At 62.6% G+C, this 57,671-nt stretch carries 44 protein-coding genes (2 of these 44 cut by a window edge); 19 read left to right on the top strand and 25 right to left on the bottom strand.

Annotation, left to right across the window (positions count from 1 at the left end; all coding sequences use genetic code 11):
- A protein-coding gene (locus C265_RS32355; protein WP_144062267.1) for a DUF2778 domain-containing protein crosses the window boundary here: on the bottom strand, positions 1 to 248 show its start. 361 nt of this gene lie to the left of the window's left edge; 248 of the gene's 609 nt are visible here — the first part of the coding sequence; it begins with the start codon at positions 246 to 248; its stop codon lies off the left edge, out of view.
- A gap of 590 nt (positions 249 to 838) precedes the next feature.
- Here C265_RS32355 and C265_RS24875 point away from each other — a divergent pair.
- Positions 839 to 1,627 carry a YdcF family protein gene (locus tag C265_RS24875; RefSeq protein WP_037025297.1) on the top strand — a complete coding sequence of 263 codons (789 nt, stop codon included), beginning with the start codon at positions 839 to 841 and terminating at the stop codon, positions 1,625 to 1,627.
- A gap of 134 nt (positions 1,628 to 1,761) precedes the next feature.
- Here C265_RS24875 and C265_RS24870 read toward each other — a convergent pair whose 3' ends face one another.
- The 3 genes from C265_RS24870 to C265_RS24865 all read right to left on the bottom strand — a co-directional run bounded on the left by C265_RS24870 (position 1,762) and on the right by C265_RS24865 (position 3,895).
- Entirely contained in the window at positions 1,762 to 2,094 is a 333-nt protein-coding gene (locus tag C265_RS24870; protein ID WP_010811393.1) for a hypothetical protein, read from the bottom strand.
- On the bottom strand, positions 2,066 to 2,392 hold the full coding sequence (locus C265_RS32350; RefSeq protein ID WP_144062266.1) for a hypothetical protein: 327 nt from the start codon (positions 2,390 to 2,392) through the stop codon (positions 2,066 to 2,068). The genes C265_RS24870 and C265_RS32350 overlap by 29 nt, the downstream gene beginning before the upstream one ends.
- Before the next feature lie 285 nt (positions 2,393 to 2,677).
- Positions 2,678 to 3,895 (bottom strand): RNA-guided endonuclease TnpB family protein, encoded by a 1,218-nt coding sequence (locus C265_RS24865; protein ID WP_037025296.1) that lies wholly within the window; start codon positions 3,893 to 3,895, stop codon positions 2,678 to 2,680.
- A gap of 348 nt (positions 3,896 to 4,243) precedes the next feature.
- On the opposite strand from C265_RS24865, the gene C265_RS24860 reads away from it, so the two are divergent.
- Complete coding sequence (locus C265_RS24860; RefSeq protein WP_010811391.1) at positions 4,244 to 4,993, top strand: carbon-nitrogen hydrolase family protein; 750 nt, start codon at positions 4,244 to 4,246, stop codon at positions 4,991 to 4,993.
- Positions 4,994 to 5,484: 491 nt separating this feature from the next.
- A complete protein-coding gene (locus tag C265_RS24855; protein WP_010811390.1) occupies positions 5,485 to 8,127 on the top strand; it encodes an EAL domain-containing protein in 2,643 nt (880 codons plus the stop codon).
- Positions 8,128 to 8,229: 102 nt separating this feature from the next.
- On the opposite strand, the gene C265_RS24850 is transcribed toward C265_RS24855, so the two are convergent.
- Positions 8,230 to 8,559 carry a DUF1484 family protein gene (locus C265_RS24850; protein WP_010811389.1) on the bottom strand — a complete coding sequence of 110 codons (330 nt, stop codon included), beginning with the start codon at positions 8,557 to 8,559 and terminating at the stop codon, positions 8,230 to 8,232.
- 720 nt (positions 8,560 to 9,279) lie between these two features.
- Between C265_RS24850 and C265_RS32690 the strand changes: the two genes are divergently transcribed.
- From C265_RS32690 to C265_RS24830, 4 genes are all read left to right on the top strand, one after another.
- A complete protein-coding gene (locus C265_RS32690) occupies positions 9,280 to 10,359 on the top strand; it encodes an HNH endonuclease signature motif containing protein (protein WP_246840250.1) in 1,080 nt (359 codons plus the stop codon).
- Between the two features lie 283 nt (positions 10,360 to 10,642).
- A complete protein-coding gene (locus C265_RS24840) occupies positions 10,643 to 10,936 on the top strand; it encodes a DUF4031 domain-containing protein (RefSeq protein ID WP_037025257.1) in 294 nt (97 codons plus the stop codon).
- Between the two features lie 64 nt (positions 10,937 to 11,000).
- Positions 11,001 to 12,113, top strand: a complete 1,113-nt coding sequence (locus tag C265_RS24835) for a thymidylate synthase (protein WP_081645158.1) — start codon at positions 11,001 to 11,003, stop codon at positions 12,111 to 12,113.
- On the top strand, positions 12,110 to 13,033 hold the full coding sequence (locus C265_RS24830) for a hypothetical protein (RefSeq protein ID WP_010811385.1): 924 nt from the start codon (positions 12,110 to 12,112) through the stop codon (positions 13,031 to 13,033). The genes C265_RS24835 and C265_RS24830 overlap by 4 nt, the downstream gene beginning before the upstream one ends.
- Before the next feature lie 6 nt (positions 13,034 to 13,039).
- Here C265_RS24830 and C265_RS24825 read toward each other — a convergent pair whose 3' ends face one another.
- The 10 genes from C265_RS24825 to dnaA all read right to left on the bottom strand — a co-directional run bounded on the left by C265_RS24825 (position 13,040) and on the right by dnaA (position 31,476).
- Positions 13,040 to 14,137: an ImmA/IrrE family metallo-endopeptidase gene (locus tag C265_RS24825; RefSeq protein WP_037025255.1), complete on the bottom strand. Its 1,098-nt coding sequence runs from the start codon at positions 14,135 to 14,137 to the stop codon at positions 13,040 to 13,042.
- Positions 14,138 to 14,827: 690 nt separating this feature from the next.
- Positions 14,828 to 15,856, bottom strand: coding sequence for a restriction endonuclease (locus C265_RS24820; RefSeq protein ID WP_010811383.1), 1,029 nt, complete (start codon positions 15,854 to 15,856; stop codon positions 14,828 to 14,830).
- A gap of 49 nt (positions 15,857 to 15,905) precedes the next feature.
- Entirely contained in the window at positions 15,906 to 19,052 is a 3,147-nt protein-coding gene (locus C265_RS24815; protein WP_010811382.1) for a type I restriction endonuclease subunit R, read from the bottom strand.
- 244 nt (positions 19,053 to 19,296) lie between these two features.
- Positions 19,297 to 20,604 carry an FRG domain-containing protein gene (locus tag C265_RS31840; RefSeq protein WP_081645157.1) on the bottom strand — a complete coding sequence of 436 codons (1,308 nt, stop codon included), beginning with the start codon at positions 20,602 to 20,604 and terminating at the stop codon, positions 19,297 to 19,299.
- Positions 20,601 to 21,980: a restriction endonuclease subunit S gene (locus C265_RS24800; protein ID WP_052181677.1), complete on the bottom strand. Its 1,380-nt coding sequence runs from the start codon at positions 21,978 to 21,980 to the stop codon at positions 20,601 to 20,603. The genes C265_RS31840 and C265_RS24800 overlap by 4 nt, the downstream gene beginning before the upstream one ends.
- Positions 21,964 to 23,700, bottom strand: a complete 1,737-nt coding sequence (locus tag C265_RS24795) for a class I SAM-dependent DNA methyltransferase (protein ID WP_010811378.1) — start codon at positions 23,698 to 23,700, stop codon at positions 21,964 to 21,966. Before C265_RS24795 ends, C265_RS24800 begins: the two co-directional genes overlap by 17 nt.
- 145 nt (positions 23,701 to 23,845) lie before the next feature.
- The gene (locus tag C265_RS31835) at positions 23,846 to 25,384 is read right to left on the bottom strand and encodes an endonuclease NucS domain-containing protein (RefSeq protein WP_010811377.1); all 1,539 of its coding nucleotides are present in this window, start codon (positions 25,382 to 25,384) and stop codon (positions 23,846 to 23,848) included.
- A gap of 87 nt (positions 25,385 to 25,471) precedes the next feature.
- Positions 25,472 to 27,997: a DNA topoisomerase (ATP-hydrolyzing) subunit B gene (gyrB, locus tag C265_RS24785; RefSeq protein WP_010811376.1), complete on the bottom strand. Its 2,526-nt coding sequence runs from the start codon at positions 27,995 to 27,997 to the stop codon at positions 25,472 to 25,474.
- A gap of 229 nt (positions 27,998 to 28,226) precedes the next feature.
- Complete coding sequence (gene dnaN, locus C265_RS24780; RefSeq protein ID WP_010811375.1) at positions 28,227 to 29,342, bottom strand: DNA polymerase III subunit beta; 1,116 nt, start codon at positions 29,340 to 29,342, stop codon at positions 28,227 to 28,229.
- Between the two features lie 367 nt (positions 29,343 to 29,709).
- Positions 29,710 to 31,476 (bottom strand): chromosomal replication initiator protein DnaA, encoded by a 1,767-nt coding sequence (gene dnaA, locus C265_RS24775; RefSeq protein WP_010811374.1) that lies wholly within the window; start codon positions 31,474 to 31,476, stop codon positions 29,710 to 29,712.
- Between the two features lie 816 nt (positions 31,477 to 32,292).
- Between dnaA and rpmH the strand changes: the two genes are divergently transcribed.
- The 4 genes from rpmH to yidC all read left to right on the top strand — a co-directional run bounded on the left by rpmH (position 32,293) and on the right by yidC (position 35,009).
- Entirely contained in the window at positions 32,293 to 32,427 is a 135-nt protein-coding gene (gene rpmH / locus C265_RS24770) for a 50S ribosomal protein L34 (protein ID WP_008650850.1), read from the top strand.
- Between the two features lie 133 nt (positions 32,428 to 32,560).
- Positions 32,561 to 32,998, top strand: coding sequence for a ribonuclease P protein component (rnpA, locus tag C265_RS24765; protein ID WP_099045625.1), 438 nt, complete (start codon positions 32,561 to 32,563; stop codon positions 32,996 to 32,998).
- 10 nt (positions 32,999 to 33,008) lie between these two features.
- Positions 33,009 to 33,320 carry a membrane protein insertion efficiency factor YidD gene (gene yidD / locus C265_RS24760; protein WP_010811372.1) on the top strand — a complete coding sequence of 104 codons (312 nt, stop codon included), beginning with the start codon at positions 33,009 to 33,011 and terminating at the stop codon, positions 33,318 to 33,320.
- Between the two features lie 21 nt (positions 33,321 to 33,341).
- Positions 33,342 to 35,009, top strand: a complete 1,668-nt coding sequence (gene yidC, locus C265_RS24755) for a membrane protein insertase YidC (protein WP_010811371.1) — start codon at positions 33,342 to 33,344, stop codon at positions 35,007 to 35,009.
- 107 nt (positions 35,010 to 35,116) lie between these two features.
- On the opposite strand, the gene C265_RS24750 is transcribed toward yidC, so the two are convergent.
- From C265_RS24750 to C265_RS24725, 6 genes are all read right to left on the bottom strand, one after another.
- Entirely contained in the window at positions 35,117 to 35,281 is a 165-nt protein-coding gene (locus C265_RS24750) for a rubredoxin (protein WP_035817912.1), read from the bottom strand.
- Positions 35,278 to 36,153 (bottom strand): metal-dependent hydrolase, encoded by an 876-nt coding sequence (locus tag C265_RS24745; RefSeq protein ID WP_010811369.1) that lies wholly within the window; start codon positions 36,151 to 36,153, stop codon positions 35,278 to 35,280. The genes C265_RS24750 and C265_RS24745 overlap by 4 nt, the downstream gene beginning before the upstream one ends.
- A gap of 47 nt (positions 36,154 to 36,200) precedes the next feature.
- Positions 36,201 to 37,163 (bottom strand): alpha/beta fold hydrolase, encoded by a 963-nt coding sequence (locus tag C265_RS24740; protein ID WP_010811368.1) that lies wholly within the window; start codon positions 37,161 to 37,163, stop codon positions 36,201 to 36,203.
- Complete coding sequence (locus tag C265_RS24735) at positions 37,160 to 38,050, bottom strand: SDR family oxidoreductase (RefSeq protein ID WP_010811367.1); 891 nt, start codon at positions 38,048 to 38,050, stop codon at positions 37,160 to 37,162. Before C265_RS24735 ends, C265_RS24740 begins: the two co-directional genes overlap by 4 nt.
- A gap of 61 nt (positions 38,051 to 38,111) precedes the next feature.
- The gene (locus C265_RS24730) at positions 38,112 to 39,686 is read right to left on the bottom strand and encodes an NAD(P)/FAD-dependent oxidoreductase (protein ID WP_010811366.1); all 1,575 of its coding nucleotides are present in this window, start codon (positions 39,684 to 39,686) and stop codon (positions 38,112 to 38,114) included.
- A gap of 256 nt (positions 39,687 to 39,942) precedes the next feature.
- A complete protein-coding gene (locus C265_RS24725; RefSeq protein ID WP_010811365.1) occupies positions 39,943 to 41,016 on the bottom strand; it encodes an AraC family transcriptional regulator in 1,074 nt (357 codons plus the stop codon).
- A gap of 114 nt (positions 41,017 to 41,130) precedes the next feature.
- On the opposite strand from C265_RS24725, the gene C265_RS24720 reads away from it, so the two are divergent.
- The 7 genes from C265_RS24720 to C265_RS24690 all read left to right on the top strand — a co-directional run bounded on the left by C265_RS24720 (position 41,131) and on the right by C265_RS24690 (position 49,534).
- Positions 41,131 to 41,736 carry a hypothetical protein gene (locus tag C265_RS24720; RefSeq protein ID WP_010811364.1) on the top strand — a complete coding sequence of 202 codons (606 nt, stop codon included), beginning with the start codon at positions 41,131 to 41,133 and terminating at the stop codon, positions 41,734 to 41,736.
- Positions 41,737 to 41,744: 8 nt separating this feature from the next.
- Entirely contained in the window at positions 41,745 to 43,340 is a 1,596-nt protein-coding gene (locus C265_RS24715) for a GMC family oxidoreductase (RefSeq protein ID WP_010811363.1), read from the top strand.
- A 268-nt stretch (positions 43,341 to 43,608) separates the two neighbouring features.
- The gene (locus C265_RS24710) at positions 43,609 to 44,583 is read left to right on the top strand and encodes a TetR/AcrR family transcriptional regulator (protein ID WP_010811362.1); all 975 of its coding nucleotides are present in this window, start codon (positions 43,609 to 43,611) and stop codon (positions 44,581 to 44,583) included.
- Between the two features lie 206 nt (positions 44,584 to 44,789).
- On the top strand, positions 44,790 to 45,686 hold the full coding sequence (locus tag C265_RS24705; RefSeq protein WP_010811361.1) for a DUF1571 domain-containing protein: 897 nt from the start codon (positions 44,790 to 44,792) through the stop codon (positions 45,684 to 45,686).
- Between the two features lie 251 nt (positions 45,687 to 45,937).
- Positions 45,938 to 47,290: a DUF2957 domain-containing protein gene (locus C265_RS24700; protein ID WP_010811360.1), complete on the top strand. Its 1,353-nt coding sequence runs from the start codon at positions 45,938 to 45,940 to the stop codon at positions 47,288 to 47,290.
- A 37-nt stretch (positions 47,291 to 47,327) separates the two neighbouring features.
- Entirely contained in the window at positions 47,328 to 48,608 is a 1,281-nt protein-coding gene (locus C265_RS24695; protein WP_010811359.1) for a DUF2957 domain-containing protein, read from the top strand.
- An 86-nt stretch (positions 48,609 to 48,694) separates the two neighbouring features.
- Complete coding sequence (locus C265_RS24690) at positions 48,695 to 49,534, top strand: OmpW family protein (RefSeq protein WP_010811358.1); 840 nt, start codon at positions 48,695 to 48,697, stop codon at positions 49,532 to 49,534.
- A 68-nt stretch (positions 49,535 to 49,602) separates the two neighbouring features.
- Here C265_RS24690 and C265_RS24685 read toward each other — a convergent pair whose 3' ends face one another.
- The 3 genes from C265_RS24685 to C265_RS24675 form a co-directional block, all read right to left on the bottom strand.
- Entirely contained in the window at positions 49,603 to 51,090 is a 1,488-nt protein-coding gene (locus tag C265_RS24685; protein WP_010811357.1) for an efflux transporter outer membrane subunit, read from the bottom strand.
- A gap of 2 nt (positions 51,091 to 51,092) precedes the next feature.
- Positions 51,093 to 54,245, bottom strand: coding sequence for an efflux RND transporter permease subunit (locus tag C265_RS24680; RefSeq protein ID WP_010811356.1), 3,153 nt, complete (start codon positions 54,243 to 54,245; stop codon positions 51,093 to 51,095).
- Between the two features lie 63 nt (positions 54,246 to 54,308).
- Positions 54,309 to 55,559 carry an efflux RND transporter periplasmic adaptor subunit gene (locus tag C265_RS24675; protein ID WP_011616281.1) on the bottom strand — a complete coding sequence of 417 codons (1,251 nt, stop codon included), beginning with the start codon at positions 55,557 to 55,559 and terminating at the stop codon, positions 54,309 to 54,311.
- Between the two features lie 617 nt (positions 55,560 to 56,176).
- Here C265_RS24675 and C265_RS24670 point away from each other — a divergent pair.
- Positions 56,177 to 56,920, top strand: coding sequence for a TetR family transcriptional regulator (locus C265_RS24670; RefSeq protein ID WP_010811354.1), 744 nt, complete (start codon positions 56,177 to 56,179; stop codon positions 56,918 to 56,920).
- A gap of 9 nt (positions 56,921 to 56,929) precedes the next feature.
- On the opposite strand, the gene C265_RS24665 is transcribed toward C265_RS24670, so the two are convergent.
- On the bottom strand, positions 56,930 to 57,671 hold the 3' portion of the coding sequence (locus tag C265_RS24665; protein ID WP_011616279.1) for an ABC transporter substrate-binding protein. 353 nt of this gene lie beyond the right edge of the window; the window shows 742 of its 1,095 coding nt (coding positions 354–1,095); its start codon lies off the right edge, out of view; the stop codon is at positions 56,930 to 56,932.

Here is a 57,671-nt window from a genome sequence, read left to right as displayed (position 1 = left end):
CCGGAAGTGGCTGGCCATTGTCGATAAGTTCTCCCGTTTTCCAACCATACCAGCGTTACCCCGTTGAAGAGCAGGGATGCCTGACGCATGTCAATACGGCGAGCCGTCTCTTCCAGGTTCAGCAGTCGGACCAGATTGTGGGTAGACAGTTCGTAAGTCCAGCCTCCTCGCCATTGCGCAACGGATCTTAGTTCCGATTTCAAGTCTGGATTGCGATCAATCACATTGCATATTTGCTCCGCACTCATTCGCACGTTTTCCTCTCCATCGTATGGGTTGAACCACTGATGCGCTCACTACGCACCTCCATTGGGGAGTAGGCCGCGTTGAGTGACAATAGGCCGATCCTGAATTTTGCTTGAAAGGATGTACATCGGAGAACACGACGGGCACGAATTGGCATCAGTGCCGGCAGGCGGGATGGCGAATCCCCTGTTTGGGGTTATCAAATGAGACGAACCTACACTGTCGCTGCATTCTGGCTAGCGGGGGCAGCGACTACTTGGGCCGCTTGCTGGATCGGAGATCGAATGAGCTTTCGACTCGGCCTCGGCTGGGATTTTCAAAACCTGGAGGGTTGCTGGAACGTGGGCGTTTGTACTGTGCCTGCCTGGTACACACTCTTGCTCTACCTCTACTTTCTGGGGCCATCGATTGTGTTCGCGGTGGTGGGCTGGAGGGCTTGCGAGGCTACGCCGAGGCGCCTCGTCCAACTGCTAGGCTTACTCGTTGTGGGCACGGCATCGCTTTACCTGGTGACATATGTGGTGAGGTAGTGTCCAATGCCGCTCGCTGTCGAACCTTTCTTACACTGAATCGAGCAACCGCAATGCAGGGAATGAAAACGAAGGCGTTCAGGCGCCGCATGGGCCTTGCGCTATGCGGCGCCGTGCTTCTCTCCGACGCCATCGCCTTGATGACCATGGGCCTGTTCAACTTCGGCATCGTCCTGCCAGGCTGCATCGGCGCGTCGTTCCTGCTCCTTGCATGGCAGTGGCCCCGCGTAGCCCACTGGCGAGCAGCCAGCCATAGGCGCCAGCAACTATGGCAAGCAGCATGGATCGCATTCGCACTATGGCTGGCGACAGTGGCCATCTTCTTCTACGACATCCACCGCGGCACCGAAGCCGCCATTCCGGGAAGCTCGCCCGTGAAGGCCATCGTCATCCTCGGCTCCGGCACGCCGAACTGCGTCGCTTCGCCAACGTTGGTTGCGCGGCTTGATCAGGGCTTGAAGCAGGCTCAGCTGTGGCCGCATGCGAAGGTCGCGGTCAGTGGCGGGCAGGATTTCGGGCTGCGCTGCCGAGAGGCGGACATCATGGCGGAGTATCTGATCGCCCGTGGAGTCGCAGCAGACAGGGTGGTCCGAGAAGGGCGTAGTACCAGCACGGAGGAGAACCTGGTGTTCAGCCGGCGGTTGCTTGAAGAGCAGGGCGTCGCCGCCACCGATCCCATTGTGGTGGTGACCAGCGATTTCCATGTACGGCGGGCGGTGCGGATTGCCCGGAAGGCAGGATTCGGGGAGGTCGCCGGAGTCGGGGCTGGAACGCCACTCTACCTTCGGTATAACGCCTGGCTCCGTGAGTACTTCGCAGCGATCAGTGGATGGGTGTTGAAGGAGTATTGAGCCCGAGCGTCGTCCGCAGACAGCCAGCCCGGCTCAATGCGCAATCAGGCTCGCAACGGCAAGTGTAAGGGTTTCAGCAAGCTTTGAAGATTCGGACATGGGAAGGAGCAATTTGGCGAAACTTCATTCTTCCGTCAGCGCGTAGTAATGGGCGGGTCGAACGAATGGCCTTCCGTCGTCCAGCCGATCAGATTGCCACACTTGACCCGGAAGTTCAGTATCGATTTCGCGCCGACCTGAAACAACCTGCATTCGGTGCCGGGCTCAGCATAGCCGACCACCTTCGCCGCAGGGTCTAGCATGCCTTCCAACTCCTGGTATAGCGCAACACGTTTCGCAACGACCCGGCCTTCGAAATCGAGGCGATAGCCGTTGACCAGGCCAAATAGGCCAACGGCAACCGCTGCGAGACCTAGCCATATAACATAGGACCTGCCCTTACCAGTTTCCCGACGCGCCACCTTCATAGCCCTTCTTGTAGTGTCGTTCCTCAACCAGCCGATTCGATCTTCTCAGCCCCATTAGCACGTCAGCCGGCGATACCAGATCGAAACCGCGTGGGTCGTGCGCAAGAATCCCCGCTAGTTCTAGTACATCAGCGACATTGGTGCTGAACGAATTGCCGAACAATCTGTACTTTGAGTTCTCTGCGACCCGCATTTCCAGTTCATCACGGATCAGCTTCTTTTCACGCTGTGACACCCATAGGTACATGCCGATGCCATCCCAATACATGCCGGAATGGTCTCCGGTTTCGTCCGACAAGGTTTGTGCCGTATTGCTGTATAGGATCCCTTGAAATAGATCGAAGGTGCGCGACTGTAAACGGTGCCATCGATCTCTATGGCCACGTGGCCGAACTGCGAACCACGACTAAGCAGACGGCCATCGAAGATCACGACCTCGATGAACTCTCGCTCGACTTGAATAGGCTTTGGTTCGTCCGCCGGCACGGGCGTGGTCGTCCGCGTTGCCATGCGATTGACATCCTCCCCTCCCTCGGCCTCCGACCGCCGCCTTATGGCGGAAAGGGCGGGGATTCCTTCGGCGCTACGCGATGAGCTGCGCAGTCGCTGCGGTGGGTTCCTGCTTCACCGAGCGGCCCGACTGCACCGACTCTCCACAGGCTGCAACGCGGTGTCCCCGCGCCAGAATGTTGATCGCTCCGACCACATCTGCGTTTTCCTCGAATCCGCACTCGACGCAGCGGAATCTTGCCTGCGTCGTACGGTTTTGCGCCGACACCTGACCGCAGCACGGACACGTCCGGCTCGTGTTCTGCGGTGGCACAGCGATAAGCCAGCCCCCGTTCCACGCCAGTTTATATTCCAACTGCCGGCGGAACTCGAACCAGCCCTGGTCGAGAATGGACTTGTTCAGGCCGGACTTAGCCCGAACATTCGCGCCTGGGCTTTTGCCTGTTCCCGCCGCCGACCTGGACATGTTCCGTACCTGCAAGTCCTCGATACAGACCATCGCGTGGTTTTTGCTGATCGTGGCCGTGGCCTTGTGCAGGTAGTCGCGGCGGGCGTTGCCGATGCGGGCGTGGATGCGCTGGACTCTGGCTTTCGCCTTCCTCCAGTTGGCGCTGAACTTCGTCTTGCGGCTCATCGCTCGCTGAGCGCGGCGCAGTCTGGCTTCGTGCCGTTTGAAACTGTGGAGCGGAGCGAGGAACGTACCATCGCTGAACGTAGCGAATCGGGTGATGCCAACATCGATGCCGACTGCGCTGGTTGCTTGCGGCACCGGCTTTTCCACCTCACGCGCGGTCTGGATCGAGACAAACCACTTGCCCGCATGCAGAGATACCGTGGCGTTGCGCACCTCGCCAGGCACATCCCGGCTGCTGCGGTAACGAATCCATCCGAGCTTGGGCAGGAAGATGCGACTGTTGGCCTGATCCAGCTTGATCTGCTTCCGGTCGGGGTAGCGAAAGCTGTCGCGCTGCCCCTTCTTCTTGAAGCGAGGATGTGCGGCCCGTCTAGCGAAAAAGTTCTTGTAGGCTCGCTCCAGATCCTTGAGCGCATGTTGCAGCGGGTGCACCGGGGAGTCCTTGAGCCAAGGTGTTCCAGGTCCATTGCGCCACTCGGTGAGACGCTTTGCCATCGCCACATAGTTGATGAACTTGCCGCCAGCCCTATAGTTTTCGATCTGTAGCGCCAGCGCCTTGTTGTAGACGGACCGGCACGATCCGGCGAATCGGCGCATGTCGCGCTGCTGCTCACCGCGCGGCATCAGTTCGAACTTGAAGGCCTGGAGTCGTTGCATCTGGCTAATGTACAGGTAGCCGAAGAGCCCAAACGTGAAACTCTGTAAGGTTGCCACTGTGTCTGTACTGACGCACGCTCTCGATGAGCGCTCCGACACAACTTCCGGCGAAGTGGGATGGCAACCATAGCGCACCACCGCACAGTTTCTGGCGGATATGCCATCGAGCAGAAGAGGATGCCACATTAGACGGTTACGGAGGCATTGAGCCGCCTCACCGTCGCGCTATCCTTCCCCGCCCTGAAGGGCGGAGAATGCCGCGCATCTCGATCAAATCGCCGTCGCGAAACCTCGGCAAAGCTAAACTCCTCTAGCGTTGCATCCAATACCATTTGCCGGAATCTCACAATGTCAGTGCCTTTCATCGTAGCAGCAGCCCAATCCGTATCCGTTGCCGGCGACGTGCAGGAGAACGTTGATCGGCATCTGGTGTTTCTGCGCGAAGCCGCCGTGAGAGGTTCACGCATGGTCGTCTTTCCAGAGCTTTCATTGACCGGGTACGAATGGACTGTCGCGAACGAATTGGCGTTCCGTGATGACGATGCGCGTCTGGCTCCGCTCAGGGACGAGTGCGTTCGACGAGGGGTGACCGCTGTCGTCGGCGCGCCGTTGCGGTTCAATGATGTCGTCCGGATCGGCGCCCTGGCATTGGGTCCGGACGGGACAGTTTCCTGTTATACGAAGCAATATTTGCATCCGGGAGAGGACTCAGTCTTCGTCCCGGGATCAGGAGGCAGGCCGATATCCGTCAACGGGACGACCGTCGCCCTGGCGATCTGCGCAGATACCGGGTATCCCGAGCATGCGGCGCACGCTGCTTCCACCGGCGCGAGCCTGTACGCCGCTGGCGTGCTGATCACCGCGAGCGGCTACGACGCGGATACAGCATTGCTTCAAGGATATGCGGCGCAGCACCGATTTGCCGTGCTGATGGCGAACCACGGCGGGGACACGGGCGGATGGTCACCGATCGGGAAAAGCGCGTTCTGGGACGAGGACGGGCGGTGTGTCGTCGCCGCGGAGGGCACGGGCGCGGCGTTGGTGATGGTGAGCCGGTTGGAAACTGGTTGGTGCGGTGAAGTCGTGACGTTGCGCTAGGCCAGAGGGATACGAAACTCGCTACCTTACTCAAAATCCCGGATAGCACTATAAGGGCTGAACTGTAGGTGGCTTGAGGTCCAGGTAGCAATGCTGCCGACAATCCATTGTGGTGGTAGCCAGCGATTTCCATGTACGACAGGCGGTGCGGATTGCCCGGAAGGCAGGATTCGGGGAGGTCGCCGGAGTCGGGGCTGGAACGCCGCTCTACCTTCGGTAATAACGCCTGGCTCCGAGAGCGGCGCCGAAATGTCCGTGGCGAAAATGCCTTAGCCCCCTTTTGGGGGACGTCAATCAGGCCGGAATGGCACATAGTAGCCAACGTACCCACGAGTCGAGCAGGGCATGATCACGACATGACGCTTTCGGCGCACGCCGGCCCGGCTCCGCGCGGTCAGCACGGGACTAGAGTGCGTGCAGCTTGTCTGGTTCGCTGACCTCGACTAGCCTGCTATCGATGTCGATTCTTCGCTGCGCTGCGATATTCATTGATGCCAGAACGCTCGACCACCCGATATGGCAAGGCGCTGCAGCGCCTGCACCAGGTCTTTTCCCCGTTGAACCTGGCGGCGGCGGCGTGGCTGATTGCAACATGGGCGTTCGCGGCGTTTCAGCTCGTGAGCGAGCGGGACCGCTTGCTGCACGACGCCGCGGAGCGTACCCAGGCGCAGGCCCAGGCGTTCGGCGCGTACTCGAAATCCAGCATCCTGCGGCTGTCTGAGTTCCTCCTTGATCTGCGGGCCAGTTGGCTGGTCGGCCAGCCGGGATTCATCGACATGGTGCGTGAGCGGGAAAACCTGGTGGTGGACCTGTCGTTCCAGGTGTCGGTGATCGACAAGCATGGCCTGCTCATCTACTCGTCCATCGCCCCGCCCGTGCCCGGCCAGAAGGTCGACCTGAGCGGGCGCGAGCATTTCCGGGTCCATCAGAACGCGGGCGGGCGCGACATGCTGTTCATCAGCGACCCGGTGAAGGGCAAGGTCTCGCGCAAATGGTCGATCCAGTTCACGCGCCCCATCCTGCGCGCGGGCAGCTTCGACGGGGTCATCGTGGTCTCGGTCAGTCCGGAGCAGTTCGCCAGCTTTGCGCAGTCGTTCACCAACCGCGATGGCGAAGTGGCGTCGGTCATCAAGACTTCCGGCCAGGTCATTGCGCGCGTGCCGGCCATGGAGGGCACGCTGGCCAGGGCGGTCAGCAACAGGCCGTACCTCGCCAGCGGGTCGCCCCAGTCTGGTAGTTATCGGGCGGTGTCGGGCTCCGAAGGCGTGGAGCGGGTCTTTGGCTATTACCGTGTGCCGGAGTTCGGGCTCAATTTCGTGGTGGGCGAGTCCGTCGGCCTGGTGCTGGCGCCCTACGAGGTCTATCGCCGCGTTGCCCTGGCCGGTGCCATTGCTTCCACGCTGCTGCTTGGCCTGCTGTACTACAGCCTGCGCCGCTCCATGGCGGAGCGACGGCGCCATATGGAAGAGATGCGGCTGGCTTCGCTGGTCTATTCATCCAGCAGCGAGGCCATGGTGGTCACGTCGCTCGATGGCACCATCATCGATGTGAATCCGGCCTTTGCCGCCGCCACCGGCTATACAACCAAGGAGGTCAAGGGCCGCCCGGGCTATATCGTCAGCGGGGCAGGCAATGCGGCAGGGCTGGTTGAGCGCCTGCGGGCCACCGTGGCAGCCAAGGGCAGATGGAGCGGCGAATTCTCGATTCGCCGCATGGACGGCAGCGAGTTTCCCGCCTACCTGACCGTAGATACCTACCTGGCCCACGCATATGGCGAGCGCCGCCGCGTTGCGCTGATCCATGACATGACCGAGAAGCGCCAGGCGGAGGAAGTCATCCGGCATCAGGCGAATTTTGATGCGCTCACGGATCTGCCCAACCGCCGCCTGTTCTTCGACCGGCTGAGGCAGGAGATCGAGCGTTCGCGCGGCACGCAGGATGTGCTGGCGCTGCTGTTCATCGACCTGGATCGCTTCAAGGAGGTGAACGATACCCTCGGCCACGACCAGGGCGACCTGTTGCTGCTGGAGGCGGCGCAGCGCATTGCGGCATCGGTGCGCGCGCGGGATACCGTGGCGCGGCTGGCCGGCGACGAGTTCACCGTGATCCTGCCCGCGGTGGGCGATGCCGGCGTTGCCGGGGGCATTGCCGAGGCCATCCTGGAGCGGATTGCCGCGCCTTACCGCCTGGCCGGCGAGCTGGTGGTGGTGTCGGCCAGCATCGGCGTGGCGACCTACCCCAAGGACGCCGACAACGCCGAGGCCCTGCTGGTGTGCGCCGACCAGGCGATGTTTGCCGCCAAGGAGGAGGGCCGCAATCGCTGGAAGGTCTTCACCCAGGCGCTGCTGCAGGCGGAGAGGGAGCGCCTGCGCATCACGCAGGACCTGCGCACGGCGCTGGCGTCCGGGCAGTTCGCGCTGCACTACCAGCCCATTGTCGATCTGCGCACGGGCAAGGTCTGCAAGGCCGAGGCCCTGATCCGCTGGGACCATCCGGTGCGCGGGCCGATCCACCCGGCCGATTTCATTGCCGTTGCGGAGGAATCCGGCCTCATCATCGACATCGGCCGCTGGGTGCTGACCGAAGCGCTGGACCAGCTTGCGCGCTGGCAGGTGCTGCTGGGCAAGGGCTTCCAGATCTCGGTCAACAAATCACCAGTGGAGTTCTGCGCGCCTGCGAGCGGGCCCGAGTCATGGTCCAGCATGATCGAGCGCAGGAACGTGCCGGTGGGCAGCCTCGTCATCGAGATCACCGAAGGCTCGCTGATGGAGCAGAACGCCGATGTCATGGACCAGCTCTCCCGCTTCCAGGCGGCCGGCATCGAGATCGCGCTCGACGACTTCGGCACCGGCTACTCGTCCTTGTCGTACTTGCGGCGCCTGGACATCGACTACATTAAGATCGACCAGTCCTTCATCCGCTCTCTGACGCGGGGCCCGGACGACGTGGCCTTGTGCCACGCCATCATCAGCATGGCGCATGCACTGCGCATCCGCGTGATTGCCGAGGGCATCGAGACCGAGTCGCAGCGCGACATCCTGCTGGCTGCCGGCTGCGACTACGGGCAAGGCCACTTCTTCTGTCCGCCGGTGGAGGCCAGCGCGTTCGAGGCGTTTGCGAGCGCTGTGACTTGAATGCCACCGCACCAGGATGCAAACGGCGCGAGACCAGTTGGCTCGCGCCGTTTGCTTTTCAGCGCTGCTCATCCGTTAGGCGGGTAAGCAGGCTCTCCCTCGTCAGACCAGTGCCTGCAGGCGGTCGGCGGTGCCGACCAGCTGTTGCTTGAGCGGCAAAAGCAGGGCGTGGAGGCCGATGCTTTGGGGGATGGTGTCGCTCTGCAGCTCCAGCAAGGTCAGGAAGGACTGAAGGCCGGCGCTGACGCGCAGGATGTCGTCAGTGGCTTCGAGGATGTGGTCCTCGAGGGTGACGGCTTTGCTGGGCGGGGGTGGGGCGGCTTTGGCCTGGCGGCGGGCCTGGGCGCGGTCGATTTTGGCCAGGTTTTCGGCTAGTTGGGCTTGTTTTTGGGCTAGGGTGGGCTCTTGGGGAGCTGGGGTGGTGGGTTGCATAACGAACCTCCTTGCATCGGTGATAGAGGCCCGCCGTCCGCTGTCAATCGGGTGGGCGAGCACGAAGCAGGGTTGACAGACCGGATGCAAGGGCCGGCGAGCCCGGAGGCTCCCCCGCCACTGCCCGCCCGTAAGGGTGTGCATAGGCGATAGACGAGAGGATACCGCCTCGTGGCTCGTCCGGCTTGCATGGATTCAGGCTGTCAAACCTGGTCGACCATTGTGTTGGTGACGCGACCAGTCTCCGCCGACAGAGGTTCCGGACCAATACGGCAATTCTCAAAGCTCCCTTCCGTCCGCAATTGGCAAAGCCCAAGTACGTGCCTGCACATGCTGTGCCAGAACGAACCCAACTGCCGGATTCCTTACGTGGAGAACGGGATAGGGCTGGATTTGATGTCACGACGCGCCGGCGTCTCCCGTACCGGGTAAGCGGAACGGTGTCCACACCAGCATTTTCCTAATCTGCGGCATAGAGATCGTCCATGAACTCCACTGCCAGGCAAGCACTGAAGAACCCCTGGTCCGTTCAGTCGCCCAGCAGACATGCCTCCGACTCCTCTAATTCGAGAACCCTCCAAGCCATTGCTTGCAGGCGTCGCGCGCTAGATAATGACCAAAAATATCAGAAATTTCTGATTGCAGTCATCGCTAGACATCGCAGTCGCGGGGGAAAAATTGCGCGTTCCACATGTCACGCAGGCGACCATCAGGTCGGCGTTGGACGAGTTCGATCGGGTGCTGCGTGGCACCCAGAAATGGGAAGATTGGGAAACCAAGAAGTCGCAGCTTTATGCGATCTCTAATCAAGGAATGCTGTATCCGCCTAAGCAAATTCTATCGATGGCGACAGGCGTGCCCGTTTCACGCTTTAGCGGCGGCGAGCAAACAAACGCTTACCTTCAAAATCTGGGCTTCAGCATTGTCCGGCTCCCAAACGGGAGCCCCCCGTTCGCGGGATTCGAACCTCCAAAGTTCGCACTAGGACGCGTCTACCATCGGCAAACGGAAATTCACGATCGTTTTGGCGGCAGCCGTCAAAGCGGCATAGCACCGTCCAGCAAAGTACCAGCCATCTTCATCTTCACCGGCGAAAGCGGCGAGCAATATGGGTACTTTGACGGCCGCGATGAGCTCGGCATGTTCTCGTACACAGGGGAAGGGCAAGTCGGCGATATGGAGTTCAAACGCGGCAACCTTGCCATCCGAGAGCACGCCGCCTACGGACAGGCGCTACACCTCTTCAAATCGCAGGGGAAGGGAAGGGGACAGGAATATCTAGGCGAGCATGCTTACGGCGGTCATACAATTCGCCGTGGCCCCGACAGGGAAGGGACCCAGAGAGACATTATCGTATTCCAGCTTGTTCCGATAGCGCTATTGGACGAGGAGAGTACTGCGCTGTCCGACGACGACGCGACGGATGATCCGGCGCCTACCAACTTAGAAGAGGCTCGCAAGCGCGCCATTGAGGCCATTTACGATTCTGGCAGCGACATGGGCAAGGGGGCACTACGAAAGCTCTATCGGCGCAGCAAGCGAGTAAAGGACTATGTACTACTGCGGGCTGAAGGCATTTGCGAGTCATGTCAGCAGCCTGCACCGTTCAAGCGGAAAGACGGCTCTGCTTATCTTGAACCACATCACACTACACGCGTGTCAGATGGAGGACTTGATCACCCGCGCTATGTTGCGGCCATATGTCCTGCCTGCCATCGTCATATCCATCACGGCGTTGGTGGAGATGAGAAGAATCTTGAGCTGATTTCGGCAATCGCTGCCAAGGAACCCGAAGCCTAACAGCGACCAGGCACGGCGGCGTGCGGCGTGCGGCGTGCGGCGTGCGGCGTGCGGCGCATGTTTCCATCATTTTTCAGGGCTCCGGAAGGCGGCAGTATGAGGAGCAAGTCCAGCAAGATTTTGAGCGTTGGATGCCTATGGAGCTTTCGCGCCCTGAATGAGTATCTGAGGCCCTACTTCCGTAGGGCATCCCTCCCTGAAATAGCTACGCAATCGGCGTGTGCTGCTGTGATATCGTGCGTGTCAAATACAAAAAACTACCTTTTCGCGAGAGTCTTCAAAAGTGGCGGTCTACGTAGACAACGCAAAAATTCCTTGGCGCGGCCGTCACTGGTGTCATTTGGTCGCAGACACGCTGGAGGAACTTCATTCGTTCGCGCGCGTGCTCGGGCTTCGACGGGCCTGGTTCCAGGCTCAAGCGTCCCTGCCTCACTACGATGTTACGGTCGAAACCCGTACGGTCGCCCTCAGCCGTGGTGCACACGTTGTTGACCGGCGCACGTTGGTGCATGTGGGGCGTCAGCTCAAGCAAGAGCTAGCTGGCCAAGTCGAGCAGCAGATGCGACTGTTCGACTAGAAGCACCGGTGGCGAGCCAAGAACGAGCACGGGAGTCGTTAGAAGCGGGAGCGGGACGGGTCAAATGTATATCAGTGCAGAAACGCTGGATGATTTGCTGGTCAAAGTCTTTCGTCGCCTACTTCGCAAGAATGGGTCCGTAGAAACTAACCCTACGAAGGGTGCCGCAACGGAGCTCAATGGGGTTCTTCTTCAGTTAAGAGACCCTCGCTCGCGGCTCAGTCGAACAGAGCAAAAAGGTACGATATTCAGTTGCCTTGGCGAACTGCTTTGGTATCTCTCCGGCAGTGACAGACTCGAGTTCATCCGCTACTACATATCTCGCTACGACAAGTCCTCAGACGACGGTGAGACGATTTTTGGTGCTTACGGCCCACGCTTGTTCGGGCCGAGTGGAATCAACCAAGTCCAAAACGTCATTCAGTTGCTGCAAGGACATCCCGACTCCAGGCGGGCGGTCATTCAGTTGTTCCGTGCGGAAGACCTAGCTGAAAACCTAAGAAACCGTCGCGAGGACCTTCCTTGCACATGTACCTTGCAGTTCACCGTACGCAAGCACCGGCTGCACATGCTTGCAATGATGCGCTCAAACGACGCATACATGGGGCTTCCACACGATATCTTTGCCTTCACAATGCTGCAGGAAATTATCGCTCGCTCCTTAAAGGTGGAAGTAGGGTGGTATAAGCACGCTGTCGGAAGTTTGCATCTCTACTCGGTGAACACCGACCAAGCCCAAACATACATCGACGAAGGATTTCAGGAGCGCATCTCGATGCCGCCGATGCCCGTCGGCGACCCTTGGTTATCGATTGAGAAGCTCTTGGCTGCTGAGGCAGCCATTCGTCTTGGCAAGCGATTGCCCAAGGCCGAGCTTGAGCCTTACTGGGCCGACGTTGTGCGGCTACTCCAAGTATTCAAGTATTCGAACCAACCAGGGCGGAGTAGTCAGGAGCACCTCAAAGCCATAAAGAAGGAAATGAATTCTTCCGTCTACGACAACTACATCGACAAGCGCGAGCGCCGATTAGCGCGTGCCACAGAACAGGAGCCGACGCTCTTTGACTTGGCTGCGCTGGACAAGGAGCAGGCGCGCGGAAGCGGGAAAAAAGCGGCCCCACTCGCTGAGCCTGTTGCCCCTCACGACAAACGACGATTCGGACGGAACTGGTCATGAAAGAAAAAGAGCTCGCTGGCAAATTCGAGCAAGCGCTAACGGACTTCAGATTTAATGGCAAGCCGCTGCCAGGTATCGCGACGCCCGAGAACATCGCGGCTCTGGTCGCACAGCTCATCGAAAGCGAACACCGCATTCGATACGTATCGCGCATCGCTGAGCGCCCAATATCTCCTAGACGCCTTGACCCCAAGGACGAGCTTTTCGACCCGTTGAGAGCCGCCATCGCCCATATGCGCGCTGGGAATGAGGACGAAGGCTTCTGGCTGGTCTTCTTGTTTGTGCACTTTGGCAAGGACCTAAAGTATGGGTATGGCCTCTTGCGAGCTATCTATGGAGCGTTCGAGGACCAGTTTACCTGGACGTGGGAGAAGTATTCTCAAAAGCCCTCGGACTTCTCGCTTTGGTTCCACGACAGGCTTCCGCAGATGGAGAGGGTCCGTGCAAAGCTCAAGTTCGGCAATCACAGAAAGTACGAAAGCATTAACCAGACCGAGCAAGTATTCGAGAGCTATTTGAGCTGGGTTGGGCCTGATTGCTCCCATGCGGCAATGCTGGGTAGGGTCACGGCTGAGGTTGGCGATGACCCGAAACGGCTCTTCGACCATCTGTTCGGCAGCATGTACGCAGACGTCTTTCGCTTCGGCCGTACTGGTGCCTTCGACTATCTGACGATGCTTGGAAAGACCGGTTTGGCGCGCATCGAAGCGCCGTCGGCGTACATGGCAAAGGCCACGGGACCCGCCCGGGGGGTTAGGTTATTGTTCGGCGGCGACCCAACCTACAACATCCCCGCCCGGAACCTTGACGGACTTGCAATCGAACTCGGCGGGGCGCTCGAGGTCGGTATGCAGATTATTGAGGACGCTCTTTGCAACTGGCAGAAGAGCCCGGGGAAGTTCATCGCTTTCCGCGGCTAGAGAACCTCAATGCCACTTGTAGCGGGCCTTCAAATCATTGAAGTGCCCTTGTTTCACCAGGCCCCGGTGCTGCAACTGTCCAACAACGATTCCACGGGAGACGCCCGCGTCGCGAGCGAGTCGTATGATGCCTCGCAAATTGCTCCTGACCTCCGGCAACCTATCCTGGTATTCGTTCGGCAGCAGCATGTCGGCGGCGAATTGGTTTGCTTCAGCTTCGCGCTCAGAGTGTCGGTCTTCAGCGGTCTCGAGTATGGGTGACCCCGCGTCCCAGTGGAGTAGTAGATGGCCTGCTTCATGGAAGAATGAGAACCAGAAGTGGTCGTCGGTCAGGTATCTGCCGGACAACATCAAGACGGCCTTGCTTGGCTCCATGAAGTAAGTTGCCCCGCTTGCGCGACATCCGGTCGGCGCTCTGACAACTACGACGGAAACTCCCGCAGCCGCACATAACGTTTGCAGCTTCGGAACGAATTCGCTCGGGTCTGGTATCAGCGTCAGCGTGCGGGCCTCCGACAGAGCCTTCCTGAACAGTTGGGGGTTCCATTCTGAACTGTGGAGCTGCTTGCTGCTTAGAAGCTCGCCTTGTCGCAGCCACGCAGCAGTTGCCAACGCGCTTGCGGGATAGGTTTCGGAAGTGCGAAAAGCGACCCCTTCATTCACTTCTCCGTAGCTCACGTTCCATGCCTCAAGGCTAGGAACTCCGAAGAATTCAAGGCATTTCTGCAGTTGCTCTCCTGGGGAGGCGGATTCTTCTAGCCATCCAAACCGCATCATGTCTTTGACGGGCAGCCCCTTCATCCACTGAAGATGGTGTTCGTCCGTGTGGTCGGGGGCGACATTATCTACTTGCAGCTTGGCCCTGTACTGAGCTTCTCGGCAGAGCCAAAATGATGCAGTTGCGCCAAAGACTGAGGCAAGTCGCTCCGCGACCGGCTCGGTCAGGGGCAAGGTACCCTCAAGAAGGCAATCGAGTCCATCTGGTGAGAGGTCAATACTTTGAGCCAACTCGTCTGTCGACAAATGACTCGCAACCATCAGGTCGCGAATAGTTTGTCCCGGGGGAACCGCCCATGCCGAAGAAACGACGGATTCAGTTCTCATTGGCGCGCTCGATAAACAGTACCTTTAGGCGTGATACCTGCTCCCAGTCTAGCTCGCCAGACGGAAGAAGGGGCTCCGGTCGATTACTGACCTGTGCATGCAGAACGTATCCGCTTCCCAGGTCAACGAGAATCCGGTTGAGATGGCTGGTGCTCGGCTTGGCGAGCCGCAAGCTGAAAACGTCGGACACCGAATCGGCTGCGCGCAGGTCAGCAAGGCGAGTATGGAGAGTTCGTGCAACGTCCGGCCCAAAGGCACGCCGTGCCGATATCGGGCTCTCGCATTGTTGACGAACTTTCTGCTCCTGATATGCCAGTTGGACCGACATCAGGTGCCGAGCGGACGGCGGGTGCCTCTGAACAATCTCATATCGGATGCACCATCTTATCGAGAGGGCCACCCGCCCGAGAGCAAATAGGCGCGGGAGCCATTTGGGCAACTAGTAGATTCACCGCAATATTAGCATCAGGCTATGGCCAACGCCCGACCTCTGGTCCAGTGGGTGAGGCGTCAACGGTTGCGGTCAAAATGCTCGTTCTTTCCTACGTTCGGCAGTGTGGTGGTCTAATTTCCTCGGACGGGTATTGCAGGTGAGCCGCTCCGGCTACGATGCGCACACGTACAGAGCCAGTAAACGCCGTTCAGTGATGAAGTTCACACTTGTTCGCCACCTGTCATGCAGGGTGAGCATCAGAGCGCGTCATCCTGTGCAGCAACCATCCACACCCGCTTGAACGGCAATTCTGCCTTAAGATCTTCTTCCAGTCGCTCGTAAAACTCAAACAGCTGTTCGAGCAATTCCTTCTGGGTCCAGAGGCGCAGGCGAAAAAACTGGGTAGCTAGTTCCTTCTGCACATTGCCCTTGAAGCCACCCCAGGCCACAAAGAGGCCCTGGTCGGCGTTGAATTTGGTCATCGCGCCCAGCAGCTTGTCCATAGGTTCGCGGCCGATCAGCGAGTCTTCTGACTTCACTTCCACACATAGGCGCGGCGCCGCAAAGCCCAACGGTCCCGATCCGGCAAGGATGTCCGCGCCTCCGTCTGCCCCCTCGGGGCTGCGGTAGGTTGTATAGCCCTGCGCCTTCAAGATACCTTCAACAAGACGCGTCAGTCCGTGTCCCTTGAAGCGAGCGGAAATTAAGGCGGCGATCTGATCACGTGCCAACTCTTCTAGATCCGCGTCAGCAGCGGCCAGGTCGTCCGCTTGGGCAGCAACCTTCGTCGTTGCTGTCAGCGTTTCCGCTTTCCAGCCATTGGCCCGCATCGCCGCAATGCGCTGCTCCGCGTTATTACGCTGAATACGGCAGATCGTCAGAAACGCCCCAAAGGAAAACAGCAAATCTTTGCCAAAGTGCGTGCGTGGCACCCCTTCACCGATCCACTTGACGGACCGCCAGTGAAAGAACGGGTTCGGTCCTTCCGGTGCGGCTTGATAGTCGCCCGTAATCTCGCCGATGTAGATCACCGGCTGGCTCTTAAGAGGCAAGACGACAAGATCGCCCAATTTCATATCGTGGGCGAATGGCCAAACCTGGCTAACCCAGTTCAGGATCGCCTTCGGTTTGGTGTCCGGATAGAGTTGCGTCATGACCGCTGACAGCTCGCTTCGTTGCTTCAGCTTGGATAGATCCACATCGAGGTCAGCCCAGGTCACATAGACCCTGTTTTCCTGGATGAACTTCTGTTCGTATTCGCCGTGCGAACCGGCCGGGTGAGCCAAATCGCCATTCCTCTCCCCTAATGGATGGCCTCTTAGACGCGGTGCGATCTCATACGGACCAACTGTTGGACAGCTCTTCCGCCTGCTTGAGCACGAGCTCCACGGCGTCCGGCTGCTGGTCGGGCGGGTATTTCCACTTCTGCAGACAACGCCGCACCAGAATGCGCAACTTCGCCCGCACGCTCTCGCGCACCTGCCAATCCACGGTAGTGCTGGCGCGCAGCTTCTCGGTGATCTCAACAGCGATCTTCTTCAGAATTTCGTCGCCAAGCTCGCGAACAGCGCTTTCGTTATTAGCCAACGCGTCATAGAAGGCGATCTCGTCGCGCCCCAATCCCAATGCCGCTTCACGTTCCAACGTGGTCTGGAACTCCTTGGCCATTTGGATCAATTCCTCGATGACCTGCGCTGTCTCGATGGCGCGGTTGTGATAGTTACGCAGCGTCTCAAGCAAACGGTCACCGTACTTCTTCTCTTGCACCACGTTGTTGCGAGCACGGGCCTTGATTTCGTCACGTAGCAACTTTTCCAGCAGTTCTACTGCAAGGTTGCGGCTTTCCATCTGCCGCACATCGTCCAAGAATTCGTCCGACAGTAGGCCGATATTGGGCATGTCCAACCCAGCCAACGCAAAAATGTCTGCCACACCGTCGGCAATGATGGCATTGTCGAGAATCTGCTTAAGCGCGCTGTTCTTCTCCGCGTCGCTGCGCTTCTTATCTACGGTGGTGAACTTGGCAATCGCCGCCTTGATGGCGGAGAAGAATGCAATCTCTTTGCGCAGCACCGCTGCTTCGTCCAGCGTGCCACAGAGCGAGAAGGCTTTGCTTACCGCCACCATGGTGTCGAGGAAGCGCTCTTTGCCGTCCTTCAAACCCAGAATGTGATTCGCGGCCGGAACCAGCAGTTTGATTGCATCCGTCTCGAAAGAGCTGTAGTCAAACCTGTGCATCATGCCGCGCACAATATCCATTTTCTCCATCAGCACTGCCAGTGCCTCTGCGGCATTGTGGGTCGGGTCGCCCTTGCCCTTGGCGTCGGTGTAGGTCTTGAGCGCAGCCTTCAGTTCATTGGCAATGCCGATGTAATCAACCACCAGGCCACCAGGCTTATTTTTAAACACCCGATTGACGCGGGCAATGGCCTGCATCAGGTTGTGGCCCTTCATGGGCTTGTCGATGTACATAGTGTGGCAGCACGGGGCGTCGAAACCGGTCAGCCACATGTCCCGCACGATCACCAATTTCAACGGGTCCTTCACGTCCTTGAAGCGCGCCTCCAGCCGCTTCTTCACCTGCTTGCTGTATAGATGCGGTTGAAGCAGAGTTTTGTCTGCCGCAGAACCCGTCATCACGATCTTGATCACACCCTTCTCGGGGTCTTCGCTGTGCCACTCGGGCCGGAGCGCCACGATGGCGTTGTAGAGATGCGCGCAGATGTCGCGGCTCATGCACACGATCATTGCCTTACCATCAACGACCCCGATACGCGCCTCGAAGTGTTGGACTAGGTCGCGGGCCACCTGTTGCAGACGCGGTTCAGCCCCCACCAGTTTTTCCAGAGCGGCCCATTCGCTCTTGGTTTTTTCCCGCGCCGCGATGTCCTCTTCATCTTCGACCACCTCATCCACTTGCTCGTTGAGGGCATCGATCTCGGCCTGGTTGACGTCGAGCTTGGCCAGCCGGCTCTCGTAGAAGATGGGTACCGTGGCGCCATCATCCACTGCATCCTGGATGTCGTAGATGCTGACGTAATCGCCGAACACCGTGCGGGTGTCCTTGTCCTCCAGCGCAATCGGCGTACCGGTGAATCCAATGAAGGTGGCGTTCCTAAGCGCATCGCGCAAATGCTTAGCATAGCCAAACACGTACTTGCCGGTCTTGGTATCCAGCCGCCCGTTCATGCCGTACTGGCTGCGGTGGGCTTCGTCCGAAATCACGACGATATTCGAGCGGTCCGACAGCAGCGGGTGTCCGTCTTCATCCTCCAGCAACGCGAACTTCTGCACCGTGGTGAAAATGATCCCCCCGGCCTGGCGAGAGGCCAGCATGTCGCGCAGCTCGTCGCGGCTGCCGGCCTGCACCGGCATCGTCTTGAGTAAGTCGCTGGCGGCACAAAAGGTGGCGAACAGTTGACCGTCCAAATCGTTGCGGTCTGTCACCACAACCAGAGTGGGGTTCTTCATTTCAGGCCGTTGCAGCAGCTTGCCGGCGTAGCAGGCCATGGTGATGCTCTTGCCAGAACCTTGCGTGTGCCACACCACGCCCGCCTTGCGGGAACCGAGCTGCACATCTTTGCCATACGTAGCGCGCGGTTGCTGCACTTCCAGCAGCCCTTTTTCCGGCGAACTGGCTGCGATCACCGTGGCATGCACCGCCTCACGAACAGCGTGGAACTGGTGGTAGCCGGCAATCTTCTTAATGATGCCGTCGCCATCCTGCTCAAACAACACAAAGTAACGCACATAGTCCAGGAACAGCTTGGGCATGAAGAAGCCGCGCACCACTGTTTCCAGCTCCATCTGCAAGCGCGGGCGGTCGTCTTCGTTGGCGATGGTACGCCATGGGAGCATGCGCTCAGCGTTCGCCGTCAACGAGCCCACGCGCGCCGTCCAACCATCGCTCACTACCAAAGCGGCATTGCAGTTAAAGAGGTCTGCGATCTCGTCTTTGTAGGTTTGCAGCTGATTGAAGGCATCCCACACGTCCGTCTGTTCGTTGGCGGGATTTTTCAGCTCGATCACCGCCAGGGGCAGGCCGTTAATGAAAGCAACGATGTCTGGCCGGCGTGGTTGCTTCGTGCCAGTGATTGTCAACTGGTTCACCACCAGGAAGTCGTTTTTGCTGGGGTCGGCAAAGTCAATGAGGTGGACCAAGTCGGTCTTCTTCTGCTCGCCGGCACTGAACTCCACCTGCACGCCAGCCAGCAGCAGACGGTGCACGCTACGGTTACGCACCACCATCTGCGGCTCGCTCACAGTGAGCAGTGTGTGAGCAGCCTGCTCCAGTGCAGCCGGCGGAATTTGGGGGTTGATGCGCGCCATCGCTGCCAGGAGCCGCTCGCGCAGAATGACCTGGCGGTAGTCGGTACGCTCAGGTGATGAGCTATCCGGCGCAATGTGCGGACCTGCCAGGTGCTGCCAGCCGACCTCCTGAAACCAGCCTAGGGACAGTTCTTCGAGTTGTTGTTCGTTCATAGTGACGAAATCCCTTGTACCCAGCGCATCCCCGCCCTGGGTCGGATCGAGGAACCCATTGCAAGCAATTGTGGCCGACGCCGCCGCCCCCCCGTGTACACGTTGGTCCAAATTTGCGCTTCACTGCTGCGGCCATAGGGCACGGCAGTGGTATGCCACGCCCCCCTAGTTGACGAGTGTAGCGGAACGGTAATCTACCAACAGTCCGCGCATGCCTGCAGCCCCAGCAAATGAGAGCCAGGGTTTAGGCGGCTTCAGTGACCTCACCTCCGCCACGTGTGGGCTTCGCCATCTCTACCACCCGCTCAGCCACCTCGTCCCGAAGCGAGGCAGGGTAACCAAGCTTGCGCAGAATCACTCGTGCAGCATTGCGCAGGCGTGCCTGCGCCGCGTCCCGGCTTTCCCAGTCCACCACCTGATTCCTTTCCAGCGATTGGGCCAGTTCCTGCGCAATCAAAGCGATACGACCCGGTTCTACTTGAGCGGCTTCAGCATTAGCACGAAGGATAGCCTCGATGATATTTGACGTACCCACTGCCGCGGACGGAGCGCCGACCACTCCGGTCACAGGCTCGATGGGTAATACTGTCACAGTATCTGTTGTCGGCTTCGCCAATCGCTGTAGCTCTGCCTCTAATTCCGCTTCAGCGGTTAGTATGTTGCAGTATTCGGAGGCTCCGAGGAGGTCAGGAAACAGGCTGGCATGGTGAACATTCATACGCCGCAAATGGCGCAGACAAGCCTCTCGATCAGGCCCAGTGTTGCGAATGTAGATCTTGCAGATGTAGCGCGCCAATATGTCCGGCTGCTCATCTTCCGAAGCATTCTTCAGGTCTTCGTCATCGAAACCGTCTTCATTGGTCAGTGCATCTGTAAGCTTATTCTCGATAGTGTTGCCGTATGGCGAAAATGTAAAAAGACCAGCTTGGCTCACCAGTCTTCCGTGCTCATCCTTGCGGGGCTCCCACAGGCGAATACCAGTCTCGTCTTGATGCTCTGTGATATACGTCTTGTTGAGCACATATAAGGCACGATACGGGTTTTCAGCTTCGTCTTCACTATCTTCCTTTTGAAATGCAAAGAACAATGCTACGTAGGGCGAGTAAGTCCAGTCTAGCAGCGGAGTCATTAGACCATAGTGCTGGCCAACGGCCCACAGCTCATCCGCCTCCTCTACATCAACGAGTGATGTATCCTTGAGACGTCCTCGAACCGCGCGCCGGAACCGTTCAAGTTGAGCAAGAGCTAGCTCCTCAGACACAATGCCCTTAGTGCTCGAAATCCGGCCGAGTGTTGGCATCAGGCTCCAATCGTGTCGGCGATGCCCACGAAACACTAGCTGCACTCCGAGGCGATTATAGAAATCGCTTTCCAACAAATCAGTGAACTCGCGCCACGATTCCAGCCTAGTAACCGGGATGCGTCCACTAATCCCATCAGCCATGATCTCGAAGCGCTTGACCGAGTCCCCAGCGCTCCAGCGAGGAATCCTTTCGAAGTAATCACTGGATTGCGGCGCAAAGGTTTCACCTGCCAATACTTCCTCGCTCATGCTTCAACTCCCGTCATCCCGTCGGTGAGAGATAGTTCGCTGGAAAGAAGTTTGGGGAGCAAAGCATCGCGAAGGGCGGTCAACTCAGCTGATTCCCTCTCGCTGACCACCATCCGAGAAATAAGTGGTTTGACGCGTCGTGAAAACTCAAGAACCAATTCAGGCATTGGCTGCAAAAGAGGCAAAGGTCGAAATGCTTTTTTACTGATTTCGAGAAATGTTGATCCATTGGCATTCCCCTTGATGGCGTCCATGCTCTCTTTGCACCAGAATAGGAGATACAGAGGTGGTATCTCTCCCCCTGGCAGCATAGCGATATACCCCTGATTGATCGCGACCGGCATTTGCGTCAATGCAAGATAGCCGATCGGAGCGCGGGACGACATGATTAGCGTGCCCTCAGGAAGTAGGCCGGAACTTATCTTCTCGAGCCCCTTTTTTGAGAGCTTCCGCTCCGTTTTTAGAAGAATCGGGGAGCGAAGGCCGGAGAGGTCTTTTGGCGTTGTCCACGCAAACTCCGGGGGTTCCCAATAGTTGGGATTCTTCGTGTCCGGTGTTGCACCGCCGACTGTTTCAACCAGATCGTCGATTTTCTTAACCTTCCACCCTTTCGGGACTTTCCCCAACTCCGACTCGTCCATCTCATCGGGAAACAGCATAGCCGTGGCGGCGAGTTGATCGAACTGTCTGCGTGACAACGCGTCTAGCGTAGCATCGGGCTTGCCGCTGATAGCACTCATGGCGACGCGCAGCTGGTCGCGGCCTCCTTCCTTAGCAGCGACCTTGGCTTTGACAGGCTCGAAATCGACAAACCACGATTTGAATATGGCTTGCGCCATCGCTTCAAGCGTTTGATTGATGCGGCGGTTGAGGTCGATCTTGGCATCTAGCGATCCGAGTACGGCCGCAATATCTGGCTCCGCATCGCCGTGCCTAGGAATGTCGATCTTCTCAAGCACGGGGATACGAATATTGCTAACCGTTGAGCCAGTGCCCTCGTTCCATCGAATCTGGTTCTGTACGAAGGGGGACTGGAGGGCATAGAGCAAGTAGTCAGGATCAACGTCGGGCTTTGGTCGCAGCAACACTTGCCGCTGACCTAGACAGCATGTCAAACCCTCCGGAATCTTGCAGACTTCGCCCATAGGCGCCTCGCGGGTAATCACGATGTCCCCGGCGCGCGGAGCCATGCGCCGAATGCGCTGCTTGAAATGCTCTTCGTCAGTAAAGCTGGGATCAGATAGGTCGAGCTTGCCGTCTTTGATGTTCTGATTTCGAAGAACAAGAAATCCCGATTCTGTCCAAACGGGTGTTGAGTGTGGGCAATCGACCACAGCCTCGCACAAGGAGGCAAGAGGCTCAGTCTTCAAGGGCATAGCCAAACCCCGCCAAGTTCTTCTTGATATCTCCCTCCAATTTGGCGCTTTCGGCAAACTGCTCAGCCAGTTGTGCTGTCAACCGCGCCATCTTGTCGGCGAAAGGCTCTTCATCTTCGTCCTGTTCGGCTGAGCCCACATACCGGCCCGGCGTCAGTACGTGTTCGTGCTTGCGGACAATGTCCAGCTCGGCCGAATAACTGAAGCCGGGCACGTTCTCGTAACCCTCACCGTGCTGCCAGGCGTGGAAGGTGTTAGCGATCTTCTGGATGTCTTCAACTGTGAAGTCACGCAATACGCGGTCCTTCATATAACCCAGTTGGCGGGCGTCGATGAAAAGGAACTCACCGCGACGGTCGCGCTTCCTCTTGTCCAGGTTGAAGCCGTTGACCTTATCTTTGGTAAGGAACCAGATGCAGGCTGGGATCTGCGTGTTGGTAAACAGTTGGCCGGGGAGCGCCACCATGCATTCCACATAATCGCGCTCGATCAGCGCCTTGCGGATCTCGTCTTCATTGTTGGTGTTGCTGCTCATCGAGCCATTTGCCAAGAGCAGCGCCATGCTGCCAGTAGGAGCCAAGTGGTAGAGCATGTGCTGCAGCCACGCGAAGTTGGCGTTACCTTGTGGCGGTGTGCCGACAATCCAGCGCGGGTCGCTAACGAGCTTATCGTTCCACCACTCCTTCATGTTGAAGGGCGGGTTCGCCATCACATAGTCGGCACGCAGATCCGGGTGTAGGTCGTTGAGCATCGTGTCGGCCGGTTGCCCGCCAAAGTTGAAGTCGATGCCGCGAATGGCCATATTCATGGCCGCCAGACGCCAGGTGGTCGGGTTGCTTTCCTGACCGTAAACGCTGATCTGACCACTCCTGCCGTTGGCGGCTTTGCCGCCATGCTGTTCGATGAACTCTTCGCTCTGCACGAAGAAGCCGCCGGAGCCCATGGCCGGATCATATACCCGGCCCTTAAAGGGCTGCAGCATTTCCACGATCAGCGTGACGATGCTCTTGGGCGTGTAGTACTGTCCCCCCTTCTTGCCTTCAGCAAGAGCGAACTGGCCGAGGAAGTATTCGTAAACGTGGCCGAGGATGTCTTTGCTCTTGAGGTTAAGCGGCTGGCCCTTGTAATACTTGGCGTGAAATTCAGTGTCTGAAAAGTGTGCAATCAGGTCGGCCAGCTTCTGCGAGTCGATCTGCGTGCGGGCAAAGTCCCTGTTCAGCACGTTTTTTAGCTTCTTTTCGTTTTCGCGTTCGATGGCCTCCATCGCGTTGTCAATGAGCCACCCGACAGAACGCATCTTCTCGGGCACCCATTCCAGTTCACCCGTGTGTTTGTTGCGCTGCTGGACTTGCCACGGCAAGTCCGAGCCTGGAGGTAGTTGGGCAGAATCGCGCAGGGTTTGCCATCGGGCTTCCTGCGGCACCCAGAACACGTTTTTCTCCAAGTAGTAGTCGCGCCGCTCAAGTTCGGTGGCGATGTGGCCTTCGTAGTCGCCGGCGTAATCTCCCGGTGCCATGTAATAATCATGATCCGGATCGCGGAACTGGGCACTCAACTCTTTTTGCCGCTCATCGAAGGCATCAGAGACATACTTTAAGAAGATCAGCCCGAGAACCACGTGCTTGTAGACAGCGGCATCAAGGTTGGAGCGCAGCTTGTCAGCAGCGGTCCAAAGCTTCTTTTCTAGGTCGTTGAAGAATTGTTGTTCGATTGGGTTCATGACTGAGGCTTTCATGAGAGACAAGCTGGCAATACGCGGAATGCCAGCGGCGCTCTGCATAGGTGACAGGAAGTGCTAAATTTTGTTGACTGGCTCGTAGAGACCGAGCCTATCGCCTGGCTATAAACGCTATAGATAATTCTATTTATTCGCCAAAACCCACTGAAACAGAGTCAATTCTTTCAACTAATGTCCTCCCGAAGGAAGGGTTGCCCTTAGGGAACTGGACGATAGACATGAACTGATTGTTTTCGACGGCCTTCTTTACAAGTTCCCCCTCTTCAACGACAAGTTCAGAGATTGTCTGCCTTGGCGTACCGGGATCACATATCTCAAAAACTTGACTGGTAATTCCTAATAGCTCACGGGCTTTGTCGTCATAGTCATGAAGGCATCCAAAATGTTGGAAGAACATGAAGTCTTCCAACGAACCGAACGCCCCTTCAATCCACCGAGCTCCGTCCGCCGGTGCCTTCTTGCCATTCCAGCCGAGAATGCCGATATAAATCTTTACTTGGCCTTCATCAGTGAAAACCAATTGAAACCTTGGAAGATAGCCAACTTCGCTTTTGCGAAACATAGCCACAAGTGAAAGAAGGATATTAGCAGGATTATAAATACTTGCCGAAACTGTACTGATAGCAGCGACCTCAGCTTCGCGCAACAACAATTGAAAAATCTCTCGCCACTGGCGATTTCCAACAAGCACCACGTCGACATCCCTGCCAAATGCTCCCCAGCTAGGCGCATATTTTGGGGAAACAGTTCGATCGAGATAGTATGCAGCTCCACCCTCAGCCTTTGTGGCCTCTGCGAGCAGCTGATCATCACTTAGGAGTAGGGAGTTTTCCGCATATCTGCCATTGCGATGAACAGCAGCCACCTTCCAACCGTCCTGAATAATCTTCTGAAGCTTCTCAGGATATCCGACTCCGCTCTCTTCACCGAGTGGGCCCAATTTGCTCCGGAAGAAGCAGAGGAAGTTCTCGTCAGGATCATCGAGCTCATCATCCCACCCCATCTCTTTAAATGCATCCGGCACTTCGTGAGGAGATACCAACGGAGACGAAAAAATCAAGTATAGCCCGAAAGGATATATTACTTGCGATTTTTGCCCCTCATAGGAGACATTAAATACCGAGAAATCATTTAACCCAGCTGCGGCGGCGGCACTTATGACAAGAGGCAAAGATTGATCTCTCGCCATCTTATTTGCGAAAAGTATAATGTCTTGACAGCGACTAATATTCAACGGTGTTTCAAGAGCAATCACCGAAAATGTTCGCGATGAACGCACGATTCCATCGCCAGTTGTTTCAATCACCCGCCCTTCTGTTGGAACTTCACATACTCTTTGATATTCACTAAATGGAACAGCAAGCTCCCTCCAGTCGGTTGATACCAGCAAGGCGCGTATCCGGTCCGCAGAGATGCCTTGGGTGCTTTTAAGCAGAGCCACATATTTTGTAAGTTCGTGCAAGGCCGAGCGCGCAGCTTGATCACTGCGCTTTATCTCAATTACAACCAGATGACCATGCTCATCTCGAGCCAAAATGTCGATGAACCCACCAGCTCCGAACTCATTCTTGAGAGGAAATTCCTTTTTTATGAGCTGCAACCCCGAATCCAAAATCGACAGATTGTCAGCCAAATAATCTCGTATTTTCGCCTCAAGATTGTTCATGTCGCTACCGAAATCGGTTTTTTGCAAAAGAAAGGCCAACCATTCCCATGGTCGGCCTCATTGAATTCCAAGCGGAATTTAGTCTATTTAAACATCAATATTCCGCGCAACAAGGGCGTTGGACTCAATAAAGTTCCGCCGCGGCTCCACCTCATCCCCCATAAGGGTGGTAAAGATCTGATCCGCCGCAATAGCATCCTCAATCTGCACCTTCAGCAGTCGCCGCTGCGTAACGTCGAGCGTCGTCTCAAACAGCTGCTCAGGGTTCATCTCACCAAGACCCTTATAGCGCTGACGCGAAACGCCACGCTCAGCCTCAGCCAGCAGCCACTGCATAGCCCCGTGGAAGTCGTTGACAGTCTGATCGCGCAGCTTTTCGCCTTCACCACGCTGCACCTTAGTGCCTTCCGGGGTCAGGCCCTGGAACGTCTTGGCCGCGTTGGACAGGGCAGCGTAATCCGCACCATGAACAAAGTCAGCATCCAGATGCGACAGTCGCACATTGCCATGATGACGACGCGCAATCATCAACCGATGCTTATCCGTCTTCTCATCAAACTGCGCGTAGACGTCAGCGGTGCCATCATCATTAACAGCCGCCCCAATCAACGTCTTGGCGTGCATCTCAGCCAACTTGGCCTTCAACGCCACAGCAGACGCCTCAGCAGCAGCCGCGCTATCCAGATCCAGCGCCACCCCATCAGCAATCGCGCGCAGGGCATCGGTATCAACAACCCGTGACAGCCGAGAAATCACCCCCTCAGTCAGCTGATACTGCCGCGCCAACTCAGTCAGCGCATCCCCATTGATCTCACTACCATCCGGCCGCACCAGCACAGCCTTCTCCATCGCCAGCTTCAGCAGGTAGGCATTGAGCTCGACATCGTCCTTGATATACCGCTCTTCCTTGCCGTGCTTGATCTTGTACAGTGGCGGCTGCGCGATATAGACATAGCCGCGCTCGATGATGTCGGGCATCTGGCGGTAGAAGAACGTCAGCAGCAGGGTGCGGATGTGCGAGCCGTCCACGTCAGCATCGGTCATGATGATGATGCGGTGGTAGCGCAGCTTTTCCAGGTTGTAGTCGTCCTTGCCGATGCCGGTGCCCAGTGCGGTGATCAGCGTCAGCACTTCCTGGCTGGACAGCATCTTGTCAAAGCGGGCGCGCTCTACGTTCAGGATCTTGCCCTTCAGCGGCAGGATGGCCTGGAACTTACGGTCGCGGCCTTGCTTGGCGGAGCCGCCTGCGGAGTCGCCCTCCACCAGGAAGAGTTCTGACAGGGCGGGGTCTTTTTCCTGGCAGTCGGCCAGCTTGCCGGGCAGGCCCATGCCGTCCATCAGGCCCTTGCGGCGGGTCATTTCGCGGGCCTTGCGGGCGGCTTCGCGGGCGCGGGCGGCGTCTACGATCTTGCCGCAGATGATCTTGGCGTCGCCCGGGGTTTCCAGCAGGAAGTCGTTCAGGGCCTTGCCGACGAGTTCTTCCACGGGCAGGCGCACTTCAGACGAGACCAGCTTGTCCTTGGTCTGCGAGCTGAACTTGGGCTCGGGCACCTTGACGGAGAGCACGCAGGACAGGCCTTCGCGCATGTCGTCGCCGGTGGTTTCCACCTTGGCTTTCTTGGCGACTTCGTTCTCTTCGATGTACTTGTTGATGACGCGGGTCATCGCGGCGCGCAGGCCGGTCAGGTGGGTGCCGCCATCCCGCTGCGGGATGTTGTTGGTGAAGCAGAGCACCTGCTCGTTGTAGCCATCGTTCCACTGCATGGCCACTTCCACGGCGATACCGTCTTTTTCGGTATTGGCGTAGAAGATGGTGGGGTGCAGCACGCTCTTGGAGCGGTTGATGTACTCGACAAAACCCTTCACGCCGCCGGAGAAGGCAAAGTCTTCTTCCTTGCCGGTGCGCTGGTCGACCAGTTTGATGTGCACGCCGTTGTTCAGGAACGAGAGTTCGCGGATGCGCTTAGAGAGGATCTCGTAGTGGAACTCGACGTTGGTGAAGATCTCTTCGTCGGCCAGGAAGTGGACTTCAGTGCCGCGCTTGTCGGTGGCGCCGATGATCTTCATCGGCGAGACTTCAACGGGCTGGCCGTCGGGGCCGGTCACGGTCTCGACGATGCGGTTCTGCACGTCGCCCTTGGCGAATTCGATCAGGTGGACCTGGCCGTCGCGGCGCACGGTCAGGCGCAGCCACTTGGACAGGGCGTTCACGCAGGACACGCCCACGCCGTGCAGGCCGCCAGACACCTTGTAGCTGTTCTGGTTGAACTTGCCGCCGGCGTGCAGCTCGGTCATGGCGATTTCCGCCGCGCTGCGCTTGGGTTCGTGCTTGTCGTCGAACTTGACCAGGGGCGGGATGCCGCGGCCGTTGTCGACGATGGAGATCGAGTTGTCGCTGTGGATGGTGACCTGGATCTCGGTGCAGTAGCCGGCCAGCGCTTCGTCGATGGAGTTGTCCAGCACCTCGAAGACAAGGTGGTGCAGGCCGGTGCCGTCGGAGGTATCACCGATATACATGCCCGGACGCTTGCGTACCGCCTCCAGGCCTTCCAGGATCTGGATCGAAGAGGCTCCGTAGGTGTTTTCCTGCTGCGGGTTCTGCTGTTCGGTCATGTCTTTCTACTCACGGCAATGGCGGATTTCGGGCCGGGCCGGCATAGCGGCGGGGCGCGAAAAGGTCCGCATGGCGGGTTACTAAAAACGGCAAAAGGGGCGGATCGTCGTTTCGATCCTGCCCCCGCTGCGGGATGGTCATCCCCAGGACTTCCCGGCCTGGGCCGGGTGTCGTTGCGTGCCGTTTGCTGCTCCGGTTCTTGTCTGGTCTGGTCCTGTTACCGGATCATCAGATGCGCATCGGCATGACGACGTACTTGAAGTTGTCGTCTTCCGGCACGGTAATCAGCGCACTCGAATTCGAGTCGCCGAGGCTGACCTGCACCTGCTCGCTCTTCAGGTTGGCAAGCACGTCAAGCAGGTAGGTCACGTTGAAGCCGATATCGAGCGCGTCGCCCGAGTAATCGAGTTCCAGCTCTTCCTGCGCCTCTTCCTGGTCGGCGTTGGTGGAGCTGATCTTGAGCATGTGCGTGTCGAGGATGCAGCGCACGCCCTTGAATTTGTCGGTCGTCAGGATCGCGGTGCGTTGCAGCGCCTGCTGCAGCCGCACACGGTCGATGGCGAAGGCGTTCTTGTAGCCCTTGGGAATCACGCGCTGGAAGTCAGGGAACTTGCCTTCAACCAGCTTGGAGATCAGTTCGATATTGGCGAACGTGAACTTGACCTGGTTGGCGGCCAGTTGCACCTGCACCGGATCGTCGTTGTCTTCCAGCAGGCGCTGCAGTTCCAGGATGGTCTTGCGCGGGATGATGACTTCCTGGCGCGCGCCCACGCCGACGGCTTCGGTTTCCAGCTCAACGCCGCAGTACGCCAGGCGGTGGCCGTCGGTGGCGACTGCCATGACCTTCTTGCCTTCCACCACCAGCAGCATGCCGTTCAGGTAGTAGCGGATGTCCTGCTGCGCCATGGCGAAGTGGACCATTGCCAGCAGGTGCTTGAAGGTCTTCTGCGGCAGGCTGACGCTGGCGTTGAATTCGCTGGCTTCGGCAACGGTCGGGAATTCCTCGGCGGCCAGCGTCTGCAGTGCGAAGCGGCTCTTGCCGGATTGCACGGTCATGCGCTTGTCGTTGAGCGACAGGGCCACGTCGCCGTCAGGCATGGCGCGCAGGATGTCCAGCAGCTTGCGCGCGGCCACGGTGGTGGCAACGCTGTCGCTGCCAACGCCGCATTCGGCGTGCGTGGTGATCTGGATCTCGATGTCGGTCGAGAGGAAGGAAACGTTGGACCCGGACTTGCGAATCAGCAGATTGGCCAGGATCGGGAGGGTGTGGCGGCGCTCCACGATGCCGCTCACGATTTGCAGCGGACGCAGCAGGTTGTCTCGCGAGGTTTTGACCAATTGCATTGAATTTATCCTTCGTCGTTTGTAATCGGCGACCGCAGAACGCAAACAACTCCGAATTCACTTAGGAATCAAGGAGTTAATGTGCCATTGTACCAAGGATAAGCCGCTGCGGTGAAGCGGGGCGGGACCGGCCGGGGGGCCAGCTGTGCCCAAAAAGCCACGCTGGCGCTGCCCGTACTTGCCATCCCGTCCCGACTCACCGCAAAGCCTTATCAGTGGCCATTTTCCGGACACTTGCCCCGGCGACGCTGACGTTAATTCCCCAGGCGCCACGGGATGTCCGTGGCGCGCACCCTACAGTATGCCAGCCCCGAGGGGCCGACCCTTCAAAACGCCTTCCCGGGGGTCCCCGGGCATCGGCCATGCATCAGCCCTTGAGCGTTTGCTCCAGCACGTGCAGTTCATGGTTGAGCTGCGCGTCCTTGCTGCGTTCGTCGGCGATCTTGCGCACGGCATGCAGCACGGTGGTGTGGTCGCGGCCGCCAAAGAGCTCGCCGATTTCGGGGAGGCTCTTCTGCGTCAGCTCCTTGGCCAGGTACATCGCGATCTGGCGCGGCCGTGCAATATTGGCAGGGCGCTTTTTCGAATACATGTCAGCGACCTTGATGTTGTAGAAATCCGCGCAGGTCTTCTGGATGTTCTCCACGGAGATCTGGCGGTTCTGCACAGTCAGCAGGTCCTTGAGCGCTTCGCGCGTCACCTCGATGGTGATGTCCTTGCCGTGGAAGTTGCTGAACGCCAGGATCTTGCGCAGCGCGCCTTCCAGCTCGCGCACGTTTGAGCGCAGGTGCTTGGCGACAAAGAAGGCAACCTCTTCGGGCACGTTGACGTTTTCCGCGGCGGCCTTCTTCATCAGGATGGCCACGCGCATTTCCAGCTCGGGCGGCTCGATGGCCACGGTCAGGCCCGAGTCGAAGCGCGAGATCAGGCGGTCGTCGATGCCGGAAATCTCTTTCGGGTAGGTATCGCTGGTGATGATCACCTGCGCCCGGTTGGCAATCAGGGCCTCGAAGGCATAGAAGAACTCTTCCTGCGTGCGGTTCTTGCCGGAGAAGAACTGGATATCGTCGATCAGCAGCAGGTCCAGCGAGTGGTAGTAGCGCTTGAACTCGTCGAACGCCTTGCGCTGGTACGCCTTGACCACGTCGGACACGTACTGCTCGGCGTGGATGTAGCGGATGCGCGCGCGCGGGTTCTCCAGCAACATGAAGTTGCCGATGGCGTGGATCAGGTGAGTCTTGCCGAGGCCCACGCCGCCATAGAGATACAGCGGGTTGTACGACTTGCCCGGGTTGTTGGCCACCTGGATGGCCGCGGCGCGGGCCAGCTGGTTGGCTTTACCAGTGACGAAGTTGTCAAAGGTCAGGATCGGGTTCAGGCGCGAGCGCTCATGCACCGTGTCGCTGGGCTGGTGGCCGGGCATCGGCGTGGCGCCGCCCATCTGCTGGTGCGGCTGCTGCTGGGGTTGCGGCGGCGGCGCGCGGTAGGAGCGGGCGCTGGCTTCGGCGGGGTCCATCTGGACCACGTCGATCTCACCCATGTCGGCGCCGTGTGGCTGGTGGCCGTGCTGGCCAGGGTGGGGCTGGCCGCGCGCACCGGCCGGGACCGGTGCGGCGGACGGCATGCCGGCCGGATTGCCCGGGTTGCCCGGATTGCCATAGGGCGGTTGCCCCATGCCGTAGCCGGCCGCGCTGACCGGCTCGCCATAGCCATAGCCGGGCTGCTGGCCGGGCATGGCGAACGGCGGCTGGCCCATGGCCTGGCCGCCCATCGGCTGGGCGCCGGGATAGCCGCCCATGCTCGTACCCGGTGCTGCGTGGCCGTCCATGCCGCCCGGGCCCATGCCGGGCTGGGCCGGCTGCATATAGGCAGCGGCACGGCCCGACGCGGCGGGATCCAGCACGAACTGGACGCTGACCTGCGCTTCCCAGTACTCGCAGGCCAGTGCGGTGATGCGCCCCGAAAACTGGCTCTTGACCCAGTCCAGCTTGAAACGGTTGGGCGCGGCAATGCGCAGCGCGTGCGTTTCTTCATCGAACGCAACGGGCGCCAGCGGCTTGATCCACGTTTTGAACTGTTGCGGCGTCAGCTCGCGCTCTAGTTGCGCTGCTGCCGCCTGCCAGAAATCTTGCATTGTTTGTTTTTTGGTAATCGTACCCGGCCGCAAATCAGCGGTTCCCCCGGCACGCCACAAGCAGCATCTACGCCGCGCGATCCGGGCCATCCTTACCGTATTAGGAATCAATTCCGTTCGGTGAGGCCTCCGCGGCATGCCAATGCAGCAGCAAGCGAGCCTTCAGGCTCGCCGCACTGGCGTGCGTTCAGTCATGCGTTGCCGCGGTGGGGGCCCGGGTTGCGCCTGCGCCACGCAGCCCGTGTTGTGTTTGGACCCGGATTGTACCCCCGCCCCTGAGTTATCCACAAAGGATAAGTCTGTGGATAACTTGTGCAAATGCAGTGGATTTGTGTGCACAACCCTTGGTGCGATGCGGCTTTCCGGGGTGTGGAAACGGGGGAAATCTCAGGCAAAACAGGGACTTCGCCTGTGGATGGATGCGGTAGAGGTGGCCCTCGGGACACTTGCAGTTACCCACTGGCCTTTGTGGACAATGGCGCACCACGGGCCACAGTCGGGTGTGGCAATTGTGCCGGTGCACACAGTCTTGCGCCTTGACATTGCCGCAGAAAATCGGTTAAATGCCGGGTTCTGCGATGCGGCAGGGGATCACGTATGCGCATCGCCGGGTCTGGCCTGTTCGTGCCGTCCTTGCTAACAGGTTAGCGACCTGCACATGCATAAACACGGCCGGCAGCAAGACAGAACCAGAATCGTCGGCAATCCCGCTGCAGTGTCTTGCCAGCGGCAGCCCCATGCGAACCATACGCGGCGGCCACGGCACCCCGGCACCGGCCGGTGTCAGGCGCGCCCAGATCAACCAGAGAGTGCAACATGAAACGTACCTACCAACCTTCCGTTACCCGCCGCAAGCGTACCCACGGCTTCCGTGTCCGCATGAAGACCCGCGGCGGCCGTGCCGTCATCAACGCACGCCGCGCCAAGGGCCGCAAGCGCCTGGCCATCTGAGGCCGGGGCGACTGGTATGACGGCGCGCACTGCGTTGCCGTCATGGCCTGACGCCTCACCTCAGGGACGGCCGGCAGCTTGCCGCAGGGCTCAGCTAGTTAGTCAGCAGTATCTCTCGCCAGCATTGCCCAGCGTGTCTGCCCATGCCTTCCCCAAAGCCGCAAGGCTGACAAAGACGGATGAGTTTTCATCCGTTTTTGCTTTGCGGCCCCGGCGTCGCAGCCCGCATTTCGTGCTCTATGTGCGCGCCAATGACCGGCCGGAAGGCCGCCTTGGCGTGGTGGTGGGCAAGAAGTTCGCGCCGCGCGCCGCTGAGCGCAACCTGGTGAAGCGCATGGCGCGCGAGCTGTTCCGCCAGCGCCGTGAGCACCTGGCCGGGCGCGACGTACTGCTGCGCCTGCAAGCCAAGTTCCCGCGCGCGGAATTTGCAACGCGCGCGGCGGTCAGACAGGCGTGCCTGGCGGAAATCACCAGCTTGCTGGAAATTGCCGCCAGGCCGCTGCCGCCACCGCCGGCGGCAAACCCCGCTCCGCCTGCGCCACCCAGCCAGGCACCGGGCCTTCCAGCCTGACCACCCCGCCATGAAGCCGATCCTGCTAGCCCTGCTGCGTATCTACAAGATCGCCCTGAGTCCTTACCTGGGCTCGCGTTGCCGCTTCCTGCCGACCTGTTCCGACTACGCCCGCGACGCCGTCATCCATCACGGCGCCGCGCGCGGCAGCTGGATGGCCGCCTGCCGGCTGTGCCGCTGCCATCCTTTCGCCCAAGGCGGGTATGATCCCGTGCCGGGCACGGAAGCTGACGACACTGCCAGGCCGGACACCCACGCGGGCCGTTCCGTCCATGCCGCCGCAGGCCATGCGCCTGTTGCGATCCGTCTGCCCAGACCCTGATTTCTCCGACCACAGCCAGACATGGATATCAAACGCACCATCCTCTGGGTCATCTTCTCGATGTCCCTCGTGCTGCTCTACGACAACTGGCAGCGCTCCCAAGGCCATGCGTCGATGTTCTTCCCGAGCACGACCCAACAGGCCGCCTCGGCGCCCGCCGCCAGCGGCGCTGCCGCGCAGGGCGACGTGCCCAAGGCCAACGTGGCGCCAGGCGCAGCGGGTACCGCTGCCCCGGCCGCGCCGCAGGCCGCGGCCCAGCCCGCCGGCGAGAAGGTCGTGGTGACCACCGACACGGTGCGCGCCGAGATCGACACCGCCGGCGGCATCGTATCGCGCCTGGAGCTGCTCAAGGAGCATGAGAAGGACGGCAAGCCGGTGGTGCTGTTCGAGCGTGACAACGTGCGCACCTACATGGCACGCTCGGGCCTGATCGGCGGCGACCTGCCCAACCACACCACGGTGTTCACCGCCGCCCCGGGCCCGCGCACGCTGGACGGCGCCGAGCAGCTGGAAGTGGCGCTGACCGCTGAAAAGAACGGCGTGAAGCTGGTCAAGACCTATGTGTTCCGCAAGGGCAGCTATGTGGTCGACACCAAGTTCGCGGTGACCAACGCGGGTGCCGCGCCGGTCTCGCCGACGCTGTACCTGGAACTGGCGCGCGACGGCAGCAAGGTCGAGCAGTCGCAGTTCTACAGCACCTTCACCGGTCCGGCCGTCTACACCGACGCCGACAAGTACCACAAGATCGACTTCGAAGACATCGCCAAGGGCAAGGCCACCGTGCCTGCCGCCGCCAACAATGGCTGGGTGGCGATGGTGCAGCACTACTTTGCCTCGGCCTGGATCCCGCAGACCGGCAAGGAGCACAGCTTCTACGTCCAGCAGATCGACCCGAACCTGTACCGCGTGGGCGTGCAGCAGCCGCTGGGTGAACTGGCCCCGGGCGCCACGGTGACCACCGATGCGCGCCTGTTCGCCGGCCCGCAGGAAGAGCACATGCTCGAGAAGATCGCCCCGGGCCTGGAGCTGGTGAAGGACTATGGCTGGCTGACCATCCTGGCCAAGCCGCTGTTCTGGCTGCTGGAGAAGCTGCACGGCTTCCTGGGCAACTGGGGCTGGTCGATCATCGCGCTGACGGTGCTGATCAAGCTGGTGTTCTTCCCGCTGTCGGCGGCAAGCTACAAGTCCATGGGCAAGATGAAGGACCTGCAGCCGCGCATGACATCGATCCGCGAGCGTTATAAGAACGACCCGCAGAAGATGAACCAGGAGATGATGGGGCTATACAAGACCGAGAAGGTCAACCCGCTCGGCGGCTGCCTGCCCATCGTGATCCAGATCCCGGTGTTCATCGCGCTGTACTGGGTGCTGCTGTCGTCGGTGGAAATGCGCGGCGCGCCGTGGCTGGGCTGGATCCATGACCTGTCGGTGCCGGATCCGTTCTACATCCTGCCGATCGTGATGGCCGTGTCGATGTTCGTGCAGACCAAGCTGAACCCGACCCCGCCGGACCCGGTGCAGGCCAAGGTCATGATGATCATGCCGCTGGTGTTCTCGGTGATGTTCTTCTTCTTCCCGGCGGGCCTGGTGCTGTACTGGGTGGTGAACAACATCCTGTCGATCGCCCAGCAATGGCAGATCAACCGCATGCTCGGCAAGGGCAAGGCGGCAGTGGTGGCGAAGAGCTGAAGCTGTTGCAGGTTGCGGTAAGCAAAAAAGCCCGGCAGTGATGCCGGGCTTTTTGTTTGATGGATCGGGGCGCTGACAGCCATCATCCCTCGTTGATCACCGCCCGCCTATAGCGCAACCATGTCGAAATCCGCTTTCGCCATGCCGCAGTCCGGGCAGCTCCACTCCAGCGGGACCGCGCCCCACGGTGTGCCGGGCGCGATCCCGTGCTCGGGCATGCCGAGCGCTTCTTCATAAACGAATCCACAGATACGGCACTGCCAGATGGTCATGCGGCCCCCCGCAGCGAGGGCGCACGGGTGGAGACGCCGGCGGCGCGCGCGGTGTTTTCGATCTCTTCGACCAGCGGGGCGATGCGCGCCAGCTCGGCGCGGTTGTCGTCGTCCCACGGATGGAAGCCCGGGCGGAAGTAGCTGAGCCATTCCGGGATCATCTTGGGCAGCACGCCGGGCGAGGCCCACAAAAAGCGCAGCACGCCGCCAAACCCGGTCAGCTTGTTGCGGCAGCCCTTGTCGCCCATCACCAGCGCGATGTGGAACACGAACACCATGGCCCAGAACGTCACCGTGGTGGTCAGCATGGTGAAGGTGCGCAGGAAGTAGCGGTAGGGGCCGGGCTTCATCACCGTGTTCCAGACATCGTAGGCCACGGCCTTGTGCTCGGTTTCTTCCAGTGCGTGCCAGGTCCACACCTGCCGGTAGCCGGTCTCAGAGGCCGCGCCCATGTGGCTCTGATCCTGCAGCAGGCCGCCGGCCAGCATCGCGGTGTAGTGCTCCAGCGCGATGGTGTGGGCCAGCTGCCAGGACTTGGGCAGGATCTTGCGCAGCAGGTCCAGCAGCTTCCACACCGAGCGGTCCAGCGCCGCGGCGGGCAGGCCGGCGTCTTCCATCAGCCGGTTGTAGAGGATGTGCTCGCGCGTGTGCATCGCTTCCTGGCCGATAAAGCCGGCGATGGCGCGGCTCAGTCCGGGGTCTTTCACCTGGTCGCGGTAGTTGCGCACACTGTCCATGAAGAAGCGCTCCCCGGCGGGGAAGAAGATCGACAGCGCGTTGATGAAATGGGTGACGTGACGGCCCCGTTCGTGCCAGTCGCTGATGCGTTCTGGCGGCAGGTGGGGATGCACGTCGCGGCGGACTGGCATCATGGCGGTCTCCTTGGGTAAAGGCCGGCGCGTGTTGCGCCGGTGGGAATTCATTGGGCGGCCAGGAACGGCAGCAGGTCTGCTGCCACGCGTTGCGGGTCTTCTTCCATTGGCACGTGGCCAAGCCCCGCATAGCGGCGCAGCTGCGCGCCGGGGATGCGCTCGGTGAAGGCCTGCGCGTGCGCGGGCGGGATCCAGCGGTCGCGCTCGCCCCACAGCACCAGCGTGGGCGCGCGCACGCTGCCGAGCAGGTGGGTATCAAGCTGGGCAAAGTCGAGCCTGGGCACCATCTTGCCGACGGCCTCGCGGCTGCCTTCGGCGTAGAAGAAATCGACGTAGCGGCGGAAGGTGGACTCCGGCACGCGTGAAGCATCGCCGTAGACGTCGCGCGTGGCGGCGCGGATGATGAACTCCGGCAGCATCCACGGTGCCGACCAGCGCACCGGCGCATGGCGGAACAGGTCGATGTAGATCGGCAGCCGCATCGGGAAGCCGGCGGCGTCGATCAGCACCAGCTTGTCGACCGCATCGGGCCGGCGCACGGCCAGGTCCCACGCGATCAGCCCGCCCAGCGAGTTGCCGATGATGCTGGCGCGGCGCACGTTCACCGCGGCCAGGAAGGCATCGATGAAGTCACGGTAGCGGTACACGTCCATGGTTTCGATGCGGCCGCGCGCATCGCGCAGCGGCCCGGTCAGCCCGAACGGGGCGAGATCCAGCCGCAGCACGCGGTAGCGCTGCGCCAGCGCCGGCACGATCCCTTGCCACGTATGCAGCGAAGCGCCGAAGCCATGGATCAGCACCAGGGTCTCGCCGTCGGCGGGGCCTTCGTCGGTGTAGTGCACCATCGCATCCAGCACGCGCACCCAGCGCGAGGCCGGCAGCGCATGGCGCTGCGCCAGCGTGGCGCGCGACAGGCTGAACAGCCCTACGCGGCCCTGCCCGAACCAGCGCGTCAGCGCCCCCGGTGGCGCCAGCAGCGCAGCATCCTGTTCGATCGCGAGCCGGTTCACGGGCGCTCTCCCTGGCCGACCGAGGCCGGTGCCGCAACCGGGCCCAGATCGCGCTTGCGGCGCGTCTCGCGCACCACCAGCGACTGGTAGGCGGCGGGCAGCAGCCGCGCCATGGCATCGGCGGCGTAGGCGTCGGGTCCGATCAGCACGCGCCGGCGGTTGCGGCGCACGCCTTCCAGGATCACGCGCGCGGCCTTGTCGGGCGAGGTGATGAAGAATTTCTCGAACTCATCCTTGCCGTGCTGCGCGTCGCGCACCAGGAAGCCGTTGACGCTGGATGACACGCGGCTGGCCTGGGCGATATTGGTCTTGATGCCGCCCGGGTGCACGGTGGTGGCCGACACGCCGCAGTCCATCAGGTCCAGCTCCTGCCGCAGCGATTCGGTGAAGCCGCGCACCGCGTACTTGCTGGCGTTGTAGGCGCCCATGCCGGGCTGGGCGAAGATGCCGAAGATGCTCGACGTGTTGACCACGTGGCCGTCGCCGCTGGCCTTCAGGTACGGCAGGAAGGCCTTGGTGCCGTAGACCACGCCCCAGAAGTTGATGCCCATGATCCATTCCAGGTCGTCGTAGCTCATGCCCTCGACGGTGCTGGACAGCGCCACGCCGGCGTTGTTGAAGATCAGGTTGATGCGGACGTGGGCCTCGGCGGCCGCGGCGGCCCACGCGTAGACCGCGGCGCGGTCGGCCACATCCACGGTGTGTTGGGTGATGCGGGCCTGCGGTGCGGCGGCCATGGCCTGGGCCACGGTCTGCGCCAGCCCGGCCTCGTTGCGGTCTGACAGCGCCAGGTGGCAGCCCTGCCGTGCCAGCGCCACCGCCAGCGCGCGGCCGATGCCCGAGCCGGCGCCGGTGACGGCGGCAACCTTGTTGCGGAAGTCCTTCATGTCCGGTCTCCTTCCGGTGATGTCGTTCTTTTGGGTGTGAATCAGGGGGAATGCGTGTGCGTCAGGCACCAGCGACCGTGGCGATATCGGCCGGCCCGGGCTGCATTGCGGTCTCGTCCGGCAATGCGCGCCGCACCGGGTACAGGTCGTAGTCGGTCATGCGAAAGCTCGCCGTGGCGCGGCGGAACTGCCAGGTGAAGCCCGGCCACAGCGTGGTGTTGCGGCCGCTGCGCGGGTCGATGTACCAGCTGGCGCAGCCGCCGGCGGACCAGATCGCATGGCCCAGCCGCGCCTGCAGCCGTTCGTTGAAGCGGCGCTGCACCGGCTCGCGCACGTCCACCGCCTGCACGCCTTCGCGGCGCATCTGCTGCAGGGCGTCCGCGATGTAGGCCACCTGCGACTCGATCATGAACACCATCGAGCTGTGGCCCAGGCCGGTATTGGGGCCGACCACGAAGAACAGGTTGGGGAAGCCCGCCACGGTGGTGCCCAGGTAGGCCTGCGCGCCGTCGCGCCAGGCATCGACCAGGTCCACGCCGTCAAGGCCGGAGATCACGCCGCGCGGCAGCGGGTCGGTGGCATGGAAGCCGGTGCCCAGGATGATGCAGTCGGCGGGCCGGCGCGTGCCGTCGCGCAGCACGACCGCGTCGCGCTCAACGCGGGCGATGCCGGTGGTGACCACGTCCACGTTGTCGCGCGTCAGCGCCGGGTAGTAGTCGTTGGAGATCAGCACGCGCTTGCAGCCGATGGTGTAGTCCGGCGTCAGCGTTGCGCGCAAGGCGGGGTCGCGCACCTGCCTGGCCAGATGGCGGCGCGCGACGCGCTCCACCACCTTCATGATCTTCGGATGCAGCACGAAGCCCAGCACGCGCGATTCCAGCATCCAGTAGATGCCGGTGCGCACCAGCGTCTGCGTGAACGGCAGGCGGCGGAACAGCCAGCGCTCGGTCGCGCTGACCTCGCGGTCCGGCTTGGGCATGATCCACGGCGGGGTGCGCTGGTACAGGTCCAGCTGCGCCACCTGGGGCACGATCTGCGGCACGAACTGGATCGCGCTGGCGCCGGTGCCGATCACCGCCACGCGCTTGCCGGCGAGCGCATAGGCGTGGTTCCAGTGCTGCGAGTGGAAGCACTCGCCCTCGAACGAGTCCAGCCCCGGGATATTGGGGTAGGAAGGCCGGCTCAGCCCGCCCATGCCGGAGACCAGCACGCGCGCGCGCACCACCTTGCCGTCGGCCATCTCCAGGCGCCACACCTGCGCGGCCTCGTCCCAGGCGGCGTGGCGCAGTTCATGGTGCAGCCGCAGGTGCGGGCGCAGGCCGAAGCGGTCGGTGCAGCCTTCCAGGTAGGCGCGGATCTCCGGCTGGGTCGAGAACATGCGCGACCAGTCGGGGTTCGGCGCGAATGAAAAGGAATACAGGTGCGACTGCACATCGCAGGCGCAGCCCGGGTAGTGGTTGTCGCGCCAGGTGCCGCCGACGGAGCCGGCTTTCTCGAAGATCAGGAAGTTGCGCTCGCCGCGTTCGCGCAGCCGTATCGCCATGCCGAGGCCGGCAAAGCCACTGCCGATGATGGCAATGTCTGTGTGCTCAAGGGCAGGGGATGCCTGCTGCGGCAGCTCCGCGGGTGCATTCATGGGCGCTCCTCACCGTTCACAGTGTTTATTGTGACATTGATGGATGTCATCGTAGGAAGCGCAGGGCAGGTGGTCAATGCCGTGAGTTGAAGGATGGTTCTAATTTTTGGGGATTTCCAGCGGCGTTTCGCGCACATAAAACAAGGCGATGCCACCCCGCAGGCGCTTGCGCCATGGGATTCGGTCGTGTGTTTGAAACCGGGAGATTTTTTTCAGGCTTCGCGGATCACGAAGGCGTGGCCGCAACATTCAGGCGCTAGGCGGCCTGTCCCTTGCGGCGCCAGCCGTGCGGCGTTTCACCGGTCCAGCGCTTGAAGGCGTGGGTGAAGGCACTCTGCTCGGAATAGCCGAGCCGCATCGCGCACTGCGCCAGGCTGATGCCGGGATCGGCAAGATACTGCTCCGCCAGCGCGCGCCGCACGTTATCCACAAGCTGTGAATAACTGATGCCCTGCGCCTGCAGCCGCCGCTGCAGGGTGCGCACGGGCAGGCTCAGATGCGCGGCCACGTCGGCAATCGGCAGTTCGCCCTGCGGCAGCCGCCCGCTGATATAGGCACGCGCCTGCGCCAAGGCGTCGGCCCCGGCCGGCGCGATCTGCTGCAGCTGGGTATCGGCGATGCGCGTCATCTGCGCCTGCATGCCCGCGTCGGCCTGCAGCGACGGCAGGTCCAGCAAGGCCCGTTCGATATGCATGGCATGGCGCGCGGCGTTGAAGACCACGGGGCAGCCGAACACCTCGGCATGCAGGCGGGTATCGGCCGGCGCGGGATGCGGGAATTCCACCTGCGTGGCCACGTGCTGCTCACCGATCAGCCAGCGCGCGAACACCACCCAGGTTGCCATGTGCAGCTCATGCGCATGGCGCGACAGCGGGCCATGCCGGGCTTCCCAGGTCATGCAGGCGGCATGCGGCGTTTCGATCAGGCGGGTGCCGCCGATATCGTTGGCCAGCACCTCATAGCGGATGCCTTGCAGGATGGCGTCGCGCACGGTGGGCGTGGTCAGCACCACGTAGCCCATCTCGGCATAGTGGCGCGGCGCGAAGGCGGCGCCGGCGCGCAGGCCGACATCGGGATCGCCGGTGACCTGCTCCAGCCAGTCGAGCAGGGCCAGGTAGGCGGCACCGGGAATGCGCGTGGCGGTCTGCGCACCGGTGACGTGCAGCAGCTCGGGCGACACGCCGACGGCGCGCAGCTGGTCGGCCGGGGCAATGCCCTGGCGCGCGCCGTGGTCGAGCACGGCGCGGAGGTAGGCGAGCGAGACGGTGCCCAATGCGGTGCCCGCTTGCATACCACTGGCACCGCCGTCGGGCAGGTTGGCGCGTGGCATCAAATCACCTGTCGTGCGGGATCAAGACCGGACACCGATCTTTATCCATACTCCGGGTAGCGTCAATGCGGGCCTGCCCCGCCTGAATACAAGAGACCGACGCAAGGAGACAACATGGCCCCCAATCATCCACACCGCCGTGCGGATGCCGATGCCGAGGCGCTGCACGCGCTGACGCGGCGCGGCTTCCTGAAAGTCGGCCTCGGCTTCTCGGCCGCGCTGGCCTGTACCGCGCTGGTGCCGTCGCTGGCCGGCTGCTCATCGGCCCATCCCGCGCCGCAGGCCGGCATGACCTGGCTGCGCCCGGAAGACGTGGCGATGTTGCGCGCGCTGCTGCCGGCCATCGTCACCGAGCTGGCCGAAGCGCCGCCGCCGCGGCGCGCGGCCCTGGAGCAGGACGCGCTGCGCAATATCGACGCGACCTGCGCCGCCATGGGCGCGGGCGCGCAAGCCGAGCTGCGCAAGCTGTTCGGACTGCTTGCCAGCATGCCGCTGCGCTGGGCGCTGACCGGCATCCGCCAGGACTGGAGCGCGGCCACGCCGGCGCAGGTGCAGGCCTTCCTGGCGCGCTGGCGCGCCAGCCGCCTGGCCACGCTCAATGCCGGCGCGGTGGTGCTGGTCAAGCTCATCAGCGTGAGCTACTACGTGTTGCCGGCCGCATGGGCAGGCAGCGGCTATCCCGGCCCGAACGCGGCCGTCTACAAGGCGCTGCACGCCTGATCCCCGACATGGCCATCGACAATCTCTACGACGCCGGCATCGCCGCCGGCTGGAAGGTACTGGACGCTGCCACCTTCACCACCACGCGCACGCTCGATGCCGACGTCGTCATCGTCGGCAGCGGCGCGGGCGGCGGCATCAGCGCCGAGGCGCTCAGCCGCGCGGGCCTGCGCGTGGTGCTGCTGGAAGAGGGGGCGCTGCGCACCTCGGACAACTTCCGCGACATGGACGAGAACCGCGCCTATCGCGAGCTGTACCAGGAGGCCGCGGCCCGCACCACGGCCGACGGCGCCATCGCCATCCTGCAGGGCCGCTCCGTCGGCGGCAGCACCACGGTCAACTGGTCATCGAGCTTCCGCACGCCGCCGCAGACGCTGGCGCACTGGGCCACGCATCACGCCGTCACCGGCCACAGCGAGGCCGACATGGCGCCGTGGTTCAGGAAAGTGGAAGAGCGCCTGGGCATCGCGCCCTGGGCGATGGCGCCCAATCCCAACAACGACGTGCTCAAGCGCGGCTGCGAGACGCTGGGCTGGGAATGGCACGTGATCCCGCGCAATGTGAAGGGCTGCTGGAACTCCGGCTATTGCGGGCTGGGCTGCCCGGTCAATGCCAAGCAGTCGATGCTGGTGTCGACCATCCCCGCGGCACTGGCCAGCGGCGCGACGCTGGTGCACCGCGTGCGCGTGCGCACGCTGGACCATGACGGCAACCGCGTGCAGTCGGTCACCGGCGAGGCGCTGGGCGCCGATGGCTACACGCCCACCGGCGTCGGCGTGATCGTGCGGGCCAGGCACTTCATCGCCGCCGGCGGCGCCATCAACACGCCGGCGCTGCTGCTGCGCTCGCGCGTGCCGGACCCGCATGAGCGGCTGGGACTACGCACGTTTATCCATCCGGTGAATATCACCATCGCAAAAATGCCGGAGCGCATTGATCCTTATTATGGCGCACCGCAGTCGATCGCTTCCGACCACTTCCAGTGGAAGGACGGTGCGACCGGGCCGATGGGCTACAAGCTGGAGGTGCCGCCGCTGTTCCCCGGCATCAGCGCGGGCGTGGTCAACGGCGTGGGCGAGGCGCTGCGCCGCGACATGGCGCAACTGCCCCATACCAACGCCATGCTGGCACTGCTGCGCGACGGCTTCGTGCCAGAGAGCGCGGGCGGGCGCGTGCGGCTGGCGCCCGACGGCAGCCCGCTGCTGGACTATGAGATGAGCGACTACGCCTGGGACGGCGTGCGGCGCGCATGGCTGAGCATGGCGCAGGCGCAGTTTGCGGCCGGTGCGGAGCGCGTGCGGCCCGCCCACCTGGACGCCGCCGAGTATCGCAGCTGGCCCGAGGCGCGCGACGCCATCGCGCAACTGCCGCTCAAGCCTTTCCGCACCGCGCTGTTCACCGCGCACCTGATGGGCGGCTGCGGCATGAGCGACGATGCGCGCGGCGGCGTGGTGGACAGCCATGGCAACCACCACCAGCTGGCCAACCTGTCGGTGTTCGACGGCTCGGTGTTCCCGACCAGCGTGGGGGCCAATCCCCAATTGTCGGTGTTCGCGCTGACGGCGCAGAATGCGCACGCGCTGGCACGGAGCCTCACGTCATGAGGTATTGGCCGCGCAAGCCTGCAATGTCCTGCATTGCAGGCATCCGGCATGCCTGCTTCATGCAGGTTGCCGGCGACATTGTTGTGCGATTCCCCACACCAGTGGCGCAATTAGAATGTCCACTCCAATTCAGGTCTTGTGAAACGCTCGAAGCGGTGGATAGGCTTCGTACAGCTGTTTCAAGCATCCGTATGCCGTCAGAGCAGGGAGCGGAACAGCGTAGCAAATTGCTAAGGGGTTTAAGGCAGCAACGAAGAGAGACGCCCCCATGAAGACCGGCAAAAGCTCGGCAGGAGACACCAAGGCCCGGATTCTCGACGCCACGGAAAAGTTGTTTACCGAGGTCGGCTATGAAGCCACCTCGCTCAGGCAGGTCACGTCGCGCGCCATCGTCAACCTGGCCGCCGTGAACTACCACTTCCGCAGCAAAGACATCATGATGCACGCCGTGCTGAGCCGGCGGCTGGATCCGCTCAACGCGCGGCGCCTGGCGCTGCTCGATGCGTGCGAAGCGCGCTGGCCCGGCAACAGCATCCGCTGCGAGCACGTGATGGGTGCGCTGTTCGTGCCCGCGCTGCAAATGGCACGCGACCCGTCGGTGGGCGGGCCGTCGTTCCTGCGGCTGCTCGGGCGCGTGTATTCGGATACCTCGCCCTTTATCCAGCAATACCTGCTGGAGCACTACGCCCCGGTGTACGGGCGCTTCTTCGACGCCTTCTCGCGCGCCATTCCGGCGCTGCCGCGGCATGAGCTCGGCTGGCGCCTGCAGTTTGCGCTCAAGGCACTGGCCGGCGTGCTGGCCGGCGAAGAGCTCACCAGCCTGCTGCCGGTGTTCACGCAGGGCCGGCAGATGAGCGATGCGCACGTGCTGGCCCAGCTCACCGCCATGGTGGAAGCCGTGCTGAACGTGGCGCAACCCAGTGCGGACGACTTCTCGGCCCTGCAGTCGGTGTTCGAGCTTGGCGAGCAGCAGCAGGCCAGGGAGCGCGCCAGCAGGCTGGCCGCGGCGCAGTCTGCCGATGAACTGAGTGCCAGTTGCGCCGCGATGGCGGCAACCATGGGCGATGCGGCCAGCCAGACCGCCGCCGCCCTCGGCAAGGCCCGCATCAGCGCACGCACCGTGCGCAATGAGGGCACCAAACGCTCAGCCGTGACCAGCATGCCGGTCCGCGCGCGCGAGCAAACCGTGAGCTTCCCCAGCAACCCGCTGGATGACTGGATGCGAATGCGCACCAGGACATAGCGGCGCGCGCCGCACCCGGTTACCTCCGGGCCGGCGCCACCGCCCTCACGCAAAAACTGAACCGTCGATCCATCCAGCGAGGCCACGCACAGGCCCCGCGGACCCCGTGCGCCTTATCGGATTTCCCAAGGGCGCGGCGGTGGCCCCGTTCGCCCTGCGCTGCCCGCGCTCCGCCTCCTGGCGGACATCTTGAGGAGGAAGCTGCCATGTCGATCCAACCGCTTTACCTTGCCGCCGTCGCCGGTGCCGTCATCGGACTGCTGGCTGCGCCACTGGCCATGCCCCCGGTGGCCATGGCCCAGACGGCCACAACCACCGCCGCCGCGGGCACGGGCTATGACGGCCAGACATCCGCACAGCAAGCCGCACTGTTCTCGCGCCAGGTCGCCAGCGGCGAACTCGCGCGGCTGTCCGATGAGCAGGTGCTGGCCGTGTTCCACGCGCTGCAGCCGGATGCACTGCTGAAATGGGCGCGCGCCGAGATGAACCGCTATCCCGAGTACGAGTACTGGATGTCGCGCCAGGAACGGCTCAACAACCAGTGGCAGGACCAGCCCGCCAGGATGCAGATCCGCTACCGCCACCAGCCGCGCCAGCTCTATGCCAAGTGGCTGCCCGGCGGCGCGCAGTCGGGACAGGAAATCATCTACGACGAGACCCGCCGCAAGGACGAGATGTACGGCCACCTGGGCGGCGTGCTGGGCTTCACCTCGATGTGGATTGCGCTGGACGGCACGCTGGCGCGCTCGCAGTCCAACCACACCGTGCGCGACCTGGGCTTCCAGTTCGTGCTGTCGATGCTGGAGCGCGACGCCAGGTCCCTGCGTGCCGCCGGCCTGTCCGAGAAGTACAGCAAGGCCGAGATCGTGCAGGAGCAGGGCGTGCGCATGGTGGCGCTGACCTGGGACCTGCCGGCCGGCGCGCCGCAGTACTACGCCAAGAAGGTGCAGCTGATGCTGGACCTGAAGCATCCGTATATCCGCGTGGAAACCGCCTGGGATGCCGACGGCAACATGGTCGAGAAGATCGTGTTCGACAAGCTGGTGCGCAAGACCTTCGAGGCCTCGGCGTTCGATCCGGCCAATCCTGACTATCGCTTCTGAGATGCGGCAAAGCGGCGCGCACCGTGCGTTTGAATCGGTGGCCGCGCCGCTTTGCCGCGCAGTCCGTGCAACACCCGCAATCCACCGCCACGTGCGGCATGCACGCCAGGCGCGCCTGTTTGGAACGGCCGCTCTATTGACGCAAAAACACGCGAGCGGCGAGAGTCGCCGCACCCGGGAGGGATCCGGCCGCAGAGCCGGACACCAGATCCAGAGCCAGGGGTCGCCAAGAAAAAATCAGGAGACAGGCAATGACCATGTCGATGCTTCGACGCAGCACTTTGGTTTTGACAGGGGTGAGCCTTGCCGCGGCGCTGGCCGGCTGCGGTGGCGGCGGCGGCGATGAAGAGGCGCCGCGCTCCGGCACGCAGGCACCGCAATGCGCTGACACGGGCACGTGCCCCGCGCAGGGGCCGGTCACCATCGGCGGCCCGCCGGGGTCGTTGTGCCCGGCGGCACTGGACTACAGCACCACCTTCACCGGCGGCTCCGGCGCGGGCGAACTGGTGAAGCTGCGCTTCGACACCGCGGCCCGCACCTACCAGCTTGAGATCATCGAGTCGCCGGTGCCCAAGCAACCCGGCAGCGTCAGCCCGACGCGCGCGGGCGTGACTTTCACCGGCACCTTCGCCAACCTGACCTCGCTGCCGACCGCCGAGCAGAACCGCTGCGCAGTCGCGCTGCAGACGGCCACCGCATCCGACGGCACCTCGCAGGCCAATATCGACAGCGCCAGGCCGCCGGTGATCTTCCTGGGCAATGGCGTTGCCGGCGGCGGCATCCCCGGTGCCACCATCTCCTATCCGGGCGTGCTCGGGCTGGGTGCGATCCCGGCCACCACGTTCCCGTTCTACCCGGTGCTGGCATTCGCACAGACCGAGACCGACTTCACCAGGGTGGCCGGCAGCTACAACCTGCTGGGCTACCACCAGGTGCCGTCCGGCGGCTCGCTGACTTCGTCGAGCCACTTCACGCCCGCGACCGCGCAGACCACCGAGACGCTGAACGCCGACGGCAGCTGCACGGCCGCGGCCGGCAGCTGCCTCAGCACCGGCAACAGCTGGAAGCTGCGCAGCGCCGACGGTGCCTTCGAAAGCAGCAATGCCGATGGCAGCCGCCGTTACCCGTCGTTCCAGAGTGCAGCCATCACCAGCAACAACGCCAGCCGCGCCAAGGGGCTGATGGTGGTGGGCAAGCTCAACGGCGCGCTGGTGCCGCTGCTGGTGCGCACCGGCTACGCGCAGATCTCGCTGCTGCCACTGACGGTCAATGTCGACGACGAATCGGGGCTGGCACTGATGGCGCCGGCGAAGGCACTGGCCAGCGGCCAGCTTGACGGCGGCTATATCGGCTCGGGCAGCGACTTTGTCTACACCGCCTCGCTGGTCAAGGGCGCGCGCGTGGAGCTGCTGGACCCGATGACGATGAACCAGACCGGTGCCTTCCAGCTCGACTTCACGCAGAACGCGCCGGGAATGATCGCCACCACCGACAACAGCGGCACCACCGGTGCGCTGATTGCCAGCGGGCGCGTGTTCAGCCACCTGTCCGGCACCGGCAGCGCCAGCCCGACCTTCCGCGTCGGCGTGCTGGCAGCACCCTGAGTCCACCAAGAACACACAAAACCGAGGAGACCACGCCATGCAACCCCTTCGACTGATCCTGCCGCGGGCCTCGCGCCCATCCACGGTGCCGGCGCGTGCGCTGGCCGTGGCCGCCACCGCCATGCTCGCCGCCTGCGGTGGCGGCGGCGGCGACGACGCGCCGTCCACGCCGGCCGCGGTGCAGACGCGGCTGTGCCCGGCAGCGCTCGACTACTCCACCACCTTTACCGGCGGCACCGGCTCCGGCGAGCTGGTGAAGGTGCAGATCGACACCACCAAAAAGACCTGGCAGGTGACCTTCATGGACTCGTCGGTGCCGCGCCAGACCGGCACCGTGCAGCCCACGCGCAGCGATCCCACCAACGGGCAGAACGTGATGCGCGGCACGCTGAAGGCGGAGACGGGGTTGCCGACCGAGAAGCTCAACCAGTGCGCGTTCGAGCTGAGCGGCGCCAGCCTCGATCCGAACCGTCCGGCCAAGCTCTTCGTCGGCGAAGGCGTGGTGGGCGGCACCATCCCGGGCGCGCGCATCCAGTTCAACGGCGTGCTGGGCGCCGGCGCGGTGCCGGACACCACCTTCCCGTATTTCCAGTTCATCGGCTTCGCGCAGACCGAGACCGACCTGTCGAAGATTGCCGGCCAGTACAACGGCACGGGCTTCCACGAGGTGCCGTCCAAGCAGTTCCAGCTGGTAGCGCAGGACTACCGCATGGCGCTGGCTGCCGATGGTTCCTTCACCGTCTGCGACAACGCCACCAACACGTGCGAGCGCAAGGGCAACAACTTCGTGCCGCAGGCGAGCGGCGCGCTGCTGTCGACCAACTACAAGGCCGAGAGCCAGCCGCCCACGCTGGGCGGCACGCTGGGCAAGGCCTACCTGATCGTGGGCAAGCTGCGCGGCCAGCTGGTGCCGGTCATGATCCGCGTGGGCTATGCCAATGACACGCTCGCCAACGGCCCGCTTGGTGCCGACGACGAGATCGGCATCGGCATGATGGCGCCGGCGGTAGCGCTTACTGAAGGCACGGTCAACGGCGAATACGTCGGCGTGGACAGCAACTTCAACTACCGCGTGACGGCACTGGTCGGCGCCGCGGCCACCATGATGGATCCGTTCCGGCCGCATGATGCCTCGCTCGCCATCCCGTACCGGCTGGATTTCTCGCAGCAGGTGCCGGGCGTGGTCCGCACGTCGCGGCGCGATGCGCCTGCAGGCTCGGCGCCGACCGGCAAGCTGATGTTCACCGGCGGCGTGTTCGGCTTCCTGGAACAGCGCGACAGCGGCCCGTACTTCACCGTCGGCGCATTCGTGCAGTAAGCACGCTGCCAGGCCCGGGCCATTGCAGCCCGGGCCACTGCGCCACGATCCGACCATACAGAGACATCCACTGCCGGGGACACAAGATGAAAACCATACGCCTCACGCTCACACTGATGCTGGCCGCGCTGGCCAGCTTCGCCCTGCCTGCCCATGCCCAGAAGAAGGGCGACAACGTGGTATCCGCGGGCTGGTTCCATATCCAGACCCATGGCCAGAGCGCTCCGCTGACTACCACCTTGCTCGACGTGCCGATCAACTACCCGCTCGGGCTGCCGTCCAGCTTCACCGCACCGGGCAGCAGCATCTCGTCATCCAACGCCAATACGCTGGGGCTGACCTTCAGCCACTTCGTCTCCGACCATATCGCGATCACCGCGGTGGGCGGCATCCCGCCGGAGTTCAAGCTCTACGGCCACGGCGAACTGATCCCGCCCGGCCCGGCCGGAGCGCTCGGGCGCCAGAGCCTGGGCGATCCGTCGCTGAACCCCATCGTCACCAAGGCACGCCAGTGGAGCCCGGCGGCGATGGTGCAGTACCACTTCCTGGATCCGGGCACGCGATTCCGCCCGTTCCTGGGGTTGGGGGTGTCGTACAACTTTTTTACCAACATCGAGGTCAATCCGGCGTTTGCGAGCTCGGTCAACAACAACCTCGGCGCGATCCTGGCGGCGGGGGCGGGCATCCCAGGTCCGACTTCGGTGAGTGCGGATGCGTCGTCGTCATGGGCGCCCGTGTTCAATATCGGCGGCACCTACAACTTCGACGAGCATTGGGGGCTGACGGCGGCGGTGACTTATATCCCGCTGAAGACGACGTCGACGATGACGATCAAGGCGGCCGACGGGACCGTGCTGTCGACCTCGAAGACCAAGCTGGAGCCGAATCCGCTGGTGTTCTTCCTGGCGGCTTCGTACAAGTTCTGACGCTGAAAGAAAAAAACGACGCGCCTGAGCGCGTCGTTTTTTATTGCTGCAACGGCAAGCGGCAACCTTTACTGCGTCACCGTCCCCGGTTGCGCAGGCGTCGCCTGCTGCGCCACCGGACTGTTCTCCTGCAAGCCACCGCCCAGCGACCGGTACAGGTCGATCGCGTTGTTCAGCCGCAGCTGCCGCGCCTGGATCAGCGCCTGCTCGGCGGTGAACAGCTGGCGCTGCGCATCGAGTTCGTCCAGGTAGCTGGCCACGCCGCTGCGGAACCGCAGGCGCGCCAGCTCGTAGCGCGCGGCTTCGGCGTTGCGCACCTCTTCCTGGCCGGAGACCTGGTCTTCCAGCGTGCCGCGTGCAACCAGCGCATCCGCCACTTCCGCGAAGGCCGTCTGGATGGTCTTCTCGTAGTTGGCGATCTGGATGTTCTTGCGCACGTTGGCCAGGTCCAGGTTGGACTTGTTGCGGCCATAGTCGAAGATCGGCAGCGTCAGTTGCGGCGCGAACGACCACGCCTTGGTGCCGGCATCGAACAGGTTCGAGAACGTCGGGCTGATGGTGCCAACGCTGGTGGTCAGCGTGATGCGCGGGAAGAACGCCGCGCGTGCCGCGCCGATATTCGCGTTGGCCGACAGCAACTGCTGTTCGGCCTGGCGGATGTCCGGGCGTTGCTCCAGCAGGTCCGACGGCAAGCCCGCGGGGATATCGCTGATGATGCGTTCGTCCGACAGCCGCATCGGCTCTGGCAAGTTCCCGATGCTGCCGATGGGCTTGCCCACCAGCACTTCAAGCGCGTTCTGCGCCTGCGCGCGCTGGCGTGCTAGCTGCGCGGCGGCGACACGCGCCTGGGCCACCAGCGACTCGTTGTCGCGCAGGTCCAGCGCGGATGTGGCGCCGACGTCGAAGCGCTGCTTGGCGAGCCCATAGGTGCTCTCGCGCGCCTTGAGCGTGTCCCGCGCAATCTCGTACTGCTCGGCGAAGGAACGCTCGGACAGATAGGCCTTGGCCACTTCCGACACCAGCGAGATATACGCCGAACGATGCGCCTCTTCGGTGGAGAAGTACTGCGCCAGCGCCGCGTTCGACAGGCTGCGCACGCGGCCGAAGAAGTCGAGCTCGTAGGACGAGATGCCCAGGTTGGCCTGGTAGACCTGCGTCACCCCGGGCTGGCCGAGCACGGTCGAGGTCCCGGCGGCATTGGTGCTGGCACGGGTGTAAGCAGCGTTCGCGTTCACCGTGGGCAGCAGGTCGGCGCGCTGCACCTGGTACAGCGCACGCGCTTCTTCGATGCGCAGCGCGGCGGTGCGCAGGTCGCGGTTGTTGTCCAGCGAGGTCGCGATCAGCGACTGCAGGCGCGGGTCGCGGAAGAACTCGCGCCAGCCGATGTCGACAGCGCGGCGGGTCTCGCCGCTCTTCGCCTCGGCGGTGGCGTAGCCCTCGGGCGCCACCGGGAAGCTGTCTGCCACCGGCGGGGCAGGGCGGTCATAGTGGGGCGCGAGCGTGCACCCCGTCAGAACGCCGGCCACCAGCAGCAGTGTGGTCAGAGTCTTGGTCATGTTCAGATTTCCTCTTTCGGCTCGTGCCACTTCTGGTCCAGCATGCGCTGGCGCGCACTGCCCTTGAAGCGCTTGCGCACCACCACGAAGAAGACCGGCACCAGGAAGATCGCCAGCACCGTGGCCGTGATCATCCCGCCCATCACGCCGGTACCGATGGCGCGCTGGCTGCCCGAGCCCGCGCCGGTGGCGATCGCCAGCGGCAGCACGCCCAGGATGAACGCCATCGACGTCATCAGGATCGGTCGGAAGCGCAGGTGCACTGCTTCCAGCGTGGCTTCGATCAGGCCCTTGCCCTGCGCCTGCAGGTCCTTGGCGAATTCCACGATCAGGATGGCGTTCTTCGCCGACAAGCCGATCGTGGCGATCAGGCCCACCTTGAAGTACACGTCGTTGGGCATGCCGCGCAGCGTCACGCCGAGCAGCGCGCCGAGCACGCCCAGCGGCACCACCAGCAGCACCGAGAACGGGATCGACCAGCTTTCATACAGCGCGGCCAGGCACAGGAACACGATGATCAGCGACAGCGTGTACAGGATCGGTTCCTGCGAGCCGGCCAGGCGTTCTTCATAAGACTGGCCGGACCACTCGAAGCCGAAGCCCGGCGGCAGCTTGGCGAAGTTCTCTTCCATCACGCGCATGGCTTCACCGGTACTGCGGCCCGGCGCGGCCTGGCCTGCCAGCTTCACCGCCGGCATGCCGTTGTAGCGCTCCAGGCGCGGCGAGCCCATTACCCACTTGGAGGTCGCGAACGCGGCAAACGCCACCATGTCGCCGTTGCTGTTGCGCACGCGCAGCTTGGTCAGGTCGTCCGGCAGGCGGCGGTCCGAGCCTTCTGCCTGCACGATCACCTTGCGCACGCGGCCTTCATAGATGAAGTCGTTGACGTAGTTGGAGCCGAACGCAATCGACAGCGTCGAGTTGATGCTCGCCACCGTGACGCCGAGCGCCTTGGCCTTCTCGCGGTCGATGTCGATCTGCAGCTGCGGCGCATCTTCCTGGCCTTCCGGGCGCACGCCCATCAGCACCGGGCTCTGCGCGGCCATGCCGAGCATCATGTTGCGCGCTTCCATCAGCTTGGCGTGGCCCTGGCCGGTGCGGTCCTGCAGGCGGAAGTCAAAGCCCGAGGAGTTGCCCAGCTCGGAAATCGCCGGCGGGTTGAGCGGGAAGATGATCGCGTCCTTGATGAACGACAGCGCGCCGAAGGCACGGCCCACCAGCGCCTGCGCGGTCTCGCCGTCGCCGGTGCGCTCCTTCCAGTCCTTCAGGCGCACGAACGCGATACCGCCGTTCTGGCCGCGGCCGAAGAAGGAGAAGCCCGCCACCGTGATCATCTGGTCAACCACCTTGCTTTCCTTCTGCAGGTAGTAGTCCTCGATCTGCTTGAGCACGCCGATGGTACGGTCCTGGGTGGCGCCGTTGGGCAGCTGCACCACGGTGATCATGTAGCCCTGGTCCTCATCGGGCAGGAACGACGACGGCAGGCGCTTGAACAGCACCACCACGCCGACGATGATGACCGCGTAGATGATCAGGTAGCGGCCGGTGCGCTTGAGGATGCGCGCGACCACGCCCTGGTAGCTGGTCGACGCGCGCGCGAAGGTGCGGTTGAACCAGCCGAAGAAGCCCTTCTTCTCATGGTGATGGCCGGCTTCCACGGGCTTGAGCAGCGTCGCGCACAGCGCCGGGGTCAGCGTCAGCGCCAGCAGCGCCGAGAACGCCATCGACGAGATCAGCGACAGCGAGAACTGGCGATAGATGTTGCCCACCGAGCCCGAGAAGAATGCCATCGGGATGAACACCGCGGTCAGCACCAGCGTGATGCCGACGATGGCACCGGTGATCTGGCCCATGGCCTTGCGCGTGGCTTCACGTGGCGAGAGTCCTTCCTCGCTCATGATCCGCTCGACGTTCTCGACCACCACGATGGCATCGTCCACCAGGATACCGATGGCCAGCACCATGCCGAACATGGTCAGCACGTTGATCGAGAAGCCGAACGCCAGCAGCGCGCCGAAGGTGCCCAGCAGCGCGATCGGCACCACCAGCGTCGGGATCAGCGTGGCGCGGAAGTTCTGCAGGAACAGGTACATCACCAGGAACACCAGCACCACGGCTTCGAGCAGGGTCTTGATCACTTCCTCGATCGAGATCTTGACGAAGGCCGAGGTGTCGTAAGGCACTGAGTACTGGTAGTCCGCCGGGAAGTTCTTGGACAGCTCTTCCATCTTGGCGCGCACCGCGGTGGCCGTGGCCAGCGCGTTGCCGGTCGGGGCCAGCTTGATGGCGATGGCCGCCGACGGCTTGCCGTTGGTGCGGGCCAGCGTCGAGTAGTCGGCACCGCCCAGCTCCACCCGGCCCACGTCCTTGATGCGCACCGAAGACCCGTCCGGGTTGGTGCGCAGCAGGATGTTGCCGAACTGCTCAGGCGTGGTCAGGCGGCTTTCGGTGGTGACGGTGGCGTTGAGCTCGGTGCCCTTGGGCGAGGGCGTGCCGCCCAGTTCGCCCACGGCGACCTGGATGTTCTGCTCGCCCACCGCGGCGGTGACGTCGGTCGGGGTCAGGTTGTAGCCGGTCAGCTTGGCCGGGTCCAGCCAGATCCGCATGGCGTACTCGGTGCCGAACAGGTCGGCCTGGCCCACGCCCGGCACCCGGCGGATCGAGTCGATCACCTGCGCCGAGACATAGTTGCCGAGCTGGATCGCGTCGGCCGTGCCGGACTTGGACGACACGGTCAGGAACATCATGTAGTTGTTCCCGGCCTTGTCCACGCGCACGCCCTGCTGGCGCACTTCAGCCGGCAGGCGCGCTTCCACGCGCTTGAGGCGGTTCTGCACTTCGACCGAGTTCAGGTCGACGTTCGAACCCGGCGCGAAGGCGATGGTGATGCTCGCCAGGCCGGACGACTCGCTGGTGGAGTTGTAGTAGAGCAGGTTAGGGGCGCCGTTGAGCTCCTGCTCGATCACCGAGGTGACGGAATCCTCCAGCGTCTTGGCCGACGCACCCGGGTAGGTGGCGGTGACCGAGATCGTCGGCGGGGCGATGTTCGGATATTGCGCGATCGGCAGCTGCAGGATCGACAATATGCCGCCCAGCACGATGATCAGCGCGAGCACCCACGCGAACACCGGCCGGTCGATAAAAAACTTGGCCATAAACTGGCTCCCTCTTGGTCTAGCGGTCTAGCCGTATTTGCCGTATTGGTGGTACGGCAGGGTTCAGCCTTGCTTGGCGTCAGACTTGGCTTGCTGCGGGCCCTCGGCCTTGGGGGCCGAGGCCGGCGCCGCCGGGGCGGAGGCCGTCGCCGCGGCCGGTGCCGAGGCCCCGGCCGGCTTGAACGGTACCGCCCTGGCCGGCGCACCGACCTTGACCTTCTGCAGGCCTTCGACGATCACCTTCTCGCCGCCCTTCAGGCCTTCGGTCACGACCCAGCGGTCGCCAATGGCCTGCGGCGCCTTGACCGGCACCGCCGCGACATTGCCGTCCGTGCCCACCACCATCACGCTGGCACCCTGCGCGCCGCGGATCAGCGCCCGCTGCGGCACGGTCAGTGCGTTCTCGTCCACGCCCTGCTCGATCTTCACGCGCACGAAGGTGCCCGAGAGCAGCTCGCGCTTCGGGTTCGGGAACTGCGCGCGCAGCGTGATCGCGCCGGTGGTCGGGTCGACCGTCATGTCCGAGAACAGCAGCTTGCCGGTGTGCTCGTACTCGCGGCCGTCTTCCACGAACAGGCGCACGTTGGCGCCGCCGTTGACGCCCTTGACCACGCCGGACTCGATGGCGCGGCGCAGGCGCGTGACTTCCGAAGCCGGCTGGGTGAAGGTGACCCACATCGGGTCGACCTGCTCCACCAGCGCCAGCTTGGTCGCCTCGCCCTTGCCCACCAGCGCGCCCTCGGTCACCAGCGCACGGCCGGCGCGGCCGCTGATCGGCGCGGTCACGGTGGTGTAGCCCAGGTTGATCTGGGCGGTGCGCACCGCCGCCTTGGCCGAGGCCACGTCGGCGTTGGCCTGGCCGGCGGAGGCCACGGCGTCGTCGTACTCCTGCTTGCTGACCGCGTTGACGGCCACCAGGGGCTTGTAGCGATCGGCCTTCAGGCGCGCCGACACGGCGTTGGCCTCGGCGCGCTGCAGCGCGGCCTGGGCCGAAGCCAGCGTGGCCTGGTAGGGTGCCGGGTCGATGCGGAACATCACCTGGCCGGCCTTCACTTCGCCGCCTTCGGTGTAGTTGCGCGACAGCACGATGCCTTCGACGCGAGCACGCACTTCGGCCGTGCGTATGCCTTCCAGGCGGCCCGGCAGTTCATTGACGACGGCGACCGGCGACGGCGTCACGGTCACCACACCCACTTCCGGCGGCGGCGGGGCGCCGCCTTCGGCCTTCTTGTCGCCGCAGGCAACAAGCGCCACGGCAGACAGTGCCGCTAGTGCATAGGCAGCAACGCAACGGATACGTTGGGACTTCCTCATCGATAACCCCATGATGGCAATTTGAGATCTGCCGCATCGTCCCGACCTGTCATCCGACAAACGGATACGACACAGCCCGCCGCACGGTTTGCGGCGGACAAAAGCGTGATGCTAGCCACAAATCGCGGCGTCGCAGTGTCAAATGCGACGAACGGCGGCTTTTATGTAACGACTGGATTCATGACCGGCTGGCCTGCGGCAGGGATTGCCAACTGTGCTGGGTATGTCACAGAAGGCGGCTGGCCGAATGCCGGACAAGCGCGTATTATATATACATTCAAGCATGTATGTTAAGTTGATGTTGCAGAAGGGACTTTCGGCGCACAACCTGCGCCGCAGGGCCGCGGCAATACGGATTCCGCCCCCGGTCAAACCCAACCGGCCGGTCCAAATTGCTCCCCACCCGTTCGGAATCACGGCGCAAATCGCCGGCTCGGGTTAGGATGCGCGCCGTCGTGTCGGCTCGCAGGCTGCAAGCACATTGTCATGTGACGACAACGACCCGCCGGCGCATGCGCCGGCCGTGCGGCTGCCACAGCGGGGCCGCACCCAGGGAGAACCAACAAGGCTGGCCATGACGGATCCATTGCGTCATGCCGCCGGCACCAGAGACAAAAATGGTCAGACGTACCAAGGAAGAGGCGCTTGAAACGCGCCACCGGATTCTCGACGCGGCCGAAGCCGTGTTCCACGCCCGCGGCGTGGCACGCCCGTCGCTGGCGGACATCGCCGAGGCGGCGGGTGTCACGCGCGGCGCGATCTACTGGCACTTCAAGAACAAGAGCGATGTGTTCGCCGCCATGTGCGACCGCGTCAACCTGCCCGTGGAAGCGCTGTGCGACCCCGAGCGGCTCGCGCGCCAGGAAGACCCGCTGGGCGGCATCCGCGACATCTGCGCCTATGTGATGCGCCAGACCGTGGTCAACCCGCGCTGGCGCCGGGTGTTCGAGATCATCTTCCACAAGTGCGAGATGGTGCAGGACAACGGCGCCATCTTCGAGCGCCAGCGCCAGTCGCACCAGGAAGGCCTGGTCAAGATGCGCGAGCACCTGCGCCTGGCCCTGGAGCGCGGCCAGCTGCCCGCCGACCTGGACCTGGACCTGGCCGTCAATGCCTTCCATGCCGCCATCGGCGGGGTGCTGGCGCACTGGCTGTTCTCGCCCCAGGACTTCGACCTCGACGCCAACGCCGAGCGCATGTCCGACGCCTTCATCGATACCCTGAAGTTCTCGCCGGCGCTGCGCCACGGCTACGTGCCGCGCCCGATGGCGGCGCTGGACCGGGAACTGTCCACGCTGTGCCAGCAGGCCTGCCCCAACGCCCAACCGGGCGGGCTCGATACCGGCGACCTGGTCCCCTGAGCGGCGCGCTTATCCGCGCATGGCCTCGCGCCAGCGCGCCAGGAATGCGCGCTTGCGCATCGCGTCCTGCGCGGCCAGCAGGCCCGGGCCGACGCTGATCGGCTTGAGCGCGTAGCCCAGCCGCTCCGACAATGCCGCCGCGGTGTGCACGCTGTCGGTATCGGTGCGGATGGTGTAGAGCTGCGAGGTGGACTTGGCCAGCAGCGCCTGGCCCTCGCGCGAGAGCAGGTAGTCCAGCCACAGCCGCGCCGCATTGGGCCGCGGCGCGCGCCGGGCAATAAAGGCTACTCGCGACATCACCAGCGTGTAGTCGCGCGGGGCGATCACGTCGATGGCCGCGCCACGCTCCATCAGCGACAGCGCGTACGAACCCAGCAGGTTGTAGCCCATCACCAGCTCGCCGCTGGCGATGCGCTCGATCATCTCGGCGGTGGACGCCGACAGCTGCACCCCGGCGCGCCCCAGCGCCTGCGCCAGGTACCAGAACTCACTGCCCATGCGCGCGTCCTGCTGCGCCAGCAGGTAGCCCACGCCCGAGCGCTCCACGTCATACGTCACCACCTTGCCATGCCAGCGCGGCGCGTGCTCCTGCAGCAGCCGCGCCAGCCCGCTGCGGCTGCGCGGCGGGCGCATGCCGGCCAGGTGGTGGCGGTTGTAGACGATCACCGCGGGCTCGAAGGTGGTGCCCCAGGCCTCGTCGCGCCACACCGCCCAGCCGGGCAGGCCGGCGCGCTCGGGCGAGGCGTAGCGC

This window comes from Cupriavidus sp. GA3-3, from assembly GCF_000389805.1.
Classification (GTDB): domain Bacteria; phylum Pseudomonadota; class Gammaproteobacteria; order Burkholderiales; family Burkholderiaceae; genus Cupriavidus; species Cupriavidus necator_D.
Note: the sequence above shows the minus strand (reverse complement) of the source record. Positions and strands in the feature narration are given on the sequence as shown.

What these genes read in the sequence shown, in the direction of transcription:
- C265_RS24875 (WP_037025297.1), top strand. Translation starts at nt 839, where the DNA reads ATGAAAACGAAGGCGTTCAGGCGCCGCATGGGCCTTGCGCTATGCGGC.
- C265_RS24870 (WP_010811393.1), bottom strand. Translation starts at nt 2,094, where the DNA reads ATGAAGGTGGCGCGTCGGGAAACTGGTAAGGGCAGGTCCTATGTTATA.
- C265_RS24865 (WP_037025296.1), bottom strand. Translation starts at nt 3,895, where the DNA reads ATGCAACGACTCCAGGCCTTCAAGTTCGAACTGATGCCGCGCGGTGAG.
- C265_RS24860 (WP_010811391.1), top strand. Translation starts at nt 4,244, where the DNA reads ATGTCAGTGCCTTTCATCGTAGCAGCAGCCCAATCCGTATCCGTTGCC.
- C265_RS24855 (WP_010811390.1), top strand. Translation starts at nt 5,485, where the DNA reads ATGCCAGAACGCTCGACCACCCGATATGGCAAGGCGCTGCAGCGCCTG.
- C265_RS24850 (WP_010811389.1), bottom strand. Translation starts at nt 8,559, where the DNA reads ATGCAACCCACCACCCCAGCTCCCCAAGAGCCCACCCTAGCCCAAAAA.
- C265_RS24835 (WP_081645158.1), top strand. Translation starts at nt 11,001, where the DNA reads ATGTATATCAGTGCAGAAACGCTGGATGATTTGCTGGTCAAAGTCTTT.
- C265_RS24830 (WP_010811385.1), top strand. Translation starts at nt 12,110, where the DNA reads ATGAAAGAAAAAGAGCTCGCTGGCAAATTCGAGCAAGCGCTAACGGAC.
- C265_RS24825 (WP_037025255.1), bottom strand. Translation starts at nt 14,137, where the DNA reads ATGAGAACTGAATCCGTCGTTTCTTCGGCATGGGCGGTTCCCCCGGGA.
- C265_RS24815 (WP_010811382.1), bottom strand. Translation starts at nt 19,052, where the DNA reads ATGAACGAACAACAACTCGAAGAACTGTCCCTAGGCTGGTTTCAGGAG.
- C265_RS31840 (WP_081645157.1), bottom strand. Translation starts at nt 20,604, where the DNA reads ATGAGCGAGGAAGTATTGGCAGGTGAAACCTTTGCGCCGCAATCCAGT.
- C265_RS24800 (WP_052181677.1), bottom strand. Translation starts at nt 21,980, where the DNA reads ATGCCCTTGAAGACTGAGCCTCTTGCCTCCTTGTGCGAGGCTGTGGTC.
- C265_RS24795 (WP_010811378.1), bottom strand. Translation starts at nt 23,700, where the DNA reads ATGAACCCAATCGAACAACAATTCTTCAACGACCTAGAAAAGAAGCTT.
- C265_RS31835 (WP_010811377.1), bottom strand. Translation starts at nt 25,384, where the DNA reads ATGAACAATCTTGAGGCGAAAATACGAGATTATTTGGCTGACAATCTG.
- gyrB (WP_010811376.1), bottom strand. Translation starts at nt 27,997, where the DNA reads ATGACCGAACAGCAGAACCCGCAGCAGGAAAACACCTACGGAGCCTCT.
- dnaN (WP_010811375.1), bottom strand. Translation starts at nt 29,342, where the DNA reads ATGCAATTGGTCAAAACCTCGCGAGACAACCTGCTGCGTCCGCTGCAA.
- dnaA (WP_010811374.1), bottom strand. Translation starts at nt 31,476, where the DNA reads ATGCAAGATTTCTGGCAGGCGGCAGCAGCGCAACTAGAGCGCGAGCTG.
- rpmH (WP_008650850.1), top strand. Translation starts at nt 32,293, where the DNA reads ATGAAACGTACCTACCAACCTTCCGTTACCCGCCGCAAGCGTACCCAC.
- yidD (WP_010811372.1), top strand. Translation starts at nt 33,009, where the DNA reads ATGAAGCCGATCCTGCTAGCCCTGCTGCGTATCTACAAGATCGCCCTG.
- yidC (WP_010811371.1), top strand. Translation starts at nt 33,342, where the DNA reads ATGGATATCAAACGCACCATCCTCTGGGTCATCTTCTCGATGTCCCTC.
- C265_RS24750 (WP_035817912.1), bottom strand. Translation starts at nt 35,281, where the DNA reads ATGACCATCTGGCAGTGCCGTATCTGTGGATTCGTTTATGAAGAAGCG.
- C265_RS24745 (WP_010811369.1), bottom strand. Translation starts at nt 36,153, where the DNA reads ATGATGCCAGTCCGCCGCGACGTGCATCCCCACCTGCCGCCAGAACGC.
- C265_RS24735 (WP_010811367.1), bottom strand. Translation starts at nt 38,050, where the DNA reads ATGAAGGACTTCCGCAACAAGGTTGCCGCCGTCACCGGCGCCGGCTCG.
- C265_RS24730 (WP_010811366.1), bottom strand. Translation starts at nt 39,686, where the DNA reads ATGAATGCACCCGCGGAGCTGCCGCAGCAGGCATCCCCTGCCCTTGAG.
- C265_RS24725 (WP_010811365.1), bottom strand. Translation starts at nt 41,016, where the DNA reads ATGCCACGCGCCAACCTGCCCGACGGCGGTGCCAGTGGTATGCAAGCG.
- C265_RS24720 (WP_010811364.1), top strand. Translation starts at nt 41,131, where the DNA reads ATGGCCCCCAATCATCCACACCGCCGTGCGGATGCCGATGCCGAGGCG.
- C265_RS24715 (WP_010811363.1), top strand. Translation starts at nt 41,745, where the DNA reads ATGGCCATCGACAATCTCTACGACGCCGGCATCGCCGCCGGCTGGAAG.
- C265_RS24710 (WP_010811362.1), top strand. Translation starts at nt 43,609, where the DNA reads ATGAAGACCGGCAAAAGCTCGGCAGGAGACACCAAGGCCCGGATTCTC.
- C265_RS24705 (WP_010811361.1), top strand. Translation starts at nt 44,790, where the DNA reads ATGTCGATCCAACCGCTTTACCTTGCCGCCGTCGCCGGTGCCGTCATC.
- C265_RS24700 (WP_010811360.1), top strand. Translation starts at nt 45,938, where the DNA reads ATGACCATGTCGATGCTTCGACGCAGCACTTTGGTTTTGACAGGGGTG.
- C265_RS24695 (WP_010811359.1), top strand. Translation starts at nt 47,328, where the DNA reads ATGCAACCCCTTCGACTGATCCTGCCGCGGGCCTCGCGCCCATCCACG.
- C265_RS24690 (WP_010811358.1), top strand. Translation starts at nt 48,695, where the DNA reads ATGAAAACCATACGCCTCACGCTCACACTGATGCTGGCCGCGCTGGCC.
- C265_RS24685 (WP_010811357.1), bottom strand. Translation starts at nt 51,090, where the DNA reads ATGACCAAGACTCTGACCACACTGCTGCTGGTGGCCGGCGTTCTGACG.
- C265_RS24680 (WP_010811356.1), bottom strand. Translation starts at nt 54,245, where the DNA reads ATGGCCAAGTTTTTTATCGACCGGCCGGTGTTCGCGTGGGTGCTCGCG.
- C265_RS24675 (WP_011616281.1), bottom strand. Translation starts at nt 55,559, where the DNA reads ATGAGGAAGTCCCAACGTATCCGTTGCGTTGCTGCCTATGCACTAGCG.
- C265_RS24670 (WP_010811354.1), top strand. Translation starts at nt 56,177, where the DNA reads ATGGTCAGACGTACCAAGGAAGAGGCGCTTGAAACGCGCCACCGGATT.